The organism is Streptomyces sp. NPDC015242 (assembly GCF_043079125.1).
Taxonomy (GTDB): Bacteria; Actinomycetota; Actinomycetes; order Streptomycetales; family Streptomycetaceae; genus Streptomyces.
Genome location: NZ_JBIBUF010000002.1, coordinates 1064888 through 1120087, shown reverse-complemented (window position 1 = coordinate 1120087; position 55200 = coordinate 1064888). Strand labels below are relative to the sequence as shown.

The 55200-nt window shown below is 68.5% G+C and carries 60 protein-coding genes and 3 tRNA genes; 56 read left to right on the top strand and 7 right to left on the bottom strand.

Annotation, left to right across the window (positions count from 1 at the left end):
- Nucleotides 1-134: 134 nt before the first annotated feature.
- Nucleotides 135-347: a hypothetical protein gene (locus tag ACF07N_RS10595; protein ID WP_383336897.1), complete on the top strand. Its 213-nt coding sequence runs from the start codon at nt 135-137 to the stop codon at nt 345-347.
- Between the two features lie 22 nt (nt 348-369).
- Here the strand turns inward: ACF07N_RS10595 and ACF07N_RS10590 are convergent, their stop codons facing one another.
- The gene (locus tag ACF07N_RS10590) at nt 370-1026 is read right to left on the bottom strand and encodes an NAD(P)H-binding protein (protein ID WP_383334220.1); all 657 of its coding nucleotides are present in this window, start codon (nt 1024-1026) and stop codon (nt 370-372) included.
- 278 nt (nt 1027-1304) lie between these two features.
- Nucleotides 1305-2558 (bottom strand): amidohydrolase family protein, encoded by a 1254-nt coding sequence (locus ACF07N_RS10585; protein WP_392111127.1) that lies wholly within the window; start codon nt 2556-2558, stop codon nt 1305-1307.
- Nucleotides 2559-2813: 255 nt separating this feature from the next.
- On the opposite strand from ACF07N_RS10585, the gene ACF07N_RS10580 reads away from it, so the two are divergent.
- The 9 genes from ACF07N_RS10580 (at nt 2814) to ACF07N_RS10540 (ending at nt 7981) form a co-directional block, all read left to right on the top strand.
- Nucleotides 2814-2886: transfer RNA gene (locus ACF07N_RS10580), tRNA-Thr, on the top strand.
- A gap of 45 nt (nt 2887-2931) precedes the next feature.
- A tRNA-Met gene (locus ACF07N_RS10575) sits at nt 2932-3004 on the top strand.
- Nucleotides 3005-3092: 88 nt separating this feature from the next.
- Nucleotides 3093-3257, top strand: coding sequence for a 50S ribosomal protein L33 (rpmG, locus tag ACF07N_RS10570; protein WP_003948671.1), 165 nt, complete (start codon nt 3093-3095; stop codon nt 3255-3257).
- Nucleotides 3258-3357: 100 nt separating this feature from the next.
- Nucleotides 3358-3810 (top strand): MaoC family dehydratase N-terminal domain-containing protein, encoded by a 453-nt coding sequence (locus tag ACF07N_RS10565; RefSeq protein WP_392110642.1) that lies wholly within the window; start codon nt 3358-3360, stop codon nt 3808-3810.
- Between the two features lie 8 nt (nt 3811-3818).
- Nucleotides 3819-4247: a MaoC family dehydratase gene (locus tag ACF07N_RS10560; RefSeq protein ID WP_376329397.1), complete on the top strand. Its 429-nt coding sequence runs from the start codon at nt 3819-3821 to the stop codon at nt 4245-4247.
- 112 nt (nt 4248-4359) lie between these two features.
- A complete protein-coding gene (locus ACF07N_RS10555) occupies nt 4360-4926 on the top strand; it encodes a TetR/AcrR family transcriptional regulator (RefSeq protein ID WP_392110640.1) in 567 nt (188 codons plus the stop codon).
- A gap of 100 nt (nt 4927-5026) precedes the next feature.
- On the top strand, nt 5027-6463 hold the full coding sequence (locus ACF07N_RS10550) for an MFS transporter (RefSeq protein WP_392110637.1): 1437 nt from the start codon (nt 5027-5029) through the stop codon (nt 6461-6463).
- A gap of 29 nt (nt 6464-6492) precedes the next feature.
- Complete coding sequence (locus ACF07N_RS10545) at nt 6493-6873, top strand: DUF3291 domain-containing protein (RefSeq protein WP_392110635.1); 381 nt, start codon at nt 6493-6495, stop codon at nt 6871-6873.
- 52 nt (nt 6874-6925) lie between these two features.
- Nucleotides 6926-7981 (top strand): UDP-N-acetylmuramate dehydrogenase, encoded by a 1056-nt coding sequence (locus tag ACF07N_RS10540; protein ID WP_383334208.1) that lies wholly within the window; start codon nt 6926-6928, stop codon nt 7979-7981.
- Between the two features lie 327 nt (nt 7982-8308).
- On the opposite strand, the gene ACF07N_RS10535 is transcribed toward ACF07N_RS10540, so the two are convergent.
- Both ACF07N_RS10535 and ACF07N_RS10530 read right to left on the bottom strand, forming a co-directional pair.
- A complete protein-coding gene (locus ACF07N_RS10535; protein ID WP_392110631.1) occupies nt 8309-9340 on the bottom strand; it encodes an adenosine deaminase in 1032 nt (343 codons plus the stop codon).
- A gap of 138 nt (nt 9341-9478) precedes the next feature.
- Nucleotides 9479-10705 (bottom strand): pyridoxal phosphate-dependent aminotransferase, encoded by a 1227-nt coding sequence (locus ACF07N_RS10530; RefSeq protein ID WP_383334204.1) that lies wholly within the window; start codon nt 10703-10705, stop codon nt 9479-9481.
- Between the two features lie 306 nt (nt 10706-11011).
- Here ACF07N_RS10530 and ACF07N_RS10525 point away from each other — a divergent pair.
- From ACF07N_RS10525 to tuf, 16 genes are all read left to right on the top strand, one after another.
- A tRNA-Trp gene (locus ACF07N_RS10525) sits at nt 11012-11084 on the top strand.
- A 108-nt stretch (nt 11085-11192) separates the two neighbouring features.
- Nucleotides 11193-11477: a preprotein translocase subunit SecE gene (secE, locus tag ACF07N_RS10520; RefSeq protein WP_010036800.1), complete on the top strand. Its 285-nt coding sequence runs from the start codon at nt 11193-11195 to the stop codon at nt 11475-11477.
- An 80-nt stretch (nt 11478-11557) separates the two neighbouring features.
- Nucleotides 11558-12388, top strand: a complete 831-nt coding sequence (nusG, locus tag ACF07N_RS10515) for a transcription termination/antitermination protein NusG (RefSeq protein WP_383334200.1) — start codon at nt 11558-11560, stop codon at nt 12386-12388.
- Nucleotides 12389-12558: 170 nt separating this feature from the next.
- Nucleotides 12559-12993 (top strand): 50S ribosomal protein L11, encoded by a 435-nt coding sequence (gene rplK / locus ACF07N_RS10510; RefSeq protein ID WP_093613725.1) that lies wholly within the window; start codon nt 12559-12561, stop codon nt 12991-12993.
- Nucleotides 12994-13073: 80 nt separating this feature from the next.
- Nucleotides 13074-13799 carry a 50S ribosomal protein L1 gene (gene rplA, locus ACF07N_RS10505; protein ID WP_094054437.1) on the top strand — a complete coding sequence of 242 codons (726 nt, stop codon included), beginning with the start codon at nt 13074-13076 and terminating at the stop codon, nt 13797-13799.
- Between the two features lie 127 nt (nt 13800-13926).
- Complete coding sequence (locus ACF07N_RS10500; RefSeq protein ID WP_392110626.1) at nt 13927-14784, top strand: hypothetical protein; 858 nt, start codon at nt 13927-13929, stop codon at nt 14782-14784.
- A 91-nt stretch (nt 14785-14875) separates the two neighbouring features.
- Nucleotides 14876-15706, top strand: coding sequence for a DUF1396 domain-containing protein (locus tag ACF07N_RS10495; protein WP_392110623.1), 831 nt, complete (start codon nt 14876-14878; stop codon nt 15704-15706).
- A 312-nt stretch (nt 15707-16018) separates the two neighbouring features.
- The gene (gene rplJ, locus ACF07N_RS10490) at nt 16019-16549 is read left to right on the top strand and encodes a 50S ribosomal protein L10 (protein WP_383334194.1); all 531 of its coding nucleotides are present in this window, start codon (nt 16019-16021) and stop codon (nt 16547-16549) included.
- Nucleotides 16550-16663: 114 nt separating this feature from the next.
- Complete coding sequence (gene rplL / locus ACF07N_RS10485) at nt 16664-17053, top strand: 50S ribosomal protein L7/L12 (protein WP_003998852.1); 390 nt, start codon at nt 16664-16666, stop codon at nt 17051-17053.
- Between the two features lie 572 nt (nt 17054-17625).
- On the top strand, nt 17626-21111 hold the full coding sequence (gene rpoB, locus ACF07N_RS10480; protein WP_383334192.1) for a DNA-directed RNA polymerase subunit beta: 3486 nt from the start codon (nt 17626-17628) through the stop codon (nt 21109-21111).
- Nucleotides 21112-21204: 93 nt separating this feature from the next.
- On the top strand, nt 21205-25104 hold the full coding sequence (locus ACF07N_RS10475) for a DNA-directed RNA polymerase subunit beta' (RefSeq protein ID WP_383334190.1): 3900 nt from the start codon (nt 21205-21207) through the stop codon (nt 25102-25104).
- Nucleotides 25105-25316: 212 nt separating this feature from the next.
- Nucleotides 25317-25847: a DUF1707 and DUF4190 domain-containing protein gene (locus tag ACF07N_RS10470; RefSeq protein WP_392110618.1), complete on the top strand. Its 531-nt coding sequence runs from the start codon at nt 25317-25319 to the stop codon at nt 25845-25847.
- 342 nt (nt 25848-26189) lie between these two features.
- Complete coding sequence (gene rpsL, locus ACF07N_RS10465) at nt 26190-26561, top strand: 30S ribosomal protein S12 (RefSeq protein ID WP_003948652.1); 372 nt, start codon at nt 26190-26192, stop codon at nt 26559-26561.
- A gap of 2 nt (nt 26562-26563) precedes the next feature.
- The gene (gene rpsG, locus ACF07N_RS10460; RefSeq protein ID WP_003998848.1) at nt 26564-27034 is read left to right on the top strand and encodes a 30S ribosomal protein S7; all 471 of its coding nucleotides are present in this window, start codon (nt 26564-26566) and stop codon (nt 27032-27034) included.
- A gap of 39 nt (nt 27035-27073) precedes the next feature.
- Nucleotides 27074-29200 (top strand): elongation factor G, encoded by a 2127-nt coding sequence (gene fusA / locus ACF07N_RS10455; protein ID WP_392110613.1) that lies wholly within the window; start codon nt 27074-27076, stop codon nt 29198-29200.
- A gap of 154 nt (nt 29201-29354) precedes the next feature.
- Nucleotides 29355-30548, top strand: coding sequence for an elongation factor Tu (gene tuf, locus ACF07N_RS10450; RefSeq protein ID WP_094054444.1), 1194 nt, complete (start codon nt 29355-29357; stop codon nt 30546-30548).
- Between the two features lie 171 nt (nt 30549-30719).
- Here the strand turns inward: tuf and ACF07N_RS10445 are convergent, their stop codons facing one another.
- From ACF07N_RS10445 to ACF07N_RS10435, 3 genes are all read right to left on the bottom strand, one after another.
- A complete protein-coding gene (locus ACF07N_RS10445) occupies nt 30720-32018 on the bottom strand; it encodes a family 16 glycosylhydrolase (protein ID WP_392110608.1) in 1299 nt (432 codons plus the stop codon).
- 266 nt (nt 32019-32284) lie between these two features.
- Nucleotides 32285-33304: a hypothetical protein gene (locus ACF07N_RS10440; protein WP_392110605.1), complete on the bottom strand. Its 1020-nt coding sequence runs from the start codon at nt 33302-33304 to the stop codon at nt 32285-32287.
- A 99-nt stretch (nt 33305-33403) separates the two neighbouring features.
- On the bottom strand, nt 33404-33829 hold the full coding sequence (locus tag ACF07N_RS10435) for an ATP-binding protein (protein ID WP_392110602.1): 426 nt from the start codon (nt 33827-33829) through the stop codon (nt 33404-33406).
- Between the two features lie 153 nt (nt 33830-33982).
- Between ACF07N_RS10435 and ACF07N_RS10430 the strand changes: the two genes are divergently transcribed.
- The 30 genes from ACF07N_RS10430 (at nt 33983) to ACF07N_RS10285 (ending at nt 55061) form a co-directional block, all read left to right on the top strand.
- Nucleotides 33983-34861 carry a helix-turn-helix domain-containing protein gene (locus ACF07N_RS10430; RefSeq protein WP_392110600.1) on the top strand — a complete coding sequence of 293 codons (879 nt, stop codon included), beginning with the start codon at nt 33983-33985 and terminating at the stop codon, nt 34859-34861.
- Complete coding sequence (locus ACF07N_RS10425; RefSeq protein ID WP_392110597.1) at nt 34858-35052, top strand: DUF397 domain-containing protein; 195 nt, start codon at nt 34858-34860, stop codon at nt 35050-35052. Before ACF07N_RS10430 ends, ACF07N_RS10425 begins: the two co-directional genes overlap by 4 nt.
- On the top strand, nt 35049-35384 hold the full coding sequence (locus tag ACF07N_RS10420; protein WP_383334175.1) for a hypothetical protein: 336 nt from the start codon (nt 35049-35051) through the stop codon (nt 35382-35384). Before ACF07N_RS10425 ends, ACF07N_RS10420 begins: the two co-directional genes overlap by 4 nt.
- A gap of 108 nt (nt 35385-35492) precedes the next feature.
- A complete protein-coding gene (locus ACF07N_RS10415) occupies nt 35493-36140 on the top strand; it encodes a hypothetical protein (protein ID WP_383334173.1) in 648 nt (215 codons plus the stop codon).
- 156 nt (nt 36141-36296) lie between these two features.
- Nucleotides 36297-40811 carry a DUF6531 domain-containing protein gene (locus ACF07N_RS10410; RefSeq protein WP_392110593.1) on the top strand — a complete coding sequence of 1505 codons (4515 nt, stop codon included), beginning with the start codon at nt 36297-36299 and terminating at the stop codon, nt 40809-40811.
- Nucleotides 40811-41287: a hypothetical protein gene (locus ACF07N_RS10405; protein WP_392110590.1), complete on the top strand. Its 477-nt coding sequence runs from the start codon at nt 40811-40813 to the stop codon at nt 41285-41287. Before ACF07N_RS10410 ends, ACF07N_RS10405 begins: the two co-directional genes overlap by 1 nt.
- A gap of 521 nt (nt 41288-41808) precedes the next feature.
- Entirely contained in the window at nt 41809-42117 is a 309-nt protein-coding gene (gene rpsJ, locus ACF07N_RS10400) for a 30S ribosomal protein S10 (protein ID WP_003948644.1), read from the top strand.
- A 17-nt stretch (nt 42118-42134) separates the two neighbouring features.
- Nucleotides 42135-42779: a 50S ribosomal protein L3 gene (rplC, locus tag ACF07N_RS10395; RefSeq protein WP_010036739.1), complete on the top strand. Its 645-nt coding sequence runs from the start codon at nt 42135-42137 to the stop codon at nt 42777-42779.
- A gap of 4 nt (nt 42780-42783) precedes the next feature.
- Nucleotides 42784-43440, top strand: a complete 657-nt coding sequence (gene rplD, locus ACF07N_RS10390; RefSeq protein ID WP_311680330.1) for a 50S ribosomal protein L4 — start codon at nt 42784-42786, stop codon at nt 43438-43440.
- Nucleotides 43440-43859 (top strand): 50S ribosomal protein L23, encoded by a 420-nt coding sequence (gene rplW / locus ACF07N_RS10385; RefSeq protein ID WP_020272643.1) that lies wholly within the window; start codon nt 43440-43442, stop codon nt 43857-43859. Before rplD ends, rplW begins: the two co-directional genes overlap by 1 nt.
- A 38-nt stretch (nt 43860-43897) precedes the next feature.
- Nucleotides 43898-44734, top strand: a complete 837-nt coding sequence (gene rplB, locus ACF07N_RS10380; protein ID WP_369195974.1) for a 50S ribosomal protein L2 — start codon at nt 43898-43900, stop codon at nt 44732-44734.
- Between the two features lie 12 nt (nt 44735-44746).
- On the top strand, nt 44747-45028 hold the full coding sequence (gene rpsS / locus ACF07N_RS10375; RefSeq protein WP_053759516.1) for a 30S ribosomal protein S19: 282 nt from the start codon (nt 44747-44749) through the stop codon (nt 45026-45028).
- A 44-nt stretch (nt 45029-45072) separates the two neighbouring features.
- Entirely contained in the window at nt 45073-45420 is a 348-nt protein-coding gene (gene rplV / locus ACF07N_RS10370; protein ID WP_006130776.1) for a 50S ribosomal protein L22, read from the top strand.
- On the top strand, nt 45420-46247 hold the full coding sequence (rpsC, locus tag ACF07N_RS10365; protein ID WP_311680329.1) for a 30S ribosomal protein S3: 828 nt from the start codon (nt 45420-45422) through the stop codon (nt 46245-46247). The genes rplV and rpsC overlap by 1 nt, the downstream gene beginning before the upstream one ends.
- A gap of 5 nt (nt 46248-46252) precedes the next feature.
- Nucleotides 46253-46672, top strand: a complete 420-nt coding sequence (gene rplP, locus ACF07N_RS10360) for a 50S ribosomal protein L16 (protein WP_004984526.1) — start codon at nt 46253-46255, stop codon at nt 46670-46672.
- Nucleotides 46672-46896: a 50S ribosomal protein L29 gene (gene rpmC / locus ACF07N_RS10355; protein WP_010036720.1), complete on the top strand. Its 225-nt coding sequence runs from the start codon at nt 46672-46674 to the stop codon at nt 46894-46896. The genes rplP and rpmC overlap by 1 nt, the downstream gene beginning before the upstream one ends.
- Nucleotides 46896-47186, top strand: coding sequence for a 30S ribosomal protein S17 (rpsQ, locus tag ACF07N_RS10350; RefSeq protein ID WP_338782541.1), 291 nt, complete (start codon nt 46896-46898; stop codon nt 47184-47186). Before rpmC ends, rpsQ begins: the two co-directional genes overlap by 1 nt.
- A gap of 97 nt (nt 47187-47283) precedes the next feature.
- On the top strand, nt 47284-47652 hold the full coding sequence (rplN, locus tag ACF07N_RS10345) for a 50S ribosomal protein L14 (protein ID WP_003998823.1): 369 nt from the start codon (nt 47284-47286) through the stop codon (nt 47650-47652).
- Nucleotides 47653-47654: 2 nt separating this feature from the next.
- Complete coding sequence (gene rplX / locus ACF07N_RS10340; protein WP_010036713.1) at nt 47655-47978, top strand: 50S ribosomal protein L24; 324 nt, start codon at nt 47655-47657, stop codon at nt 47976-47978.
- Entirely contained in the window at nt 47978-48535 is a 558-nt protein-coding gene (rplE, locus tag ACF07N_RS10335; RefSeq protein ID WP_033308965.1) for a 50S ribosomal protein L5, read from the top strand. The genes rplX and rplE overlap by 1 nt, the downstream gene beginning before the upstream one ends.
- A 5-nt stretch (nt 48536-48540) precedes the next feature.
- Nucleotides 48541-48726, top strand: coding sequence for a type Z 30S ribosomal protein S14 (locus ACF07N_RS10330; RefSeq protein ID WP_003956452.1), 186 nt, complete (start codon nt 48541-48543; stop codon nt 48724-48726).
- A gap of 211 nt (nt 48727-48937) precedes the next feature.
- Nucleotides 48938-49336, top strand: a complete 399-nt coding sequence (gene rpsH / locus ACF07N_RS10325; protein WP_014674378.1) for a 30S ribosomal protein S8 — start codon at nt 48938-48940, stop codon at nt 49334-49336.
- A 24-nt stretch (nt 49337-49360) separates the two neighbouring features.
- A complete protein-coding gene (gene rplF, locus ACF07N_RS10320) occupies nt 49361-49900 on the top strand; it encodes a 50S ribosomal protein L6 (protein ID WP_094054454.1) in 540 nt (179 codons plus the stop codon).
- A gap of 3 nt (nt 49901-49903) precedes the next feature.
- Entirely contained in the window at nt 49904-50287 is a 384-nt protein-coding gene (rplR, locus tag ACF07N_RS10315; RefSeq protein ID WP_010036704.1) for a 50S ribosomal protein L18, read from the top strand.
- 36 nt (nt 50288-50323) lie between these two features.
- Nucleotides 50324-50929 (top strand): 30S ribosomal protein S5, encoded by a 606-nt coding sequence (rpsE, locus tag ACF07N_RS10310; RefSeq protein WP_058923758.1) that lies wholly within the window; start codon nt 50324-50326, stop codon nt 50927-50929.
- A 2-nt stretch (nt 50930-50931) separates the two neighbouring features.
- The gene (rpmD, locus tag ACF07N_RS10305; RefSeq protein WP_003974250.1) at nt 50932-51114 is read left to right on the top strand and encodes a 50S ribosomal protein L30; all 183 of its coding nucleotides are present in this window, start codon (nt 50932-50934) and stop codon (nt 51112-51114) included.
- Between the two features lie 2 nt (nt 51115-51116).
- Nucleotides 51117-51572, top strand: coding sequence for a 50S ribosomal protein L15 (gene rplO / locus ACF07N_RS10300; RefSeq protein ID WP_094054456.1), 456 nt, complete (start codon nt 51117-51119; stop codon nt 51570-51572).
- 235 nt (nt 51573-51807) lie between these two features.
- Complete coding sequence (secY, locus tag ACF07N_RS10295) at nt 51808-53121, top strand: preprotein translocase subunit SecY (protein ID WP_383334158.1); 1314 nt, start codon at nt 51808-51810, stop codon at nt 53119-53121.
- Nucleotides 53121-53771, top strand: coding sequence for an adenylate kinase (locus tag ACF07N_RS10290; protein ID WP_383334156.1), 651 nt, complete (start codon nt 53121-53123; stop codon nt 53769-53771). Before secY ends, ACF07N_RS10290 begins: the two co-directional genes overlap by 1 nt.
- 51 nt (nt 53772-53822) lie before the next feature.
- Entirely contained in the window at nt 53823-55061 is a 1239-nt protein-coding gene (locus tag ACF07N_RS10285; protein ID WP_392110576.1) for a hypothetical protein, read from the top strand.
- Nucleotides 55062-55200 lie beyond the last annotated feature (139 nt).

Genomic DNA, 55200 nt, shown 5'->3' with positions numbered 1-55200 from the left:
AGCGGAAAGAAAAGAAAACCGGCGCACACGGCCGCGTGCGGGAATTTCTCCTCCGCCCGCGGCAACAGCCGACTCCCGGGCGGTGGTTGCCCCGGGTGGGCGTGCCGAGGTGGCCCGCGCGGCACACTGGGCCCATGTCCTCCCGCCGCAGAACGTGCCCCGAGTGCCGCCGCGAGATCGCCGTCGTCGCCGGCCGGTACGCGCGCCACGACCCGCCCGGCGCCCGCGAGCACGGCGAACTCACCTCGTGCCCGGGCTCCCGCCGCCCGGCCCGCCCCGGCCCCGAGCAGCCGTCCCTTGACGGCTACACGGTTCCGGACTTCCCCGGCCAGTTGCCGCTGTTCTAGGCGCGGGGCCGCCCTGCGGCTCTCAGTTGCCCGCCACCGACTTCACGGCGACCGACACCGGCGCCGACCCGCTGATCAGCTCCAGCGTGAGCCCTGCCGTCGCGGGGGTGTCCACCAGCTCCGCGAGGACGGCGGCGACGTCGTCGCGCGGGACCGGGCCGCGCCCCGTACGCGCCTCCAGACGGACGAGGCCGGTGCCGGCGTCGTCGGTGAGCTGACCGGGCCGCAGGATCGTCCAGTCCAGGGCGTCCAGACCGCGCACATACGCGTCGGCCTCACCCTTGGCGCGCAGGTACACGTCGAAGATCTCGTCGCCCGGGTGCTCCGGGTCGGCGCCCATCGACGACACGATCACGAAGCGCCGCACACCGGCCCGCACCGCCGCGTCCGCGAACAGGACCGCCGCGGCCTTGTCCACCGTGTCCTTGCGGGCCACCCCGCTCCCCGGGCCCGCACCCGCCGCGAACACCGCGGCGTCAGCACCCCTGAGCCGCTCCGCGACCTCGTCCACGGACGCCGACTCCAGGTCGAGCACGACCGGTTCGGCACCGGCCTGCCGCAGATCGTCGGCCTGTTCGGCCTTGCGGATGATCCCCGCCACCTCGTCTCCGCGCGCGGCGAGCAGCCGCTCCAGCCGCAACGCGATCTGACCATGACCACCAGCGATGACAATGCGCATGCCTTCGACCGTACGCCCGCACAGCCCCGCCCGCCGCACGACTCGGTCCGCTGCCCTCTTCCGCAGGCTGCATGTCTCCGCCCGCCGCCGGCTCCGCAGGCCGCACGACTCGGTCCGCCGCCCTCTTTCGCAGGCCGCACGTCTCCGCCCGCTGCGGGCCTCCGCCGGCCGCACGTCTCCGTCAGCCGGATCCCATCCGCCGCACAGCCGCGTCCGCCCCCCTCGGCCTACGACACCCCGCCCCCCCTCGGCCTACGACACCCCGCCCCACCCTCGGCCTACGACACCCCGCCCCGCCCCTGCCGCGGCAGCCCCAGTTCCACCGAGGCCGCCGAACTGCAGTACTCCCGCACCGCGCTGGTCCGCGCCACCACACGCCCCCGGTGCACGACCACCCGGCTGTACGCCAGCGACAGCGCCCCGGCCAGCCGGTCGCCGCGCACCGCGAGCAGTTCGGCCGGGAACCCCGCCTCCACCCGCACCTCGGGCAGCCCCAGCACCGCCCGCGCAGCGCAGCTCACCGCGTCGTACGCGTCCTCCGGCGTCAGCCCGTCGCGCGAGGCCAGCAGGAACGCGGCCTCCAGCGGATCGCCCCGCCCCACGGGATTGGACACGTCCCGCAGCGCCCCGCTCCCGGCGGCCACCCGCACCCCGGCCGCGCGCAGCAGCCGGATTGGAGCCGTGCCCCGCCGGTCCACCCCGCCGCAGCCGCCCTGCGGCAGGCACACCACCGCCACGCCGGCCGCGGCGAGTCGGTCCGCGATCCGCGCGGCCGCCTCCGAGGGCAGCCGGCCGAGGCCGCCGCACGGGCTGAGCGTCACCCCGGGACGCAGCCCGCCCGCCATCGCCGCCAGCCGGGCCAGCCGCGCCGGGTCCCCGGCGTCCGTGTGCAGATCGACAGGGCAGCCGTGCTCGGAGGCCACCTCCAGGACCGCCTCCACGTACCCCGCCGGATCCGGGTCGAGGTCGGGCGTGCCGCCCACCACGGAGGCGCCCATCTTGACCGCGTCGCGCAGCATCGCCAGCCCGTCCGCCCCGGCCACCCCGGTCAGCACCCGGGGCATCGCCACCGTCGTCAGCTCGGCCAGCCCGCCCAGGGCCCGCCGGGCCTGCAGCACCGCCGCCAGCGCGCCCAGCCCCTGGACGTCCCCCACCCGCACGTGCGCCCGGAGCGCCGTCGCCCCGTGCCCGAGCTGGAGCAGCGCGGCCTCCGTCGTCCGGCGCTGGACGTCCTGCGGTTCGTACGAGACCGGGCCCTCGGCGTCGGCCGACAGGGCGGTGTCGGCGTGGGCGTGCGGCTCGGCCGGGGCCGGCAGCAGCAGATAGCCCCGCAGGTCGACCCGGGCGCCGCACGCGCGCGGGCCGCCCAGGCTGCCGGCCGTGCCGACCGCCTCGATGCGCCCGCCGCCCAGCCGCACGTCCACGGTCCTGCCGTCGGTGAGCCGTGCCCCGCACAGCAGCAGCGACGACGGGTCGGCCGGACCCGGCGAGGACGACGGGGGCGGGGGCGGCTGCGGCTGGCTGTCGGGCATCGCGCTCCAGGGGCTCGGGCTCTGCACGCGAGGACGCATGATCACTGAGAGTGAGACGAGCCTAGGACGGCCTTCCGCCCGTGGCGGGGAGGAGCGCAATAGTCGTACCGGTGTGGTCCGCGTGCGGAACGGGAGCTTCGAGTGGGGCCGGAGCACCGGTGGGGCCGCCGGGAAGGCCGTGCCGGGCGCCGGGGGTGAGTGCCCCGGAACGGATTTGGGCGAACGGCGGGCGACCGTGTAATGTCTTCATCGCTCGCCCCAATAGCTCAGTCGGCAGAGCGTCTCCATGGTAAGGAGAAGGTCAACGGTTCGATTCCGTTTTGGGGCTCTGGTGTGACTGGTTCCGTCGCAAGGCGGGGCCGGACCACATCAAAGCGGTGTAGCTCAGTCGGTAGAGCAAGCGGCTCATAATCGCTGTGTCACCGGTTCAAGTCCGGTCACCGCTACTCTCAGTAGCCGATTGCGGGGTCGGTCCTTCGATCGGCTACTCTTCTTGCGTTAAACAGTCCATCCGTTCGTCTTAGGAGCACTCACGTGGCTGCCACCGACGTCCGCCCGAAGATCACGCTGGCCTGCGTGGAGTGCAAGGAGCGGAACTACATCACCAAGAAGAACCGGCGTAACAACCCGGATCGCCTGGAGATGAAGAAGCACTGCCCGCGTTGCAACGCGCACACCGCGCACCGCGAAACGCGATAAATCAGGCTCGTACGCGAGGCCGTTCCCGAGAAATCGGGGGCGGCCTCGTGTCGTTGAGGGACCCATACCGGTCAGTAGAGCTACCAGGAGGTGCCGGGCCATGGCGCTCGATCAGTCCTTCGTGGGGCGGACGTACCCGCCCACCGCGCCCTACGAGGTGGGCCGCGAGAAGATCCGTGAGTTCGCCGAGGCGGTCGGGGACGACAACCCGGCGTACAAGGACGCGGAGGCCGCCAAGGCGCTCGGCCACCCCGACGTGATCGCACCGCCGACCTTCGTGTTCTCCATCACCTTCAAGGCCGCGGCCCAGGTGATCCAGGACCCCCGGCTCGGGCTGGACTACAGCCGCGTGGTGCACGGCGACCAGAAGTTCGCCTACCGCCGCCCGGTGCGGGCCGGTGACCGGCTCACCGTCACCTCGACCATCGAGTCGGTCAAGTCCCTCGCGGGCAACGACATCCTGGACATCCGCGGCGAGGTCCACGACGAGGCCGGCGAGCACGTCGTGACCGCCTGGACCAAGCTCGTGGCCCGCGCGGCCGAGGAGGCGTGAGCGATCCCATGACGGCGAAGATCTCCTGGTCCGACGTCGAGGTCGGCACCGAACTGCCGGCCCGGACCTTCCCCGTGACCCGTGCCACCCTCGTGCAGTACGCGGGTGCCTCCGGCGACTTCAACCCGATCCACTGGAACGAGAAGTTCGCCAAGGAGGTCGGCCTGCCGGACGTCATCGCGCACGGCATGTTCACCATGGCCGAGGCGATCCGCGTGGTCACCGACTGGGCCGGCGACCCGGGCGCCGTCGTCGAGTACGGCGTGCGCTTCACCAAGCCCGTCGTCGTGCCGAACGACGACCGCGGCGCCGAGATCGAGGTCAGCGGCAAGGTCGCGGCCAAGCTCGACGACAACACCGTCCGCGTGGACCTGACGGCCACCAGCGCCGGGCAGAAGGTGCTGGGCATGTCGCGGGCGGTCGTACGGCTGGCCTGAGCCGGCGAAAGAGACCTGGTCAGGGGCGCCTTCCGCCGGAGGGCGCCCCTCGCTCGTGGGATCGGGCGGTACCCGCTTGACGTAGTTAGTGATTGAGTACTAACTTGGCTGCATGCCCAGGATGAGTGCGGAGGAGCGACGCGAGAGCGTCATCCGGGCCGCGACGACCGAGTTCGCCCGCGGCGGTTACCACGGCACGTCGACCGAGGCGATCGCCCGGCGCGTCGGGGTCTCGCAGCCCTACCTGTTCCGGCTCTTCCCGGGCAAGAAGGCGATCTTCCTGGCGGCGGCCGAGCGCTGCGTGGAGGACACCATCCGCACCTTCGCGGAGGCCGCCGAGGGCCTCGAAGGCGAAGAGGCCCTGCACGCCATGGGGAACGCCTACACCAAGGTCATCGAGGAGCGGCCCGAGCGGCTGCTGATGCAGATGCAGATGTACGTCGCCGTCAAGGCCGCCGAGGAAGAGGGCGACCACGAGTTCGGCGTATCGGTACGGGCCGGCTGGATGCGGCTGTGGGACACCGTCCATCTGCCGCTCGGGGCGGACCCCGTCGAGACGACGCAGTTCATGGCGTACGGGATGCTCATCAACTGCCTGGTCGCCATGGGATTCCCGCCCGAGCACCGCGTCTGGGAGGGCATGTACCCCTCGGCGCGTGCCAAGGGGCTGCAGCACTGACCTGTGAAGGCGCTTGTCCCGCGCCTTCCCATGCCCGCGGAAGTTAGTAATCAATAACTAATCGATCATCGCAGAGACACCACACACTCCTGGGGGAGCGATGTCACAGCAGACCGCACGCCGCGGGGGAGCCGCCTGGGCCCTCGTCATCACCAGCGTCGCCGGATTCATGGCGGCCCTCGACAACCTCGTCGTCACCACCGCCCTGCCCTCCATCCGGGAGGACCTCGGCGGCGGACTGCACGACCTGGAATGGACCGTGAGCGCCTACACGCTCACCTTCGCCGTCCTGCTGATGTCCGGCGCGGCCCTCGGCGACCGCTTCGGCCGCCGCCGGCTCTTCCTCGCCGGACTCGCCGTCTTCACCGGCGCCTCCGCCGCCGCCGCCATGGCACCCGGCATCGACTCCCTGATCGCCGCCCGCGCCGTCCAGGGCGCCGGGGCCGCGGTGATGATGCCGCTGACGCTCACCCTGCTGACCGCGGCCGTGCCCGCCGCCAAACGGGGCATGGCGTACGGCATCTGGGGAGCGGTCAACGGACTAGCGGTCGCCTCCGGGCCCCTGGTCGGGGGCACCCTCACCGAACACATCTCCTGGCAGTGGATCTTCTGGCTGAACGTCCCGCTCGGCCTGGCCCTGCTGCCCCTCGCCCGCCTCCGTCTCGCCGAGTCCCACGGCACCGGCGCCCCGCTCGACCTCCCCGGCACCCTGCTCGCCAGCGGCGGCCTGTTCGGCATCGTCTACGGCCTGGTCCGCGGCCCCGTCGACGGCTGGACCGGCGGCCTGGTCCTCACGGGCCTGTTCGCGGGCACGGCCCTGCTGGCCGGCTTCGTCCTCTACAGCACCCGCGCGAAGAACCCCATGCTTCCGATGCGGCTGTTCCGCTCCCGGGCGTTCTCCGGCATCAACGCGGCGAGCCTGCTGATGTTCCTCGGCATGTTCGGCTCGATCTTCCTGCTCAGCCAGTACATGCAGGGCGTCCTCGGCTACTCGCCGACCGAGGCGGGCCTGCGGATGCTGCCCTGGACCGGCATGCCGATGCTCGTCGCCCCGATCGCCGGCATCCTGGCCGACCGGATCGGCGGCCGCCCGGTCGTCGCCGCGGGCCTCTTCCTGCAGGCCCTCGGCCTCGGCTCTATGGCAGTCGTGGCCACGGCGGACGCCTCCTACGCCGCCCAGCTGCCCGCCCTGGTCGTCAGCGGCGTCGGCATGGCCCTGTTCTTCGCCCCCGCCTCCCACCTGGTCATGTCCAGCGTCCGGCCCCAGGAGCAGGGCATCGCCTCCGGCGCGAACAACGCCCTGCGCGAGGTCGGCGGGGCGCTCGGCATCGCCGTCATGGCGTCGATCTTCTCCGCCCAGGGCGGCTACGAGACCGGCCAGACCTTCGTCGACGGCATGCGGCCCGCCCTGGTCACCGGCTCCGCGGTGGTCGCCCTGGCGGGTGTGGCGGCCCTGCTGATCCCGGGCCGCCGCCGGACCGAGCGGCAGCCGGCCCCGGCCGAGCAGGCACCCGAACTCGCCGGGGCCTCCCACTGAACCCGCAGGACCGACAAGGAGAAACGGCCGTGCCCACCCTCCCCTGGACCGTCCCGGACACCCCGCCCCCCGGCGCCGAGGTGCACGTCTTCGCCTCACGCTTCGAGACCCGCACCCTGTGGGGAGCGCTGAGGTTCCTCGCCGGCACCCCCGCCGTCCTGCGGCAGCTGCGCCGCAGCCCCGGCGCCCGCGGAGCCACCCTGCGGGCGAAGCCCCTGAAGCGGACCTTCTGGACCCTGTCGGCCTGGGAGTCGAAGGACGCCCTCCACGCCTTCGCCCGCGCCGGAACCCACGGGCGCACCGCCCGAGCCCTCGCCCCGCAGATGAGGGACGCGGCCTTCGTCACCTGGCAGGCGAGCAGCGACGACCTCCCGGTGCCCTGGACCGAGGCACTGCGCCGCCTGCCCTGAGGGCACCCACGTGGGCGGGGGGCCGTCGGCACCGTCTCGTAGTCTTGAGCCCGTGCAGGAACTCCACGACGCCCCCCTCGCCCCCCTGACCACCTTCCGGCTGGGCGGCCCCGCGACCCGGCTGGTCACCGCCACGACGGACGACGAGGTGATCGCCGTCGTCCGCGAAGCCGACGAGACGGGGACGCCCCTGCTGCTCATCGGCGGCGGCTCGAACCTGGTCATCGGCGACAAGGGCTTCGACGGCACCGCCCTCGTCATCGCCACCCAGGGCTTCTCCCTCGACGGCACGCGCCTGGAGCTGGCGGCCGGCGAGGTCTGGACCGACGCCGTCGCCCGCACGGTCGAGGCGGGCCTGGCCGGCATCGAGTGCCTGGCCGGCATCCCCGGCTCGGCGGGCGCGACACCCATCCAGAACGTCGGGGCGTACGGCCAGGAGGTCTCCTCCACGATCACCGAGGTCGTCGCCTACGACCGCCGCACCGGCGAGACGGTCACCCTCTCCAACGAGGACTGCGCCTTCTCCTACCGGCACAGCCGCTTCAAGTCCGACCCGGAACGCTACGTGGTCCTGCGTGTCCGCTTCGCCCTGGAGGACGCCGGCGGCCTCTCCGCGCCGCTCCGGTACGCCGAGACGGCCCGGGCGCTCGGAGTGGAGCCCGGCGACCGCGTCCCGCTCGCCTCGGCCCGGGAGACGGTGCTCAAGCTGCGGGCCGGCAAGGGCATGGTCCTGGACCCCGAGGACCACGACACCTGGTCGGCGGGGTCGTTCTTCACCAACCCGATCCTCACGGACGCGGACTTCGGCACGTTCCGCGCCCGGGTCCGCGACCGGCTCGGCGACGGGGTGGAGCCGCCGGCGTACCCGGCCGGCGAGGGCCGTACCAAGACCTCAGCGGCCTGGCTGATCGACAAGGCGGGCTTCGGGAAGGGCTACGGCGACGGTCCGGCCCGGATCTCCACGAAGCACACGCTGGCGCTGACGAACCGCGGCAGCGCCACGACGGAAGACCTCCTCGCCCTGGCCCGCGAGGTCGTGGCCGGTGTCCACGAGGCCTTCGGCATCACGCTGGTCAACGAGCCGGTGACGGTCGGGGTCAGCCTGTAGGCACCGCGGAGTCGCCGCTGGTGCCGCGTGGGCCCGCAACCCGGCGTAGCGGGACACCGCCGCGCCCACCCTCCCCCAAGCTCTCGGCTTCGCTCGAGCAGGGGGGACCCCCATCGCCCCAGCGGCACGACTGCCCGCAGCTAGGGCGGCCTGCACCCGCCGTCGAACGCAAGGGGACGTGCCGGGGGGTGTCCGCCCGCAGCGGTTGGCGCGTCGACGGACAGTCAGTCGGCACGCAACTCGATCGCGCCGTTCCGAGGACGGGCACCCCCCGGCGCGGCCCCGACCCACCACCCACCGCCAGGCGAAGGCGCGCGCGATCGAGCGCTAAGACACCAGCCACGCGTCCACCCCCGCCAGCAACTTCTCCTTCACATCCTCCGGCGCCGCCGACCCCCGCACCGACTGCCGCGCCAGCTCCGCCAGCTCCGCGTCCGTGAAGCCGTGATGGACCCGCGCGATCTCGTACTGCGCCGCCAGCCGGGAGCCGAACAGCAACGGGTCGTCCGCGCCCAGCGCCATCGGCACCCCCGCCTCGAACAACGTCCGCAGCGGTACGTCCTCCGGCTTCTCGTACACCCCGAGCGCCACGTTCGACGCCGGGCACACCTCGCACGTCACCTGCCGGTCCGCAAGCCGCTTCAGCAGCCGGGGATCCTCCGCCGCCCGCACGCCGTGCCCGAGCCGGTCCGCCCCCAGGTCGTCCAGGCAGTCCCGTACCGACGCCGGGCCGGTCAGCTCACCGCCGTGCGGTGCCGACAGCAGCCCGGCCTCCCGAGCGATCGCGAACGCCCGGTCGAAGTCCCGCGCCATGCCGCGCCGCTCGTCGTTGGACAGCCCGAACCCGACCACGCCCCGGTCCGCGTACCGCACCGCCAGCCGTGCCAGCGTCCGCGCGTCCAGCGGATGCTTCATCCGGTTCGCCGCGACCAGCACCCGCATCCCGAGCCCGGTCTCCCGCGACGTCGTCTCGACCGCGTCCAGGATGATCTCCAGCGCCGGGATCAGCCCGCCCAGCCGCGGCGCGTACGACGTCGGGTCGACCTGGATCTCCAGCCACCCCGACCCGTCCCGCAGGTCCTCCTCCGCGGCCTCCCGCACCAGCCGCTGGATGTCCTCCGGCTCCCGCAGGCACGAGCGTGCCGCGTCGTAGAGCCGCTGGAAGCGGAACCAGCCGCGCTCGTCCGTCGCCCGCAGGCTCGGCGGTTCCCCGCTGATCAGCGCCTCACTCAGCACGTCGGGCAGCCGGACCCCGTACTTGTCGGCCAGTTCCAGCACGGTCGAGGGCCGCATCGACCCGGTGAAGTGCAGGTGCAGATGGGCTTTCGGCAGCTCAGAGACATCACGTACACGCTCCATCCAAAGATCCTGCCGCACGCCTCAGCCGTCCCGGTAGCGGTTTCCCCGAACGTGGTCTTGCTCGCACGGGAAGACGAGGAAAAGCGGGCCGCTCCCCGCAAGGGGAACGGCCCGCCACCGCCTCGCACGAGGCACAGGTCAGTCCCTGGCCTCCGCCAGCAGCTTCTGGATCCGGCTCACGCCCTCGACGAGGTCCTCGTCACCGAGCGCGTACGACAGCCGCAGATAGCCGGGCGTGCCGAACGCCTCACCCGGGACGACCGCGACCTCGGCCTCCTCCAGGATCAGCGCGGCCAGTTCGACCGTGTCCTTGGGCCGCCTGCCCCGGATCTCCTTGCCGACCAGCGCCTTCACCGACGGGTAGGCGTAGAACGCGCCCTCCGGCTCCGGGCAGACCACGCCGTCGATCTCGTTCAGCATCCGCACGATCGTCTTGCGGCGCCGGTCGAAGGCCTCCCGCATCGTCGCGACGGCGTCCAGGTCACCGGAGACGGCGGCCAGGGCCGCGGCCTGGGCGACGTTGGAGACGTTGGACGTGGCGTGCGACTGGAGGTTCGTCGCGGCCTTGACCACGTCCTTCGGGCCGATGATCCACCCCACGCGCCAGCCGGTCATCGCGTACGTCTTCGCGACACCGTTGACCACCACGCACTTGTCGCGCAGCTCGGGCAGCACCGCCGGCAGCGACACCGCGGAGGCGCCGCCGTAGACCAGGTGCTCGTAGATCTCGTCGGTCAGCACCCACAGGCCGTGCTCGACGGCCCAGCGGCCGATGGCCTCGGTCTCCTGCTCGCTGTAGACCGCGCCGGTCGGGTTCGACGGCGAGACGAAGAGCACGACCTTCGTCTTCTCCGTACGGGCCGCCTCCAGCTGCTCGACGGTCACCCGGTAGCCGGTGGTCTCGTCGGCGACGACCTCCACCGGGACACCCCCGGCCAGCCGGATCGACTCGGGGTAGGTCGTCCAGTACGGCGCGGGCACGATGACCTCGTCGCCCGGGTCGAGGATCGCGGCGAAGGCCTCGTAGATGGCCTGCTTCCCGCCGTTGGTGACGAGGATCTGCGAGGCGTCGACCTCGTAGCCCGAGTCGCGCAGCGTCTTCGCGGCGATGGCGGCCTTCAGCTCGGGCAGGCCGCCGGCCGGCGTGTAGCGGTGGAACTTCGGGTTCTTGCAGGCCTCGATCGCGGCCTCGACGATGTAGTCCGGGGTCGGGAAGTCGGGCTCACCGGCGCCGAAGCCGATCACCGGCCGCCCGGCGGCCTTGAGGGCCTTGGCCTTGGCGTCCACGGCGAGGGTGGCGGACTCGGAGATCGCGCCGACTCGGGCGGAGACCCGGCGCTCGGTGGGAGGGGTTGCAGCGCTCATGGACCCCATCGTTTCAGACAGGAAACGTGGGCGGCACGGGGGTTTCACAGACTGAACAACGCCGGGCAGACCCCTGAACAACAGTCCGGATCCGGGCCGCCGCCGGGTCGATCTTCAGCCGGTATCCCGGCATGCGGCGCCCTCCCGGCAGGCGATCTTCCGCCAACGTGCGGGTCCCGCGGTCCTATCTGTTCGACGACCGGCCGCGGACCACGTACACTCTCACCTCGTTGGCCTCTCACAGGCCGCGCCCTTCCGGTGCACACCAGGCATCCGGACGGATGCGGTACGTTGGGGGACACACAAAGGGTCGTAGCTCAATTGGTAGAGCACTGGTCTCCAAAACCAGCGGTTGGGGGTTCAAGTCCCTCCGGCCCTGCTACACACACCTTCGCCAGGATGTGTGCGCATGTACGTACAGCAATGCACCGCCGTGCGGCTCAGACCGGGCGCGGCACGGCCACGACCCGGAATCAGGTGAGGACGAGTGACGGACGCCGTGGGCTCCATCGACATGCCTGATGCCCAGGACGAGGCGCCGGAGTCCAAGAAGACCCGCAAGGGCGGCAAGCGCGGAAAGAAGGGCCCGCTGAAGCGGCTCGCCCTCTTCTACCGCCAGATCGTCGCGGAGCTGCGCAAGGTCGTCTGGCCGACCCGCAACCAGCTCACGACGTATACGACCGTGGTGATCATCTTCGTCGTCATCATGATCGGCCTGGTCACCGTGATTGACTATGGGCTCAGCCACGCCGCCAAGTACGTGTTCGGCTGAGCAGTCCGCGAAGAGCGCCGAGGTACCCGGCGCTCCTTTCGCATGTTCCACCCCCATGTATCCAGGAAGAAGCAGCCACCGTGTCTGACCCGAACGTGAACGACGCCATCGAGCCGGTCGAGTCCGTCGAGGACGAGCTCGACACCGTCGAGGGCGCGGACAGCGAGGACACCGAGACCTCCGCCGAGGTCGAGGCTGCCGACGCCGTCGCGGACGAGGACGCCGCCGAGGCGGAGACCGAGACCGAGACCGAAGAGGTCGCGGACGAGGCCGAGGAAGAGCCCGAGGACGACCGCGATCCGATCGAGAAGCTCCGCGAGGAACTGCGCGTCCTGCCCGGCGAGTGGTACGTCATCCACACCTACGCCGGCTACGAGAACCGCGTGAAGACCAACCTGGAGCAGCGCGCCGTCTCGCTGAACGTCGAGGACTACATCTTCCAGGCCGAGGTGCCGCAGGAAGAGGTCGTCCAGATCAAGAACGGCGACCGCAAGACGATCAAGCAGAACAAGCTCCCGGGCTACGTCCTGGTCCGCATGGACCTGACGAACGAGTCCTGGGGCGTCGTCCGCAACACCCCCGGCGTGACCGGCTTCGTGGGCAACGCCTACGACCCGTACCCGCTGACCCTGGACGAGATCGTCAAGATGCTCGCCCCGGAGGCCGAGGAGAAGGCCGCCCGCGAGGCCGCCGAGGCCGAGGGCAAGCCGGCTCCGCAGCGCAAGGTCGAGGTCCAGGTGCTGGACTTCGAGGTCGGCGACTCGGTCACCGTCACCGACGGCCCGTTCGCCACGCTGCAGGCGACCATCAACGAGATCAACCCCGACTCGAAGAAGGTCAAGGGCCTCGTGGAGATCTTCGGCCGCGAGACGCCGGTCGAGCTCTCCTTCGACCAGATCCAGAAGAACTAGTTTCTTCCGGATCCCACCGCTTCCGCGCAGGTCAGGCGAACGCTCCGGCGCTTGCCTGACCTGCTCGGTTTTTGGCCGCGCATCCATACCCGTTATCGTTGCGCGGTATGCCTGCATCCGGGTGGTCCCCGGGGGCGGGCAGGACCCGAACCGAAAGGACCCGGAGAGCTATGCCTCCCAAGAAGAAGAAGGTCACGGGGCTCATCAAGCTCCAGATCCAGGCCGGTGCCGCCAACCCGGCCCCGCCGGTCGGCCCCGCGCTGGGTCAGCACGGCGTCAACATCATGGAGTTCTGCAAGGCCTACAACGCCGCGACCGAGTCGCAGCGTGGCTGGGTCATCCCGGTGGAGATCACGGTCTACGAGGACCGCTCCTTCACCTTCATCACCAAGACCCCGCCGGCCGCGAAGATGATCCTCAAGGCCGCGGGCGTGGAGAAGGGCTCCGGCGAGCCGCACAAGACCAAGGTCGCCAAGATCACCCAGGCGCAGGTCCGCGAGATCGCCGAGACCAAGATGCCCGACCTCAACGCCAACGACCTGGACGCCGCGTCGAAGATCATCGCCGGCACCGCCCGTTCCATGGGCATCACGGTCGAGGGCTGAGAACCCACCTCGTAGACAAGCAGTAGTGGCAGGGCCTGCTCGGCCCGGACCACGACTCCTAAGAATCCACAGGAGCAGTAGTGAGCAAGCGCAGCAAGTCCCTTCGCGCTGCGGACGCCAAGGTCGACCGGGAGAAGCTCTACGCCCCGCTCGAGGCCGTCCGTCTCGCCAAGGAGACCTCCACGACCAAGTTCGACGGCACCGTCGAGGTCGCCTTCCGCCTGGGTGTCGACCCGCGCAAGGCCGACCAGATGGTCCGTGGCACCGTGAACCTCCCGCACGGCACCGGCAAGACCGCCCGGGTCCTGGTCTTCGCGACCGGTGACCGTGCCGAGGCCGCGCGTGCCGCGGGCGCCGACATCGTCGGCGCCGACGAGCTGATCGACGAGGTGTCGAAGGGCCGTCTGGACTTCGACGCCGTCGTCGCCACCCCGGACCTCATGGGCAAGGTCGGCCGCCTCGGCCGCGTGCTCGGTCCGCGTGGTCTGATGCCGAACCCGAAGACCGGCACCGTCACCCCCGACACCGCCAAGGCCGTCACCGAGATCAAGGGCGGCAAGATCGAGTTCCGCGTCGACAAGCACTCGAACCTGCACTTCATCATCGGCAAGACGTCGTTCGACGACACCAAGCTGGTGGAGAACTACGGCGCGGCGCTGGAGGAGATCCTCCGTCTGAAGCCGTCCGCCGCCAAGGGTCGCTACATCAAGAAGGCTGCCATCAGCACCACGATGGGCCCCGGCATTCCGCTCGACCCGAACCGCACCCGCAACCTCCTCGTCGAGGAGGACCCGGCCGCGGTCTGAGCCTGCCGGCTCACGCAACCGGTCACGGGCCCCGCACCTCTCACAGGTGCGGGGCCCGTTCCCTTTTCCGGTACGTGCCGCCCCGCCCTGGGTTAACGTGCGGGAACCGGAGGGGAACGGGGGACGTATGCAGGGCTCGACCGTGCGGCGACTGGGTCTGGTGCTCGCGCTGGTGACCGCGCTGGCGGGACCGGCCGCCTGCAGCTCCCCGGAGCCCGCCGAGCGCCCCGCCCCGGACCACCGCGCCCCGCGCGGCAGCGCCCTGGCCGCCCTGCGCTCCGCCGAGCGCGCCACCGAGCGGGCCGGCTCCGCCCGGGTCGAGTCGACCACGACCATGGGCGCGCTGATGTCCATGACCGCCGACGGCACCCTCGGCTGGCGCGACGGCATCACCGGAACCCTGACCATCACCTACACCGGCGGCACGATCGCCGACACCATGCGGCGGCTCGGCACCACCTCCATGGAGGCCCGCTACCTGCCCGACGCGTACTACGCGCGCATGGGCGAGAAGTTCGCCGAGCAGGCCGGCGGCAAGCACTGGATCCGCTACGCCTACGACGACCTCGAAGCCCTCGCCGGCGGCTCCGGCGCCCACCTGGGCGACCAGATGCGTTCCACCACGCCGAACCAGTCCGTCGAGCTCTTGCTGTCCTCCGGGGACGTGCGCAGGGCCGGGCGGGAGACCGTGCGCGGCCGGACAGCCACCCACTGGTCCGGCACCGTGGACACCGCGCATGTCACCGACCCCGGTCTGAAGCAGCGCCTCACCGCGGCCGGGGTCACCTCCGAGACCGTCGACATCTGGGTCGACGAGCGGAACCTCCTGGTCAAGAAGGTCGAGAAGGCGCGCATGGCGAACGGCCTGATGACCCAGACCGCGCACTACGACGACTACGGCGTGCGCGTCCGCGCGGAGCGGCCCCCGCGGTCCGACACCGGTGACTTCGAGGACCTCGTGCGGCAGGAGGCCGGGAGGCCCTGAGGCCCGCGAATCCCGTTAGATCACGTGTGCCCCTCTGGGATAGGCTCGCCGCCTTGCTGTGCAGCAAGCATGTATTCCTTGGGGGGAATCAATGAACAAGTCCATACCCGTCGCCGGTCTGGGTGCCCTGCTGCTCGCCGCCGGCGCGGTCGGCTGCGGAGCCGAGGAGTCGCCGGAGATGACGCCGGCGGCCGCGGTCGCCAAGGCGGCGAAGAACACGGAGGACATCACGTCCCTCCACTACCGGATGAGCGGTACCGCGCCGGAGTCCGGCAAGGTCAAGGGCGAGGCGTCCATGCGTCTCAAGCCCACGATCGCCATGAGCATGAAGGTCTCGGCGTCCGGCCAGGCGGCCGCCGCCGGGGAGACCGAGATCCGTCTCGTCGACAAGGCCATGTACATCGGTGGGGGAGCCGAGATGGCCAAGGAGATGGACGGCAAGACCTGGATGAAGTTCGACCTGTCCGGCTCCGAGGCCGGCAAGGAGCTGGACCAGCTGGGTTCGCCGAGCCAGGCCGAGCAGAACCCGGCGGCGGAGTCCACCTTCCTCACGGGCGCCAAGGACGTGAAGAAGATCGGCACCGAGAAGGTCGACGGCGTCGAGACGACCCACTACTCGGGCACGGTCACCCTCGCCGACCTGCGCGCCTCCCTGAAGAAGGAGGACGCGAAGACGCGTGAGCGGCGCGAGAAGAGCATCAAGCAGTACGAGAAGATGGGCGTCGACAAGCTCACGATGGACATGTGGATCGACGGTGACGACCACACCAAGCAGTTCCGCACCAAGGGCGACACCGACAAGGGCCCGCTCGACATGACCATCACCTTCCTCGACTACAACGAGCCGGTGGAGATCAAGGCCCCGCCCGCCAAGGACGTCGCCGACCTCGCCGACCTGTTCAAGGACCTCGACGCGAGCTGAGCCACCGGGTCCGGCCGATCCGTCGTACGGGCGGATTTGCTTGACGGCGACCCGTTCCCGTACGCTCCTACAGAAGCCAAAGACCGCTGGTCGTTACCGCGCGCTCGCACGAGGGCGCGGTGGCCGAAGGATCCGCTGAACGGCGGACGACCCGCGCAGGTGACACAGGAGAAGCTCCCGGAATCCGCCGCCCCGTGCGGGTGGGAAACCGGTCGAGCTACGCCCCGTGCGCTTGCGCCGGGGCGTTTCGTTTTCCCCAGTCCTCCTTCGGGTCCGCGCGGTCCGAATCACCCGGAAGGAGGCCGAGGCTCTATGGCGAGGCCCGACAAGGCTGCCGCGGTTGCCGAGCTGACGGACAAGTTCCGCAGCTCCAACGCCGCCGTGCTGACCGAGTACCGCGGTCTCACCGTGGCGCAGCTCAAGACGCTGCGTCGTTCGCTCGGTGAGAACGCCCAGTACGCCGTGGTGAAGAACACGCTGACCAAGATTGCGGCCAACGAGGCCGGGATCACGCTCGACGACCAGCTCTTCGCTGGTCCGACGGCCGTCGCCTTCGTCACCGGTGACCCGGTGGAGTCGGCGAAGGGTCTTCGTGACTTCGCCAAGGACAACCCGAATCTCATCATCAAGGGCGGTGTCCTTGACGGCAAGGCGCTGTCCGCCGATGAGATCAAGAAGCTTGCGGACCTCGAGTCCCGCGAGGTTCTGCTCTCCAAGCTGGCCGGTGCCATGAAGGGCAAGCAGTCGCAGGCTGCCTCTGTCTTCCAGGCGCTGCCGTCGAAGCTCGTCCGCACCGTGGACGCGCTCCGTGCCAAGCAGGACGAGCAGGGCGGTGCCGAGTAACTCGGCTCGCATCCCGGTTGCCGCTGCCTGAACGCGGCGACCGTAGCGGGCCAGTAGTACGCCCGCCTCACATGTACATCCGGCACCTGCCGATTTAGTGGAAGGACCGCCATCATGGCGAAGCTCAGCCAGGAAGACCTGCTCGCGCAGTTCGAGGAGATGACCCTCATCGAGCTCTCCGAGTTCGTGAAGGCGTTCGAGGAGAAGTTCGACGTCACCGCCGCCGCGGCCGCCCCGGTCGTCGTCGCCGGTGGTGCCGCTGGTGGCGCCGCCGCCGAGGCCGCCGAGGAGAAGGACGAGTTCGACGTCATCCTCACCGGTGCCGGCGACAAGAAGATCCAGGTCATCAAGGTCGTGCGCGAGCTCACCTCCCTGGGCCTGAAGGAGGCCAAGGACCTGGTCGACGGTGCGCCGAAGCCGGTTCTGGAGAAGGTCAACAAGGAGGCCGCCGACAAGGCCAAGGAGTCCCTCGAGGGCGCCGGTGCCTCCGTCGAGGTCAAGTAAGACCTCCCGGATCCGCCAGGATCCACAACGCGTCCGTCAGGACGTGTAACGCGTGAGCGCCGAGGAGCGATCATCCATCCGGGTGGTCGCTCTTCGGCGTTCCCGGGGTGCGGCCACGGTTGCCTTGCAGCCTCCGTGGCGGGGGGTATGGTGATCTTCGTCGTGTCTCCGGGCGGCCCCGGATCGGGCAGGGGGGCCTTGACGAACCGCACGCAGCGCGCAATTCTCAGGACGCGTCGTCACAAGGATCCAATCCGAGGCATGGATCGGCGGCGAAGAGGGCAGTATCAACGTGCGTTGAGGGCAGGGCCTTGTCGCAGGAGTGGAACAACGAGGGTGAACACGGGTTCCAGAACCCGCACTGGACATCAGTGTGCCAAGTGGCTACACTGACCCTTTGCGCTGCCTGTTAGCTGTCCCCTGCCCGTCACCAGGGGTCTGCCCTCGCCCGAGCATCGACGACAAGATATGCCTGACCTGGCCTTTCGGCCCTGTGGGCACAGCTTGTCTCCGTGTACGGGAGAGGGGCCGGTACGCGCGTAGTGAGTCCGAGCCCTCGGAAGGACCCCCTCTTGGCCGCCTCGCGCAACGCCTCGACCGCGAATACGAACAACGCCGCCAGCACTGCCCCGCTGCGCATCTCTTTTGCAAAGATCAAGGAGCCTCTTGAGGTTCCGAACCTGCTCGCGCTGCAGACCGAGAGCTTCGACTGGCTCCTCGGCAACACCGCCTGGCAGAGTCGGGTCGAGGAGGCTCTCGAGAACGGTCAGGACGTCCCCACCAAGTCCGGGCTCGAGGAGATCTTCGAGGAGATCTCCCCGATCGAGGACTTCAGCGGGTCGATGTCGCTGACCTTCCGCGACCACCGCTTCGAGCCGCCGAAGAACTCCATCGACGAGTGCAAGGAGCGCGACTTCACGTACGCGGCCCCGCTCTTCGTCACCGCCGAGTTCACCAACAACGAGACCGGCGAGATCAAGTCCCAGACGGTCTTCATGGGCGACTTCCCGCTCATGACGAACAAGGGCACCTTCGTCATCAACGGCACCGAGCGTGTCGTGGTGTCGCAGCTCGTCCGTTCGCCCGGTGTCTACTTCGACTCCTCCATCGACAAGACGTCCGACAAGGACATCTTCTCCGCCAAGATCATCCCGTCCCGGGGTGCCTGGCTGGAGATGGAGATCGACAAGCGCGACATGGTCGGTGTGCGCATCGACCGCAAGCGCAAGCAGTCCGTCACCGTCCTGCTCAAGGCGCTCGGCTGGACCACCGAGCAGATCCTCGAGGAGTTCGGCGAGTACGAGTCCATGCGCGCCACCCTGGAGAAGGACCACACCCAGGGCCAGGACGACGCGCTGCTCGACATCTACCGCAAGCTGCGTCCGGGCGAGCCCCCCACGCGTGAGGCCGCGCAGACGCTGCTGGAGAACCTGTACTTCAACCCCAAGCGCTACGACCTGGCCAAGGTCGGCCGCTACAAGGTCAACAAGAAGCTGGGCACGGACACCCCGCTGGACGCCGGGATCCTGACCGTCGAGGACATCATCGCGACGATCAAGTACCTGGTGAAGCTGCACGCCGGCGAGACCGAGACGGTCGGTGACAACGGCACCTCCGTGGTCGTCGAGACCGACGACATCGACCACTTCGGCAACCGCCGCCTGCGCAGCGTCGGCGAGCTCATCCAGAACCAGGTCCGCACGGGTCTGGCGCGTATGGAGCGAGTCGTCCGCGAGCGGATGACGACCCAGGACGTCGAGGCGATCACGCCGCAGACCCTGATCAACATCCGGCCGGTCGTCGCCTCCATCAAGGAGTTCTTCGGCACCAGCCAGCTGTCGCAGTTCATGGACCAGAACAACCCGCTGTCGGGTCTCACCCACAAGCGCCGTCTGTCGGCTCTTGGCCCGGGTGGTCTGTCCCGTGAGCGGGCCGGCTTCGAGGTCCGTGACGTGCACCCCTCGCACTACGGCCGCATGTGCCCGATCGAGACGCCCGAAGGCCCGAACATCGGTCTGATCGGCTCGCTCGCCTCCTACGGCCGGGTCAACGCGTTCGGTTTCGTCGAGACCCCCTACCGCAAGGTCATCGACGGCCAGGTCACCGACGACGTCGACTACCTGACCGCCGACGAGGAGGACCGCTTCGTCATCGCGCAGGCCAACGCGCAGCTGACGGACGACCTCCGCTTCGCCGAGGCCCGGGTGCTCGTCCGCCGTAAGGGCGGCGAGGTCGACTACGTCACCGGCGAGGACGTGGACTACATGGACGTCTCGCCGCGCCAGATGGTGTCGGTCGCGACGGCCATGATCCCCTTCCTCGAGCACGACGACGCCAACCGTGCCCTCATGGGCGCGAACATGATGCGTCAGGCCGTGCCGCTGATTAAGTCCGAGGCCCCGCTCGTCGGCACCGGCATGGAGTACCGCTCCGCGGTCGACGCCGGCGACGTGGTCAAGGCCGAGAAGCCCGGTGTGGTCCAGGAGGTCTCCGCGGACTACATCACCACCGCCAACGACGACGGCACGTACATCACGTACCGCCTGGCCAAGTTCGCCCGCTCCAACCAGGGCACCTCGGTCAACCAGAAGGTCATCGTCAACGAGGGCGACCGGATCATCGAGGGCCAGGTCCTTGCCGACGGTCCGGCCACCCAGAACGGCGAGATGGCGCTGGGCAAGAACCTGCTCGTGGCGTTCATGCCGTGGGAGGGTCACAACTACGAGGACGCGATCATCCTGTCGCAGCGCCTCGTGCAGGACGACGTCCTCTCCTCGATCCACATCGAGGAGCACGAGGTCGACGCCCGTGACACCAAGCTCGGCCCCGAGGAGATCACCCGGGACATCCCGAACGTCTCCGAGGAGGTCCTCGCCGACCTCGACGAGCGCGGCATCATCCGCATCGGTGCCGAGGTCATCGCCGGTGACATCCTCGTCGGCAAGGTCACGCCCAAGGGTGAGACCGAGCTGACGCCCGAGGAGCGCCTGCTGCGCGCGATCTTCGGTGAGAAGGCCCGTGAGGTCCGTGACACCTCGCTGAAGGTGCCGCACGGCGAGACCGGCAAGGTCATCGGCGTCCGCGTCTTCGACCGCGAGGAGGGCGACGAGCTTCCCCCCGGTGTGAACCAGCTGGTGCGCGTCTACGTCGCGCAGAAGCGCAAGATCACCGACGGTGACAAGCTCGCCGGCCGCCACGGCAACAAGGGCGTCATCTCGAAGATCCTGCCGATCGAGGACATGCCGTTCCTGGAGGACGGCACCCCGGTCGACATCATCCTCAACCCGCTGGGTGTGCCGTCCCGAATGAACCCGGGACAGGTCCTGGAGATCCACCTCGGCTGGCTCGCCAGCCGCGGCTGGGACGTCTCCGGCCTCGCGGAGGAGTGGGCGCAGCGCCTGCAGGCCATCGGCGCCGACCAGGTCGCGCCCGGCACCAACGTCGCGACCCCGGTCTTCGACGGTGCCCGCGAGGACGAGCTTGCCGGTCTGCTGAACCACACCATCCCGAACCGGGACGGCGAGCGCATGGTGCTCCCGACCGGCAAGGCGCGGCTGTTCGACGGCCGGAGCGGTGAGCCGTTCCCGGACCCGATCTCGGTCGGCTACATGTACATCCTCAAGCTGCACCACCTGGTCGACGACAAGCTGCACGCCCGTTCGACCGGTCCGTACTCGATGATCACCCAGCAGCCGCTGGGTGGTAAGGCCCAGTTCGGTGGCCAGCGGTTCGGCGAGATGGAGGTGTGGGCACTCGAGGCGTACGGCGCCGCCTACGCGCTCCAGGAGCTGCTGACCATCAAGTCCGACGACGTCACCGGCCGCGTGAAGGTCTACGAGGCCATCGTCAAGGGCGAGAACATCCCCGAGCCCGGCATCCCCGAGTCCTTCAAGGTGCTCATCAAGGAGATGCAGTCCCTGTGCCTCAACGTGGAGGTGCTGTCCTCGGACGGCATGTCCATCGAGATGCGCGACACCGACGAGGACGTCTTCCGCGCTGCGGAGGAGCTCGGCATCGACCTGTCCCGGCGCGAGCCGAGCAGCGTCGAAGAGGTCTGACGGGAGTCCGGACGGGCTCCGCGTGAGCCCGTCCGGCCCCAGGACCCCCGTATCAGACCAAAGACTTACAACCCTGAGAGGGATTGACGCATAGTGCTCGACGTCAACTTCTTCGACGAGCTCCGGATCGGTCTGGCTACCGCTGACGACATCCGTCAGTGGAGCCACGGCGAGGTCAAGAAGCCCGAGACCATCAACTACCGCACCCTCAAGCCCGAGAAGGACGGACTCTTCTGCGAGAAGATCTTCGGTCCGACCCGGGACTGGGAGTGCTACTGCGGCAAGTACAAGCGCGTCCGCTTCAAGGGCATCATCTGTGAGCGCTGTGGCGTCGAGGTCACGCGCGCCAAGGTGCGCCGTGAGCGGATGGGCCACATCGAGCTCGCCGCGCCCGTCACGCACATCTGGTACTTCAAGGGTGTCCCGAGCCGGCTGGGCTACCTGCTCGACCTGGCTCCCAAGGACCTCGAGAAGGTCATCTACTTCGCGGCGTACATGATCACGTACGTCGACGAGGAGCGCCGTACGCGCGACCTGCCCTCGCTGGAGGCCCACGTCTCCGTCGAGCGCCAGCAGATCGAGCAGCGCCGCGACGCCGACCTGGAGGCCCGCGCCAAGAAGCTCGAGACCGACCTGGCCGAGCTGGAGGCCGAGGGCGCCAAGGCCGACGTGCGCCGCAAGGTGCGCGAGGGTGCCGAGCGCGAGATGAAGCAGCTGCGCGACCGCGCGCAGCGCGAGATCGACCGTCTCGACGAGGTGTGGAACCGCTTCAAGAACCTCAAGGTCCAGGACCTGGAGGGCGACGAGCTGCTCTACCGCGAGCTGCGTGACCGCTTCGGCACGTACTTCGACGGCTCGATGGGTGCCGCGGCGCTGCAGAAGCGCCTGGAGTCCTTCGACCTCGACGAGGAGGCCGAGAAGCTCCGCGAGATCATCCGCACCGGCAAGGGCCAGAAGAAGACCCGTGCGCTCAAGCGCCTGAAGGTCGTCTCCGCGTTCCTGCAGACCAGCAACAGCCCCAAGGGCATGGTGCTGGACTGCGTGCCGGTCATCCCGCCGGACCTGCGTCCGATGGTGCAGCTGGACGGTGGCCGCTTCGCGACCTCCGACCTGAACGACCTGTACCGCCGTGTGATCAACCGCAACAACCGCCTGAAGCGCCTTCTCGACCTCGGTGCGCCCGAGATCATCGTGAACAACGAGAAGCGCATGCTCCAGGAGGCCGTGGACGCGCTGTTCGACAACGGCCGTCGCGGCCGCCCGGTCACGGGCCCCGGCAACCGTCCGCTGAAGTCCCTCAGCGACATGCTGAAGGGCAAGCAGGGCCGCTTCCGCCAGAACCTGCTCGGCAAGCGCGTGGACTACTCCGCGCGTTCCGTGATCGTCGTCGGTCCGCAGCTGAAGCTGCACCAGTGCGGTCTGCCGAAGGCGATGGCGCTGGAGCTCTTCAAGCCGTTCGTGATGAAGCGCCTGGTCGACCTGAACCACGCGCAGAACATCAAGAGCGCCAAGCGCATGGTCGAGCGCGGCCGCACGGTCGTGTACGACGTGCTGGAAGAGGTCATCGCGGAGCACCCGGTTCTGCTGAACCGTGCGCCCACGCTGCACCGCCTCGGCATCCAGGCCTTCGAGCCGCAGCTGGTCGAGGGCAAGGCCATCCAGATCCACCCGCTCGTCTGCACCGCGTTCAACGCGGACTTCGACGGTGACCAGATGGCCGTGCACCTGCCGCTGTCCGCGGAGGCGCAGGCCGAGGCCCGCATCCTGATGCTGTCCTCGAACAACATCCTCAAGCCCGCCGACGGCCGTCCGGTGACGATGCCGACCCAGGACATGGTCCTCGGTCTGTTCTTCCTGACCACCGACGGCGAGATGCGCGAGCTCAAGGGCGAGGGCCGTTCCTTCGCCTCCGTCGCCGAGGCGATCATGGCCTTCGACGCGGGCGAGCTGTCGCTCCAGTCGAGGATCGACGTCCGCTTCCCGGTCGGCACCATCCCGCCGCGCGGCTGGACCCCGCCGGCGCGCGAGGAGGGTGAGCCGGAGTGGCAGCAGGGTGACAGCTTCCGGCTGAACACCACGCTGGGCCGCGCGCTCTTCAACGAGCTGCTGCCCGAGGACTACCCGTTCGTCGACTACGAGGTCGGCAAGAAGCAGCTCTCCGAGATTGTCAACGACCTCGCCGAGCGCTACCCGAAGGTCATCGTGGCGGCGACGCTCGACAACCTGAAGGCGGCCGGCTTCTACTGGGCGACCCGTTCCGGCGTCACCGTGGCCATCTCCGACGTCGTCGTCCCCGAGGCGAAGAAGGAGATCGTCAAGGGTTACGAGGCGCAGGACGAGAAGGTCCAGAAGCAGTACGAGCGCGGTCTGATCACCAAGGACGAGCGCACGCAGGAGCTCATCGCGATCTGGACCAAGGCGACCAACGAGGTCGCCGAGGCGATGAACGACAACTTCCCGAAGACCAACCCGATCTTCATGATGGTGAACTCGGGTGCACGAGGCAACATGATGCAGATGCGTCAGATCGCCGGTATGCGTGGTCTGGTGTCGAACGCGAAGAACGAGACGATCCCGCGTCCGATCAAGGCGTCGTTCCGTGAGGGCCTGTCCGTGCTGGAGTACTTCATCTCCACGCACGGTGCCCGTAAGGGTCTGGCGGACACCGCTCTGCGTACCGCCGACTCGGGTTACCTCACGCGTCGTCTGGTCGACGTCTCCCAGGACGTCATCATCCGCGAGGAGGACTGCGGCACCGAGCGCGGTCTGCGTCTGAAGATCGCCGACCGGAACGCCGAGGGCACGCTCATCAAGGCGGAGGACGTCGAGACGTCCGTGTACGCGCGCTGCCTCGCCGAGGACATCGTCGTCGACGGGCAGGTGCTGGCCCCGGCCGGCACCGACCTGGGCGACGTCCTCATCGAGGAGCTCGTCTCGCGCGGCGTCGAGGAGGTCAAGACCCGCTCGGTCCTGACCTGCGAGTCCGCCGTCGGCACCTGCGCGATGTGCTACGGCCGTTCGCTGGCCACCGGCAAGCTGGTCGACATCGGTGAGGCGGTCGGCATCATCGCCGCCCAGTCCATCGGTGAGCCCGGCACCCAGCTGACGATGCGTACCTTCCACACCGGTGGTGTGGCAGGTGACGACATCACCCAGGGTCTGCCGCGTGTCGTCGAGCTCTTCGAGGCCCGTACCCCGAAGGGTGTCGCCCCGATCTCCGAGGCCTCCGGCCGCGTGCGGATCGAGGAGACCGAGAAGACGAAGAAGATCGTCATCACGCCGGACGACGGCAGCGACGAGACGGCCTACCCGATCTCGAAGCGCGCCCGTCTCCTGGTCAGCGAGGGCGAGCACGTCGAGGTGGGTCAGAAGCTCACCGTGGGTGCCACCAACCCGCACGACGTGCTGCGCATCCTGGGCCAGCGTGCCGTCCAGGTCCACCTGGTCGGCGAGGTCCAGAAGGTCTACAACTCGCAGGGTGTGTCGATCCACGACAAGCACATCGAGATCATCATCCGGCAGATGCTCCGCCGCGTGACGATCATCGAGTCCGGCGACGCCGAGCTGCTGCCCGGCGAGCTGGTCGAGCGCTCGAAGTTCGAGCACGAGAACCGTCGTGTGGTCCAGGAGGGCGGTCACCCGGCCTCCGGTCGTCCGCAGCTGATGGGTATCACCAAGGCCTCGCTGGCGACGGAATCCTGGCTGTCGGCCGCCTCCTTCCAGGAGACGACCCGAGTCCTGACGGACGCGGCGATCAACGCCAAGTCCGACAGCCTCATCGGCCTCAAGGAGAACGTCATCATCGGTAAGCTCATCCCGGCCGGTACGGGTCTGTCCCGCTACCGCAACATCCGGGTCGAGCCGACCGAGGAGGCCAAGGCCGCGATGTACTCGGCTGTCGGCTACGACGACATCGACTACTCGCCGTTCGGCACGGGCTCCGGCCAGGCCGTTCCGCTGGAGGACTACGACTACGGTCCGTACAACCAGTAAGCGAGTCGCTTGAACGGAGGGCGGTCATCCTGCGGGGTGGCCGCCCTCCGGCGTGTCCACGGGGGCGCCCCTGAGCCCTCCTGGAGGGCCCTGGGAGCCCTCCTGGGCGCCGGCCGCCCTGGCCGACACGCCGGGCCCGTCCGTGACGCCCCGGTGCCGGAAACCGCGGTTCGGCGCATCATGGAAGGACTTCGGCTCCGGGGAGGTGCTCCGTGTCGCAGCCGTCCTATCCGTCCGGGCAGCCCTGGCAGCCCTGGCAGGGGCACAGTGTGCCGTCGATGCTGGCCTCGCACGCCGACCGGGAGCGGGCCGTGGACGTGCTCAGAGCGGGGTACGGCGAAGGGCGGATGGAGCACGCGGAGTTCGAGAAGCGGGTGGCGCGGGCGTACGCGGCGCGGACCGTGGGGGAGCTGGCGGTGCTCGTCGCCGACCTGCCGCAGGGGCCGGTGCCGCAGTCCCTGGCAGCCGTTCCCGTGCCCCCGGCGTTCCTGCCGGTGCCGCGGCCGCAGACGAACGGGAAGGCGGTCGCCGCGGCCGTGTGCGGGCTGCTGTGCGTGCCGACCATGGGGCTGACCGGTCTCCCGGCCGTCGTGCTGGGGCACGTGGCGCGGTCCGAGATCCGCAGCCGGGGCGATCTGGGGGACGGGCTGGCGCTGACCGGCCTCGTGCTCGGGTGGCTGTCGACCGCCGGCTGGGCGCTCGTCCTGGTGCTGCTGACCCTGGTGTCGCTCGCGGCCGGCTGACGTGCGGACGGCGACTGTGGAAACGGGTGCGAATCGGGCAGCCGCCGCTGATTCGAAGATCCACAACGGCCGGGGGTCTTGACATGTCCCGCATACCGATGCGGGCGGTGCCCATTTGTTTTGACCGCAGCGAATGCGATAGGTACGCTCAGACCTTGTGCCTGGGGTGTGCCCTGGCTCTCGTGCGTGCCATCAACCGCACGTCGAGCCGTAAGCGGCCACCGTGATCTGCGCTCATTCTGCCTGGCGGCGGGAGTCCGCGAGATTCGACACACCCGACCGCGTGGGTCGGCGACGTTCCAGGTTAGCTGTACCCATCGGCACACAGAAACCGGAGAAGTAGTGCCTACGATCCAGCAGCTGGTCCGTAAGGGCCGGCAGGACAAGGTCGAGAAGAACAAGACGCCCGCACTCGAGGGTTCCCCTCAGCGTCGTGGCGTCTGCACGCGTGTGTTCACGACCACCCCGAAGAAGCCGAACTCGGCCCTCCGTAAGGTCGCGCGTGTGCGTCTGACCAGCGGCATCGAGGTCACGGCCTACATTCCGGGTGAGGGACACAACCTGCAGGAGCACTCCATCGTGCTCGTGCGCGGCGGCCGTGTGAAGGACCTGCCGGGTGTTCGCTACAAGATCATCCGCGGCTCGCTCGACACCCAGGGTGTCAAGAACCGCAAGCAGGCCCGCAGCCGCTACGGCGCCAAGAAGGAGAAGTAAGAATGCCTCGTAAGGGCCCCGCCCCGAAGCGCCCGGTCATCATCGACCCGGTCTACGGCTCTCCTCTGGTGACCTCCCTGATCAACAAGGTGCTGCTGAACGGCAAGCGCTCCACCGCCGAGCGCATCGTCTACGGCGCCATGGAGGGCCTGCGCGAGAAGACCGGCAACGACCCGGTCATCACGCTGAAGCGCGCTCTCGAGAACATCAAGCCGACCCTCGAGGTCAAGTCCCGCCGTGTCGGTGGTGCCACCTACCAGGTCCCGGTCGAGGTCAAGCCCGGCCGTGCCAACACCCTGGCGCTGCGCTGGCTCGTCGGTTACTCCCGCGCCCGTCGCGAGAAGACCATGACCGAGCGTCTGCTCAACGAGCTCCTCGACGCCAGCAACGGCCTCGGTGCCGCTGTGAAGAAGCGCGAGGACACGCACAAGATGGCCGAGTCCAACAAGGCCTTCGCGCACTACCGCTGGTAGTCGCAGACCCCATCGAGACCGAGAGAAGACTGAAGCCTTATGGCTACCACTTCGCTTGACCTGGCCAGGGTCCGCAACATCGGGATCATGGCCCACATCGACGCGGGCAAGACGACCACCACCGAGCGGATCCTGTTCTACACCGGCGTTTCGTACAAGATCGGTGAGGTCCACGACGGCGCTGCCACCATGGACTGGATGGAGCAGGAGCAGGAGCGTGGCATCACGATCACCTCTGCTGCCACCACCTGCCACTGGCCGCTGGAGGACGTCGACCACACCATCAACATCATCGACACGCCGGGCCACGTCGACTTCACCGTCGAGGTGGAGCGTTCCCTGCGCGTGCTCGACGGTGCCGTGACGGTGTTCGACGGCGTCGCCGGTGTCGAGCCGCAGTCCGAGACGGTGTGGCGTCAGGCGGACCGCTACGGCGTTCCGCGTATCTGCTTCGTCAACAAGCTGGACCGCACCGGTGCCGAGTTCCACCGCTGCGTGGACATGATCTCGGACCGCCTGGGCGCGCAGCCGCTGGTCATGCAGCTGCCGATCGGTGCCGAGGCGGACTTCAAGGGCGTCATCGACCTCGTGACGATGAAGGCCCTGGTCTGGTCGGCCGAGGCGACCAAGGGCGAGATGTACGACACCGTCGACATCCCGGACACCCACCTCGAGGCTGCCGAGGAGTACCGCGGCAAGCTGCTCGAGGCCGTCGCCGAGAACGACGAAGAGCTGATGGAGCTGTACCTGGAGGGCACCGAGCCCACCGTGGAGCAGCTCTACGCCGCGATCCGTCGCATCACCATCGCGTCCGGCAAGGGCGGCGGCACCACCGTCACCCCCGTCTTCTGCGGCACCGCGTTCAAGAACAAGGGCGTCCAGCCCCTGCTCGACGCCGTCGTGCGCTACCTGCCGTCGCCGGTCGACATCGAGGCCATCGAGGGCCACGACGTCAAGGACCCGGAGAAGGTCATCGCGCGCAAGCCGTCGGACGACGAGCCGCTCGCCGCGCTGGCGTTCAAGATCATGAGCGACCCGCACCTCGGCAAGCTCACCTTCGTCCGGGTCTACTCGGGCCGCCTGGAGTCCGGCACCTCGGTGCTCAACTCCGTCAAGGGCAAGAAGGAGCGCATCGGCAAGATCTACCGCATGCACGCGAACAAGCGTGAGGAGATCGAGTCGGTGGGCGCCGGCGACATCGTCGCCGTCATGGGCCTGAAGCAGACCACCACCGGTGAGACGCTGTCCGACGACAAGAACCCGGTCATCCTGGAGTCCATGGACTTCCCGGCGCCGGTCATCCAGGTCGCCATCGAGCCCAAGTCGAAGGGCGACCAGGAGAAGCTCGGCGTCGCGATCCAGCGCCTGGCCGAGGAGGACCCGTCCTTCCAGGTCCACTCGGACGAGGAGACCGGCCAGACCATCATCGGCGGTATGGGCGAGCTGCACCTCGAGGTGCTGGTCGACCGCATGCGCCGTGAGTTCAAGGTCGAGGCCAACGTCGGCAAGCCGCAGGTCGCCTACCGCGAGACGATCCGCAAGGCCGTCGAGAAGGTCGAGTTCACCCACAAGAAGCAGACGGGTGGTACCGGCCAGTTCGCCCGCGTCATCATCGCGATCGAGCCGATCGAGGGCGGCGACGCCTCGTACGAGTTCATCAACAAGGTGACCGGTGGCCGTGTGCCGAAGGAGTACATCCCTTCGGTGGACGCCGGTGCGCAGGAGGCCATGCAGTTCGGCATCCTCGCCGGCTACGAGATGACCGGTGTCCGCGTGACGCTGCTCGACGGTGCCTACCACGAGGTGGACTCCTCCGAGCTCGCGTTCAAGATCGCCGGCTCGCAGGCCTTCAAGGAGGCCGCGCGCAAGGCCAGCCCCGTGCTGCTCGAGCCGATGATGGCCGTCGAGGTCACCACGCCCGAGGACTACATGGGTGAGGTCATCGGCGACATCAACTCCCGCCGTGGCCAGATCCAGGCCATGGAGGAGCGGGCCGGTGCCCGCGTCGTGAAGGGCCTCGTGCCCCTCTCGGAGATGTTCGGCTACGTCGGCGACCTGCGCAGCAAGACGTCCGGCCGTGCGAGCTACTCCATGCAGTTCGACTCCTACGCCGAGGTTCCCCGGAACGTCGCCGAGGAGATCATCGCGAAGGCCAAGGGCGAGTAACGCACCGCGTCTACACGCCGTAGGCTTGACTCCGGAGCCTTGAGGGGCATTCCACCGCAATCGTGGTGAATGCCCCGGGGCCCGGGCTTTCCAGCAAAGATCACCTGGCGCCGATGAAGTAAGGCGTACCAGAACCACTCCCAGGAGGACCCCAGTGGCGAAGGCGAAGTTCGAGCGGACTAAGCCGCACGTCAACATCGGCACCATCGGTCACATCGACCACGGTAAGACGACCCTCACGGCCGCCATTACCAAGGTGCTGCACGACGCGTACCCGGACATCAACGAGGCTTCCGCGTTCGACCAGATCGACAAGGCTCCTGAGGAGCGCCAGCGCGGTATCACCATCTCCATCGCGCACGTCGAGTACCAGACCGAGACGCGTCACTACGCCCACGTCGACTGCCCCGGTCACGCGGACTACATCAAGAACATGATCACGGGTGCGGCGCAGATGGACGGCGCCATCCTCGTGGTCGCCGCCACCGACGGCCCGATGCCGCAGACCAAGGAGCACGTGCTCCTGGCCCGCCAGGTCGGCGTTCCGTACATCGTCGTCGCCCTGAACAAGGCCGACATGGTGGACGACGAGGAGATCCTGGAGCTCGTCGAGCTCGAGGTCCGTGAGCTCCTCTCCGAGTACGAGTTCCCGGGCGACGACGTTCCCGTCGTCAAGGTCTCCGCTCTGAAGGCCCTCGAGGGCGACAAGGAGTGGGGCAACTCCGTCCTCGAGCTCATGAACGCCGTCGACACCGCCATCCCGGAGCCGGAGCGCGACGTCGACAAGCCGTTCCTCATGCCGATCGAGGACGTCTTCACGATCACCGGTCGCGGTACGGTCGTCACCGGCCGTATCGAGCGTGGTGTCCTGAAGGTCAACGAGACCGTCGACATCATCGGCATCAAGCCGGAGAAGACCACCACCACGGTCACCGGCATCGAGATGTTCCGCAAGCTGCTCGACGAGGGTCAGGCCGGTGAGAACGTCGGTCTGCTCCTCCGTGGCATCAAGCGCGAGGACGTCGAGCGCGGCCAGGTCATCATCAAGCCGGGCTCGGTCACCCCGCACACCGAGTTCGAGGCGCAGGCCTACATCCTGTCCAAGGACGAGGGTGGCCGCCACACGCCGTTCTTCAACAACTACCGCCCGCAGTTCTACTTCCGTACGACGGACGTGACCGGCGTGGTGACCCTCCCCGAGGGCACCGAGATGGTCATGCCGGGTGACAACACCGAGATGAAGGTGGAGCTCATCCAGCCCGTCGCCATGGAGGAGGGCCTGAAGTTCGCCATCCGTGAGGGTGGCCGGACCGTGGGCGCCGGCCAGGTCACCAAGATCACCAAGTGAGTCTCCGGACTGGCTTGAGGGTCTGCTGACCTGAGTGGCTCGGAGGGGCCCGTACGACTTCGGTCGTGCGGGCCCCTTTGCCGTGCCGGGGGGCCGGGTGCCGGGGACGGCGACGCCCCCGGCTCGCGGAGAGCCGGGGGCGTCTGTGTGGGGGGTGGGGGTGTCAGGTCCTCAGCCGACCGTCCACTTCTGGTTGGCGGCGCCGGTGCACGTCCAGATCTGCAGCGGGGTGCCGTCGGCGGAGGAGTTGCCCTTGGCGTCCAGGCACTTGTCCGCGCCGACGTTGACCAGGTCGCGCGCCGCGGTGTGGACCCACTGCTGGGCCTTGGTGCCGTTGCAGGTGTAGAGCTGGACCGCCGCTCCGTCGGCGGTGGAACCGCCGCGGACGTCGAGGCACTTGCCGAGGGCGCGCACGGTCCCGTCGGATCCGAGGGCCCACTTCTGGGCGTCGACTCCGGTGCAGTTGTGGAGCTGGATGGGCGTGCCGTCGGCCGTGGAGGCGCCGGCGACGTCGGCGCACATGCCGCCGATGCCCTTGATGGCGCCGGTGGTGGGGGCGGGGCCGCCGGAGTCGTCGGCGGTGGAGACGCGGACGTAGTCCACGGTCATCGTCTGCGGGAACTGTGTGTTCCCGTCCGGGCTGCCGGGCCAGTTGCCGCCGACGGCGAGGTTGAGGATCAGGAAGAAGGGGTGGTCGTACACCCACTTCTTGCCGCCCAGGTCGGCCGTGGTGCGCGTCTGGTACGTCTGCCCGTCGACGGACCAGGTGATCTTCCCCGGCGTCCAGTCGACGGCGAAGACGTGGAAGTCGTCGGCGAAGGCCCGGCCGCCCGGGAGCGTGTACGCGGCGCCGATGCCGCCGCTGCCGGAGTAGCCCGGGCCGTGCAGGGTGCCGTGGACGGAGCCGGGCTCGTAGCCGACGTTCTCCATGATGTCGATCTCGCCGCTGTTCGGCCATCCGACGCTGCCCAGGTCGTTGCCGAGCATCCAGAACGCGGGCCACATGCCCTGGCCGCGCGGCACCTTGATCCGGGCCTCGAAGTGGCCGTACGCCTGCGTGAAGGTCCGGGCGGTGTTGAGCCGGGCGGACGTGTACTGGCAGGAGCCGTACCAGCACTGGAGGCCGGGGTCGGTGTTCTTGCGGGCGGTGATGACCAGGTTGCCGTTGCCGTCGAGGGCAACGTTGTCTCTGCTGTTGGTGTAGTACTGCAGCTCGTTGTTGCCGTTGCCGGAGCCACCGGTCTCCACGGTCCACTTGCCCGGGTCCGGGGCGCTGCCGGCGGCGCCGTCGAACTCGTCGGACCAGGTCGCGGCGGCGGCGGCCGTAGCGTCGGCCGGGGAGGCGGTCGCCGCGTCGGCCTGCCCGGTGGACGGGCCGGCCGTGGTCAAGGCGAACGCGGCGGTGACGGAGGCGCAGACCAGCGGGACGAGCCCGCCGAACCTGCGACGGCGTGTGCGATGAGCAGCCATGGCTGGACACACCTTGTCTGTGGGGGATGGGGGGAGTGGGCCGACGCTGTCGGCCGTGGAGGGATGCTACGAACGGTTCACCGCACAACCAACTGCCCGATTGGTCCGTCAACCCCGGCTGAACTGGGCGGAGTTGGAGCCGACCGGCTGAGCTCCGGATCGCTTAAAGCCTGCTTAAGGCGGGGTTAAGGGAAGGACGCGCGGGCGCCGGGCCGCTGCTGCCGGCAGGGAACGTCACCGCGTCACTGGATCACTGGATCCCTGGATCACTGCATGTTCCGCAGATGCGGGTGCTCGCACGACCTCTCGCAGACGTACAGCTGCAGGCAGTAGCCGCGCCCGATGGAGAGGCGCGTGGCGCAGGCCGGTCCGTCGACGTGGTGTCCGGTGTAGCCGGCGTCCTCCAGGGGACGCCAGCTGACGCTGCCGCCGTCCCATTCGGCGCCGTCGAGGGTGAGCAGGGGGCGGACACCCGCGCCGCACGCCGGGCAGGACATGGGAAACGGGTCGGAGAAGCTCCACGGGGCATGGCCGCCGGCCTTGTTGCCGGGGGCGACGGAGAGGTCGTACTGGTAGTAGACGTCGGCCTCTCCGTCCTCCGCCTCCTCCTCGTTCTCCTCCTCCCAGGCGCTGATCCGCTCGGCCAGTTCCTCGGGCAGCTCGTGCGGGGCCGGGTACTCGGTGACCGGCTCGGGGTGCAGGACGCACGGCTCGGGCAGATAGCCGGCCTCGCCGATGACGGACGGCCTGGGGGCGTCGGTGAGAGGCGTGACCACGTCGGCGGCGGTGCGCCAGCGCAGGTGCGTGTGCGGGAGGTGGTCGGGAGCGTGGTCGAACGGGCACCACAGCACCTGCAGCAGGTCGGCACCCTCCGGGCAGGGCAGGCCGGGGACGTCACGGGCGTACAGCTGGGCCACGGGCACCAGGGGGACCGGGCCGTCCTGCGGTACACGGGTCTTTCGGGTCGCCCGGTCGACGATCACTCGCTCCTCCTCGGACAGCAGCTCCTCGCCGTCGGCGCGGGGACGTGCCCATGCCGCCGCGAGGACGCGCCGCCGCAGCCGGACGTCCTCCGGGGACACGCCGCTGTGCCAGGGGCCCGTGTGCTCGGGGCAGCCCGGCCACGGTTCGTCCGCAGGCCACAGCAGGGGCCCGCCGAGGGAGCTGTCGGCGGCGGACGGCGACCCCGCCCGGGGATGGAGCCGGACGGCGGTGCGGGCGAGCGGGGCGAGCTCGGGGTAGAGCGCCGTGACGTCGAGGGGGCGGGGCGGGGTGGTGCGGGTCATGGGCAGGGAGCTTAAGGCTGCCCGGGCCGCGTCCGGCCGCCCGGGGCAGGGGGCCAGGGGGCAGGGAGGCAGGCAGGGGACCGAGCCTCTCGGGACGTGTCAGAGGTCGAACTCGGCCCAGACGGTCTTGCGGGGTGGGGGTCCGGGGGTGACGCCCCAGCGGTCGGCGAGCGCGTCGACGAGGAGCAGGCCGCGACCGGACTCGGCGTCGGGGGAGGGGAGCCGGGGCGCCGGGTGCAGGTCGTCGCGGGTGTCGGTCACCTCGATGCGCAGGGTGCCGCCGACCACGTGGAGGAGCAGGCGGAAGTCGCGGCCCGGGACACGGCCGTGGGTGACGGCGTTGGCGGACAGTTCGGCGACCACCTGTGTCGCCCGGTCCGACGGCAGGCCCCAGGACCGCAGTTGCTCGGCGGCGAGGAGACGGGCCAGGCGGGCGCCGCGGGCGGTGGGGGAGAGCCGGAGGCTGAAGTCGCGGACCTGGGGGGCGAGTTCGGCTCCGGACTCGGTGGGGGAGTTCTGCTTCACGTCATCCAGAGTGGCCGGGGGCGCCTACCGTGAACAGTGACTCAGCGAGTGCGTACGGTGACTGTCCGCAGGTTGTCCGGTCGTGTCCGGGCTGTCGGCGCCGGGCGTACGGGTAGGGCGCTGAGGCAGGGGCGTACGACGGAAGGGTGCGGGATGACGGCCGAGGCGGCGGAGACGGGACGGCTCAAGAGTGAGGCGGACGAGCCGGGTTGGGAGGTCGACCCCGACGACGAGTGGGGTGTCGCGGTCATCGCCACGGTGGGGCGGCAGCTGAAGCTGCGGCGCGAGGCGGTGGGGATGCGGGCCGCCGACTTCGGGGCGGCGGTGGGGTACGGGGAGGACCTGGTCTACAAGATCGAGGGTGGGAAGCGGATTCCCCGGCAGGAGTACCTCGCGGAGGCGGACCGGGTGCTGGGGGCGGGTGGGCTCATCGCGGCGACCTGGGAGGACGTGAAGAGGGTCCGCTATCCCAAGAAGGTGCGGGAGCTGGCGCAGCTGGAGGGGCGGGCGGTGGAGATCGGGGTGTACGAGAGCATCAGTGTCAGCGGGCTGCTGCAGACTCCGGACCATGCCCGAGCCCTGTTCGAGTCGTGGCAGCCGGCGTACTCGCCGGACGAGGTGGAGCAACTGGTGGCTGCGCGGATGGCTCGCCAGTCCGTGTTCGAGCGGTCACCTGCCCCGTCGCTCAGTTTCGTCCAGGAGGAGGCCACGCTGCGGCGCCCCGTCGGGGGCACAATGGTCTGGCGTCAGCAGCTTGAGCGCCTGCTGGATGTGGGCCGGTTGCGTAACGTCCGGCTCCAGGTCATGCCCACGAGCAGCGAGGCTCACCCCGGCCTGAACGGGAGGATCGAGGTGCTCAAGTTCGGGGACGGCACTGCGGTCGGCCGATCCGACGGTGCCTTCAGCGGCCGGCCCACCACCGATCCGAAGCAGATCCAGATCCTCGAACTGCGGTATGGCACCATCCGGGCTCAGGCCCTTCCCCCTCGGGAGTCGCTGACCTTCATTGAGCAACTGCTGGGAGAGACATGATCAGCAACGCTGAACTGACGTGGTTCAAGAGCAGTTACAGCAGTGGCCCGGACGGCAACTCCTGCGTCGAGATCGCGATAGCCCCGGACAGCGCGACGGTCCATGTGCGGGACTCCAAGCACACGCAAGGCCCTCGACTGGCCGTGTCGCCCGGGGCATGGGCAGGCTTCGTGTCGAGTCTTCCCGCATGACGTCGGATCCCGCCCCCGACGATCTCGACCTCGACACGATCGAGGAACTGTGCGCGGCCGCCACTCCCGGCCCCTGGTTCGTCAGGAACCTGGACGACGAGCACGCGATGAACCTGGTCGCCGTCAGCACGGTGGAGGACACCGGCCGGACCGAGCGGTGGCCCGGCTTCGACCACCGGGAGCTGATCGCGGCGACGCTCGTGCAGCAGCCTCGCTACGTGGACTGCGCCGACGAACGCTGGGAGGAGAACGCCGCGTTCATCGCCATGGCGCGTGACGCCCTGCCGCGACTCGTGGCCGAGGTGAAGCGGCTGCGCCTGCTCGTGGAGTAGGGGCGTGCCCCGAGGGCGGGGGGACGGCCGAGGGGTGAAGGGCGTCCCGCCCTCGTGCGATGGGACGATGAACGCACGAGTGGTCGAGAGAACGGGGAGGCCGGCGTCATGGCCCGGTATATGGAGACCCTGACCGTCGAGCGAGGCGGTTTCCGGATCAAGGTGCCGGAGTCGTGGTGGGAGTTCGACGTCCGGCCGGAGTCGCGGGACGACTCGATCCGGCGGATGGTGACCGAGCGGGTGCGGCAGCGGCCGGAGCTGGAGCAGTACCGGGACACCTACGTCGACTTCCTCCGGCGGGCCGCGGCGGACGCGTGGAAGTCGGGCGCGCTGTACTGCGGCTGCATGGCGGAGAACTTCGGCGGCGACACCCCGATCACGGGGTCCGTGACCGTCTCCCTGGTCGGCGGCCGCAACGAGCGCGGTGAGCCGCTGTCCAACGACCCGGCGGCCATCGCGAGCCAGCTCGCGGTGAAGGAGGCCAAGCGGGAAGGCGACTCCTGGCGCAAGGTGACGACGGTCGACATCCCGGGCGTCGGCCCGGCCGCGCGCACGTACGGCATCGAGGACATCGCCGTACCGGGCGATGAACTCAACCGCACGGTCCGGGCCGTGCTGATGCAGACGTACATTCCGGTGCCGGGGCAGGAGGGCAAGGTCGCCCTGGTCGCGGGCAGCAGCCAGGTGCTCGACCTGGCGGACTCGTTCTTCGACATCTTCGACGCGATCACGTCGACGTTCCGGTTCACGGGCTGATGCCGGTCTCTGCCGCGCCGGCTGCGGGCCCTGCCTGTTCCCCGCACGACCGTGCCTTGTAAGTTCACGTGTGCATACGGGTGTTGACGTGGATGCGGGCGTGACGGGGGTTGCGGTATGGCGGGCCACAGGCCGACGGACTGGCATGTCCTGGACTTGGACAAGGACCCGACCCCTGGTGATCCGCAACGCGTACGCACACTCGCGAAGCAGTTGCACGACTTCGCCGACGACGTCTCCGACGCGCTGCGTCTGGTCAAGGGCATGGCGGGGGAGGGGACGCTGCTGGAGTGGGCGGGCAAGTCGGCCGACGTCTTCAAGGAGGACTTCGCCGACGTCCCGAAGAACCTCAAGAAGCTGAAGAAGTCCTACGAGATGTGCGGGGACGCGCTGGCGGACTTCTGGCCGAAGCTGGAGCGCGCGCAGTCCCTGGCGGACAAGGCCCTGCGCAAGGGCCGTGAAGCCCGCGACAGCCTCTCCTCCGCCCAGTCCCGCCTCGCCTCCGCCGACTCGTGGATGACGCGGGCGACCAAGGAAGCGGACAAGTACAAGGACGACCCGACCGGCAGCAAGTCCGACGCGGACAAGCCGGACGAGGCGAAGGTGCGTGCCGCCACCCGGGACGTGCAGCACGCGAAGTCCGCTCAGACCAAGGCCCAGTCAGACGTCTCCGATGCGCAGGACGCGCTCGCCGCGGCGAAGAAGATGGCCGAGGACGCGCGCAAGATGCGGGAGGAGGCCGCGCGGGAGGCGAAGTCGAAGATCGACGAGGCCTCGGACGCCGGCATCCAGAACCGGTCGTGGTGGGAGGAGGTCGGCGACTGGTTCGTCGACAACTGGGACACCATCGTCGCGGTGTGCAAGGTCGTCGTGGCCGTCGTCGGCATCGTCGCGATGATCATCGGCGGGCCGATCCTGGGCGCGATCGTGCTGATCGCGGCGGCCGTCGTGCTCGCCGACACGCTCTACAAATACAGCAAGGGCCGAGCGTCCCTATGGGATGTGGGGCTGGCGGCGCTGGACTGCATCCCGGGCATGAAGGGGCTGACGACCCTCGGTGGGCTGGCCAAGGGGCTCAAGGGCGGCATGGCCGCGATGGCGGGCATCAGGGGTGGCCTGAGGGGCATGGGGCTCGCTGTTCGCGGCCTCGGCAAGAGCGCCCGACGCATGATCGCGGACGGGGCCAAGGGCGCACACAACCGGGTCAAGAGCGTCGTACGGTCCAAGGGCAGTGACCCGGTCGACATGGCCACGGGCAGGATGTTTCTTCCGCAGACCGACGTGGAGCTTCCAGGGCTGCTGCCCTTGGCCTTCGAGCGCCGGGTGGAGTCGGGATACGCCACTGGCTGGTGGTTCGGCCCCAGCTGGACCTCCACCTTGGACCAACGGCTGGAGATCGACGAGGAAGGCGTCGTCTTCGTCACCGAGGACGGCCTGCTGCTCGCATACCCGCACCCTCACGACCCGGCATCACCGGAGCTGCCGGACGTCGGTCCCCGTTGGCCCCTGACCCGGCTGGACGACGGCGGGTACACGGTCACCGACCTCGTCACCGGCCGGATCCGGACCTTCGGCAGACCATGCGACGGCCTGGCACTGCTGGAGCGGATATCCGACCGCAACGGCCACACCATTGATTTCCGTTATGACAGTGCCGGGACTCCGACCGACATCAGACACTCGGGCGGCTACCACCTGAAGCTCACCGCCGAGGACGGCCTGATCACCTCGCTGGCCCTGGCCGAAGCGGCCGATGACGGTTCCGACATCACCGTCAAGCGATATGGCTATACCGACGGTAACCTCACCGAGGTCGTCAACTCCTCGGGCGCGGCGCTCCGTTTCACCTACGACGAGCGTCTGCGTGTCACATCGTGGACCGACAGCAACGGCAGCCGCTACGAGTACACCTACGATGCGCTGGACCGCTGCACGGCCGAGGGCGGAGAGGCTGGCCACATCGCCATCACTCTGACCTATGACGGCACGCACGCCGACTGGCCGGATCTCGCGGTCACGACCCTCACCACTGCCGAGCACGCGGTGAGCCGATTCCTGGTCAACGACCGTTCCCAGGTGGTGGCCGAGATCGATGCCAACGGCGACACCACGCGCACCGAGTACGACGACAACCACCATGTGCTGGCCCACACCGACGCACTGGGCCACACCACACGGTTCACCTACGACTCGGCGGGCCGGCCACTGACCATCACCCACCCGGACGGCGAAGTCACCCGGTACACGTACAACGATCTAGGGCTTCCCACGGCCGTCCTCCTGCCCGAAGCCGCTCGTTGGCAGCGGGAGTACGACGACCGTGGCAACTGCACTGCTGTCACCGATCCCACCGGGGTGACGGTTCGGTACACCTACGACGACGCCGGCCGTGTCACGGCGGTCACCGACGCGCTCGGAGAAACCACGCACGTCCGTTGCACAGCTGCCGGTTTGGTGACCGAAGTGACCGATCCGCTGGGCAACCGTTTCACCGAACACCATGACGCGTTCGGCCGGACCCATCTGATCACGGACCCACTGGGAGCGCAGACCCGTCGCTGGTGGACCGTGGAGGGGCATCTCGCTCGCACACTCGGTCCGGACGGTGCGGAACAGTCGTGGGTGTACGACGGGGAAGGCAACTGCATTCGCCACACGGACGCTGATGGCCGTGACTTCACTTACGAGTACACACACTTCGACCTGCTGACTGCGCGGACAGGCCCCGACGGAGCTCGCTACGAGTTCCAGCACGACTCCTCGCTGCGGCTGACCAAGGTCACGGCTCCCAGCGGCCTGACCTGGAGATATAAGTACGATCCCGCTGGTCGGCTCGTCGCGGAGGAGGACTTCGACGGCCGTCGCGTCATCTACCGGCACGATGCGGCGGGCCGCCTGGTGGCCCGCATCAACCCGTTGGGACAGTCAGTCGAATACGAGTACGACAAGGTGGGTCGACTCACGACGAAGCGCGTGGACGGTGCCGTCACGACGTATGAGTACGACCGTCTCGGCAGGAGGCTGCGCCTGTCGAGCCCTGACTGTGCAATGGCCTGGGAGCGCGATGCGTCGGGGCGGCTCGTCTCCGCAGCGGTGAACGGACGCACCCTGCGGTTCGGCTACGACGTGGCGGGTCGGCGTACGGAGAGGACGACGCCCACCGGTGCCCGCGCCGCTTACCGATACGACGCGGTGGGCCGCATGACGTCGCTGGTCAGCTCGGGGCATGCCGTGGACTTCGACTACGACGCCGCAGGCCGCGAGGTGCGCCGCCTGATCGGTGACTCGCTCACCATTGCGCAGGGGCGAGACGTCGCGGGGCGGCCGACGGACCTGACGGTGACCACACCGGAGCGACTGGTGCAACGCCGTTCCTACTCCTTCCGCCCGGACAGCGCCCTCGTCGGTATCGACGACCCCACGCACGGCCCGGTGGCGTTCGGCCTGGACGACGCCGGCCGTGTGACAGAAGTCAGTGCCCGGGAGTGGACCGAGTCCTATGCCTACGACGCGTCAGGCAACCAGACCCGCGGCTCCTGGCCTGCACACCACCCGGGCCAGGAGGCCCGAGGAGAGCGGGACTACACCGGAAACCGCCTCACGCGGGCGGGTTCTGTCCGGTACGAGTACGACGGAGCAGGACGAATCGTGGTGCGGCGCAAGGTCCGCCTGTCGCGAAAGCCCGACGTATGGCGTTACCAGTGGGACGCCGAGGATCGCCTCATCTCGGTGATCACCCCTGACGGGACGACCTGGCGTTACCGCTACGACCCGTTCGGCCGCCGGACAGCGAAGCAGCGTCTCGCAGCGGACGGCGTGACGGTTCTGGAGGAAACGCTCTTCACCTGGGACGGGCAGACGGTCACCGAGCAGATCACTACCGCTTCCCACCTGCCGCACCCGGTCATCCTTACGTGGGATCACGACGGTCTGTTCCCCCTGACGCAGACTGAGCGCCTCACCGACGCATCCCTCCAAGAGGAGATCGACTCCCGCTTCTTCGCCATCGTCACCGACCTCGTAGGGACACCCACGGAACTCGTCGACGAGTCCGGCTCCATCGCGTGGCGATCACGCAGCACCCTCTGGGGCCTCACCACGTGGCCGACGGAAAGCGCTGCGTACACACCGTTGCGATTCCCCGGTCAGTACCACGACCCCGAAACGGGGTTTCACTACAACTACCTTCGCTACTACGACCCGGAGACGGCCCGGTACGCCTCCCCCGACCCTCTGGGCATCGAACCCGCACCCAACCCCACCGCTTACGTCCACAACCCTCACACCTGGGCGGACCCGCTCGGCCTTGCTCCGTACAACCGGAACTTCGACACACGGCAAGAGGCGTTCAACGCCGCCAAGGACCGGGCGGGTGTCCCGCGCAGTCAGCCGCCCGCCCGTCAGTGGACGGTCGGTGACGATCCGGCCATGCGGCACAGAACGAGCAACTACGTGTACGACGAGAGCCCCGGCTCCCATGGGCGGTACTACCAGTACGAGACACCCGAGGGCACACGCGTTGTCGTCAATCACACCAATGACCCCAACGCGCCGCATCCGCACTTCCATGCCGGACAGCCCAAGGGCGGGGGCAGAAACGTCGACATGATGGGGCAGCGCTACCAGCAAGTCGGGGACAAGCACCACTTCTATTACCCGGAAGGTACCTAGTGCCGAGCGAAGAACTGCGCAAGAAGCTTCAGAGGCGAAAGGAAGAGGCAGAAGCAGCACGGCTCATAGAGCGACTGGGCGGCGTGCGCACCCATGGCTACCGCCAGGACGGCGAGATGCCTGATTGGCCCGCGAGGGCACTGGCTGAATTCCAGCGGACCGACTCGGTACCGGCCTCGCGGATCGGGGACGAGGCGAGTGACGACGAGGTGGATCGCTGGATCGAAGATTTCGCCGCAGAAGCCGGAATCGGCGCGAGGTTCTATGTGCGCACCGGGATGGAACTCTTTCCGTGGCTCGACTGTGCCGTCACCGGCCCGGGGTGGGCCGGATCACTGCGTCAGGGGTTGGGCGGCGATCTCGTCCTCCTGTCCCACGATGCGCAGACACTGGTCGTGATCTTCGAGGAGGAGTACGACTACCAAGCCTTTCGTCACCCCCAGCGCGCGCCGCGGCCACCCGGCGATAGATCCTGACAACCTCGGGGGCCTCCGGCTCGGGCTGGAGTTCCCGGGACCCGCATGATCGGCAAGCTCCCCGCACCCCCGGCTCGCCCCGCCTACGCCCGCGCGCCCCTGGTTTGACCTTCGTCACCCCCGGGGTATTCTCTCCGGCTCGATTGGCGTCTGCCTTGCCCCGTATGGCAGACTGTCCGAGTTGCTCGGTCGAGTGTTGATGCTGCGCGCCTCCCGCCGGGAGGACCGGAAGCGAGTCCCACAGTACTCGTCGCCCCAACTGCCACACGGCAGCGCTGGGGCGGACGTACGGGAATCTTTCGGGAAGCAAGGTGCGGCACCGGCCAGGCACCCGGTGGGCCTTCCGCCCCCGGCTCGCGGTACCGGAAGGGCCGTGTGCAATCCCGCAGGGATGTTCGAACAAGGGACATCTGTGTCAGCGGGAGCGCGACACGCCCGACCGCGTGGGTCGGAGGAACGAAGGCAGCAGAAGGAATCCGCCGGGTTCCAGAGCGTAAGAGAGACAGGACTACTGAGTAGCCATGGCGGGACAGAAGATCCGCATCCGGCTCAAGGCCTACGACCACGAGGTCATCGACTCCTCGGCGAAGAAGATCGTCGAGACGGTGACCCGCACTGGTGCGTCGGTCGCGGGCCCGGTGCCGCTGCCCACTGAGAAGAACGTGTACTGCGTCATCAAGTCGCCGCACAAGTACAAGGACTCGCGCGAGCACTTCGAGATGCGCACGCACAAGCGCCTGATCGACATCCTCGACCCCACCCCCAAGACCGTTGACTCTCTGATGCGACTCGACCTCCCGGCCGGTGTCGACATCGAGATCAAGCTCTGAGGCCGGTGATCTGAGAGATGGCTAAGCAGATCAAGGGCATCCTGGGCGAGAAGCTCGGCATGACGCAGGTGTGGGACGCGAACAACCGCGTCGTCCCGGTCACCGTCGTCAAGGCCGGCCCCAACGTCGTCACCCAGGTCCGTACGAACGATGTCGACGGCTACGAGTCCGTCCAGATCGCTTTCGGCGAGATCGACCCGCGCAAGGTGAACAAGCCCCTCAAGGGCCACTTCGCCAAGGCCGACGTCACCCCCCGTCGCCACCTCGTCGAGATCCGCACCGCGGACGCCTCCGAGTACACGTTGGGCCAGGAGATCACCGCTGAGGTGTTCGAGGCCGGCGTGAAGGTCGACGTGACCGGCAAGAGCAAGGGCAAGGGCTTCGCCGGTGTCATGAAGCGCCACAACTTCCGTGGCCTCGGCGCCGGACACGGCACCCAGCGCAAGCACCGCTCCCCCGGTTCCATCGGTGGCTGCGCCACCCCGGGCCGTGTGTTCAAGGGCCTCCGCATGGCGGGTCGCATGGGCAACGAGCGGGTCACCACCCAGAACCTGACCGTCCACGCCGTTGACGCGGAGAAGGGTCTGCTGCTCATCAAGGGCGCGGTTCCCGGTCCGAACGGCGGCCTCGTCCTGGTCCGCACCGCGGCCAAGGGGGCCTGAGGTAATGAGCACTGTTGACATCCTTTCGCCGGCGGGCGACAAGGCCGGTTCCGTCGAGCTCCCCGCGGAGATCTTCGGCGTTGAGAAGGTCAGCATCCCGCTGATCCACCAGGTCGTCGTCGCACAGCTGGCCGCTGCCCGTCAGGGCACGCACAAGACCAAGACCCGTGGCGAGGTCCGCGGCGGTGGCAAGAAGCCGTACCGCCAGAAGGGCACCGGTCGCGCCCGTCAGGGTTCGACCCGCGCGCCGCAGTTCGCCGGTGGTGGCGTCGTGCACGGTCCCGTGCCGCGTGACTACTCGCAGCGGACCCCGAAGAAGATGAAGGCTGCCGCGCTGCGTCACGCCCTCACCGACCGGGCCCGCCACAACCGCATCCACGTCGTCTCCGGCGTCGTCGAGGGCGACAGCCCGTCGACGAAGGCCGCCCGGACGCTGTTCGGCAAGATCTCGGAGCGCAAGAACCTGCTCCTGGTCGTCGACCGCGCCGACGAGGCCGCGTGGCTGTCCGCCCGCAACCTGCCCCAGGTCCACATCCTGGAGCCGGGCCAGCTGAACACGTACGACGTTCTCGTCTCGGACGACGTGGTCTTCACCAAGGCCGCTTTCGAGTCCTTCGTGTCGGGCCCGAAGGCCAATGACACCGAAGGGAGCGAGGTCTGATGGCTATCCGTCACCCCGCTATCGCCTCGAAGGCCGCGAAGAAGGCCAAGGAGGCTCGCGTCAAGAAGGCGCGTCGCCACGCCACCGAGGGCAAGAACACGGTCGAGACCCCGCTGAGCAAGTCCTTCACGGACCCCCGTGACGTGCTGCTCAAGCCGGTCGTCTCCGAGAAGAGCTACGCGCTCCTCGACGAGGGCAAGTACACGTTCATCGTCGACCCGAGCGCCAACAAGACCCAGATCAAGCAGGCCGTCCAGGCGGTCTTCTCGGTCAAGGTCACCGGGGTCAACACGATCAACCGCCAGGGCAAGCGCAAGCGGACCCGCACCGGCTTCGGCCAGCGTGCGTCCACCAAGCGCGCGATCGTGACCCTCGCCGAGGGCGACCGTATCGACATCTTCGGCGGTCCGACCGCGTAAGCGGGTCGGATCGTCCGATATCGGACGAGGACTGAGAAATGGGAATCCGCAAGTACAAGCCGACTACGCCGGGCCGCCGTGGCTCGAGCGTCGCCGACTTCGTCGAGGTCACGCGGTCCACGCCGGAGAAGTCGTTGGTCCGCCCCCTGCACAGCAAGGGTGGCCGTAACAACTCCGGTCGTGTGACCGTCCGCCACCAGGGTGGTGGCCACAAGCGCGCCTACCGCGTGATCGACTTCCGTCGTCACGACAAGGACGGCGTGCCGGCGAAGGTCGCGCACATCGAGTACGACCCCAACCGCACCGCGCGCATCGCGCTGCTGCACTACGCCGACGGCGAGAAGCGCTACATCCTCGCCCCGCGCAACCTGCAGCAGGGTGACCGCGTCGAGAACGGTCCCGGGGCCGACATCAAGCCGGGCAACAACCTGGCCCTCCGCAACATCCCGGTCGGTACCACGATCCACGCGATCGAGCTCCGTCCCGGTGGCGGTGCCAAGTTCGCCCGCTCCGCCGGTGCCTCCGTGCAGCTGCTCGCGAAGGAGGGCCAGATGGCCCACCTGCGCATGCCGTCCGGTGAGATCCGCCTGGTCGACGTCCGCTGCCGCGCCACCATCGGCGAGGTCGGCAACGCCGAGCAGAGCAACATCAACTGGGGCAAGGCGGGCCGTAAGCGGTGGCTGGGCGTTCGCCCGACCGTCCGTGGTGTGGTCATGAACCCGGTTGACCACCCGCACGGTGGTGGTGAGGGCCGGACCTCCGGTGGTCGCCACCCTGTGTCCCCGTGGGGCAAGAAGGAAGGCCGTACTCGTTCGCCCAAGAAGGCGTCGAACAAGTACATCGTCCGCCGCCGCAAGACGAACAAGAAGCGCTAAGGACGGGTTGAGATGCCTCGTAGCTTGAAGAAGGGGCCCTTCGTCGACGACCACCTGATGAAGAAGGTGGACGCCCAGAACGAAGCGGGCACCAAGAACGTCATCAAGACCTGGTCCCGTCGCTCGATGATCGTGCCGGCCATGCTCGGCCACACGCTCGCGGTGCACAACGGCAAGACCCACATCCCGGTGTTTGTCACCGAGTCGATGGTCGGCCACAAGCTCGGCGAGTTCTCGCCGACCCGCACCTTCCGGGGCCACGTCAAGGACGACCGGAAGTCGAAGCGCCGCTAGTCGGCGGGGTGCAATCGACCATGACAGACACTGAAGGGACAACCATGGAAGCCAGGGCCCAGGCGCGGTACATCCGCGTCACGCCCATGAAGGCCCGCCGCGTGGTGGACCTCATCCGTGGCATGGACGCCACGGAGGCTCAGGCGGTCCTGCGTTTCGCCCCGCAGGCCGCGAGCGTGCCGGTCGGCAAGGTGCTGGACAGCGCCATCGCCAACGCCGCGCACAACTACGACCACACCGATGTCGACAGCCTCTTCATTTCCGAGGCCTACGTCGACGAGGGTCCGACCCTGAAGCGGTTCCGGCCGCGCGCCCAGGGCCGTGCCTACCGGATCCGCAAGCGGACCAGCCACATCACCGTGGTCGTCAGCAGCAAGGAAGGAACCCGGTAATGGGCCAGAAGGTAAACCCGCACGGGTTCCGGCTCGGTGTCACGACCGACTTCAAGTCGCGTTGGTACGCCGACAAGCTGTACAAGGACTACGTCAAGGAAGACGTCGCCATCCGTCGGATGATGACGTCCGGCATGGAGCGCGCCGGCATCTCCAAGGTCGAGATCGAGCGCACCCGTGACCGCGTGCGTGTGGACATCCACACCGCTCGTCCGGGCATCGTCATCGGCCGCCGCGGCGCCGAGGCCGACCGCATCCGCGGTGACCTCGAGAAGCTCACCGGCAAGCAGGTCCAGCTGAACATCCTCGAGGTCAAGAACCCCGAGACGGACGCTCAGCTCGTGGCCCAGGCCGTCGCCGAGCAGCTCTCCTCCCGCGTCTCCTTCCGCCGTGCCATGCGCAAGAGCATGCAGTCGGCGATGAAGGCCGGCGCCAAGGGCATCAAGATCCAGTGCGGTGGCCGCCTCGGTGGCGCCGAGATGTCCCGCTCGGAGTTCTACCGCGAGGGCCGCGTGCCCCTGCACACGCTCCGCGCGAACGTGGACTACGGCTTCTTCGAGGCCAAGACGACCTTCGGCCGCATCGGCGTGAAGGTCTGGATCTACAAGGGCGACGTCAAGAACATCGCCGAGGTCCGCGCCGAGAACGCCGCTGCCCGCGCCGGCAACCGCCCGGCCCGTGGTGGCAACGACCGCCCGGCCCGTGGTGGCCGCGGTGGCGAGCGTGGCGGGCGCGGTCGCAAGCCGCAGCAGGCTGCCGGCGCCGAGGCCCCCAAGGCCGAGGCTCCCGCCGCCGCTCCGGCTGAGAGCACCGGAACGGAGGCCTGACCGTCATGCTGATCCCCCGTAGGGTCAAGCACCGCAAGCAGCACCACCCCAAGCGCAACGGCATGTCCAAGGGTGGCACGCAGGTTGCGTTCGGCGAGTACGGCATCCAGGCGCTGACCCCGGCGTACGTCACGAACCGCCAGATCGAAGCGGCTCGTATCGCCATGACCCGTCACATCAAGCGTGGCGGCAAGGTCTGGATCAACATCTACCCGGACCGCCCCCTCACCAAGAAGCCGGCCGAGACCCGCATGGGTTCCGGTAAGGGTTCGCCGGAGTGGTGGGTGGCCAACGTCAAGCCCGGACGCGTGATGTTCGAGCTGTCGTACCCCAACGAGAAGATCGCGCGCGAGGCCCTGACCCGTGCGGCTCACAAGCTGCCGATGAAGTGCAAGATCGTCAAGCGCGAGGCAGGTGAAGCGTGATGTCGGCCGGTACCAAGGCGTCTGAGCTGCGCGAGCTGGGCAACGAGGAGCTTCTGAACAAGCTCCGCGAGGCCAAGGAAGAGCTGTTCAACCTCCGCTTCCAGGCGGCGACGGGCCAGCTCGAGAACCACGGTCGGCTCAAGGCCGTCCGCAAGGACATCGCGCGGATCTACACCCTGATGCGTGAGCGCGAGCTGGGCATCGAGACGGTGGAGAGCGCCTGATGAGCGAGAGCAGCAACGTGACTGAAGAGACCAAGACGGACCGCGGTTTCCGCAAGACCCGTGAGGGTCTGGTCGTCAGCGACAAGATGGACAAGACCGTCGTCGTCGCCGTCGAGGACCGCGTCAAGCACGCGCTGTACGGCAAGGTCATCCGTCGTACGAACAAGCTCAAGGCCCACGACGAGCAGAACGCCGCGGGTGTCGGCGACCGCGTCCTCCTGATGGAGACCCGGCCGCTGTCCGCGACCAAGCGCTGGCGCGTCGTCGAGATCCTCGAGAAGGCCAAGTAATTCCTGCGGGGCAGACCCCGCAGGACAGTTCCGCCAGGCTCCGGGGGCCGCACGGTGAGCGGCCCCCGGGGAACCGGCAGACAAACAGGAGATAGACGTGATCCAGCAGGAGTCGCGACTGCGTGTCGCCGACAACACGGGTGCGAAGGAGATCCTCTGCATCCGTGTGCTCGGCGGCTCCGGTCGCCGCTACGCGGGTATCGGTGACGTCATCGTCGCCACCGTCAAGGACGCGATCCCCGGTGGCAACGTGAAGAAGGGTGACGTCGTCAAGGCGGTCATCGTTCGCACCGTCAAGGAGCGCCGCCGTCCGGACGGCTCGTACATCCGCTTCGACGAGAACGCCGCCGTCATCCTCAAGAACGACGGCGACCCTCGTGGCACCCGTATCTTCGGCCCGGTCGGCCGTGAGCTGCGCGAGAAGAAGTTCATGAAGATCATCTCCCTCGCGCCGGAGGTGCTGTGAGCATGAAGATCAAGAAGGGCGACCTGGTCCAGGTCATCACCGGTAAGGACAAGGGCAAGCAGGGCAAGGTCATCGCGGCCTTCCCCCGTGAGGACCGTGTCCTGGTCGAGGGTGTCAACCGGGTCAAGAAGCACACCAAGGCCGGTCCGACGGCTCGCGGTTCGCAGGCCGGCGGCATCGTCACCACCGAGGCGCCGATCCACGTCTCCAACGTCCAGCTGGTCGTGGAGAAGGACGGCAAGAAGGTCGTGACCCGCGTCGGTTACCGCTTCGACGACGAAGGCAACAAGATCCGCGTTGCCAAGCGGACGGGTGAGGACATCTGATGGCTACCACCACCACTCCGCGTCTGAAGCAGAAGTACCGTGAGGAGATCACGGGCAAGCTGCGTGACGAGTTCAAGTACGAGAACGTCATGCAGATCCCCGGTCTCGTCAAGATCGTGGTCAACATGGGTGTGGGCGACGCCGCCCGCGACTCCAAGCTGATCGAGGGCGCCATCCGCGACCTCACCACGATCACCGGTCAGAAGCCGGCCGTCACCAAGGCCCGCAAGTCCATCGCGCAGTTCAAGCTGCGTGAAGGCCAGCCGATCGGTGCCCACGTCACGCTCCGTGGCGACCGCATGTGGGAGTTCCTGGACCGCACCCTGTCGCTCGCGCTGCCGCGCATCCGCGACTTCCGCGGCCTGTCCCCCAAGCAGTTCGACGGCCGTGGCAACTACACCTTCGGTCTCACGGAGCAGGTCATGTTCCACGAGATCGACCAGGACAAGATCGACCGCACCCGGGGTATGGACATCACCGTGGTGACCACGGCGACCAACGACGCTGAGGGCCGTGCGCTCCTTCGTCACCTCGGCTTCCCCTTCAAGGAGGCGTGAGCGAGATGGCGAAGAAGGCTCTGATCGCGAAGGCTGCCCGCAAGCCCAAGTTCGGCGTGCGCGCGTACACCCGCTGCCAGCGCTGCGGTCGTCCGCACTCCGTGTACCGCAAGTTCGGCCTGTGCCGCGTGTGCCTGCGTGAGATGGCTCACCGTGGCGAGCTGCCGGGCGTGACCAAGAGCTCCTGGTAATCCCCACTTCAGGGATTCCGGAAGACTCTCGGTAAGCATCTGGGTGGACAGGGGCCCGCCCCGCATGGCTTAGGCTTGTGGGGTTGGGCGCCTGTCACGCCCGTACGACTTACTACGCCGTAGGTCCACCGCGCCGCACCCGTCCCGTCTCGGATCGGGGAGAGGGATGGCGCACCAGGAAACCCCGGCGAGAGAGGCCGAAGGCCAATTCATGACCATGACTGATCCGATCGCAGACATGCTTACGCGTCTGCGGAACGCGAACTCGGCGTACCACGACTCGGTGTCGATGCCGCACTCCAAGATCAAGTCTCACATCGCGGAGATCCTCCAGCAGGAGGGCTTCATCACGGGCTGGAAGGTCGAGGACGCCGAGGTCGGCAAGAACCTCGTCCTTGAGCTGAAGTTCGGCCCCAACCGTGAGCGCTCCATCGCGGGCATCAAGCGGATCTCCAAGCCCGGTCTCCGGGTGTACGCGAAGTCCACCAACCTGCCGAAGGTGCTCGGCGGCCTGGGCGTGGCGATCATCTCCACGTCGCACGGGCTCCTCACCGACAAGCAGGCCGGCAAGAAGGGCGTGGGTGGGGAAGTCCTCGCCTACGTCTGGTAGCGGAAGGGAACGGAGGAAACAGCTATGTCGCGCATCGGCAAGCTCCCCATCGCGGTTCCCGCCGGCGTGGACGTCACCATCGACGGCCAGACGGTCTCGGTCAAGGGCCCCAAGGGCACGCTGACCCACACCGTCGTGGCGCCGATCGAGATCGCCAAGGGTGAGGACGGCGTCCTGAACGTCACCCGCCCCAACGACGAGCGTCAGAACAAGGCCCTGCACGGCCTGTCCCGCACGCTGGTGGCGAACATGATCACCGGCGTGACCCAGGGTTACGTGAAGAAGCTCGAAATCAGCGGTGTCGGTTACCGCGTTGTCGCCAAGGGTTCGAACCTGGAGTTCTCCCTCGGTTACAGCCACCCGATCCTGGTCGAGGCGCCCGAGGGCATCACCTTCAAGGTGGAGGCCCCCACCCGCTTCTCGGTCGAGGGCATCGACAAGCAGAAGGTCGGCGAGGTTGCGGCCAACATCCGCAAGCTGCGCAAGCCCGACCCGTACAAGGCCAAGGGCGTCAAGTACGAGGGCGAAGTCATCCGCCGCAAGGTCGGAAAGGCGGGTAAGTAAGCCATGGCATACGGGCAGAAGATCCTCAAGGGCGACGCCTACAAGCGCGCCGCGATCAAGCGCCGTCACATCCGGATCCGCAAGCGGATCAACGGTACGGCGGAGCGTCCCCGTCTGGTCGTGACCCGCTCCAACCGCCACATCGTGGCGCAGGTGATCGACGACCTGAAGGGCCACACCCTGGCGTCGGCGTCCACCCTGGACAGCTCGATCCGCGGTGGCGAGGGCGACAAGTCCGCGCAGGCGAAGCAGGTCGGCGCCCTGGTCGCCGAGCGTGCCAAGGCCGCCGGTGTCGAGGCCGTCGTGTTCGACCGTGGTGGCAACCAGTACGCCGGGCGCATCGCCGCCCTGGCGGACGCCGCCCGCGAAGCCGGGCTCAAGTTCTGAGCCGCTTGTAGCTAGCGGAAAGAGAGAGGTAATCCAATGGCTGGACCCCAGCGCCGCGGAAGCGGTGCCGGTGGCGGCGAGCGGCGGGACCGGAAGGGCCGTGACGGCGGCGCTGCTGCCGCCGAGAAGACCGCGTACGTTGAGCGCGTTGTCGCGATCAACCGCGTCGCCAAGGTTGTGAAGGGTGGTCGTCGCTTCAGCTTCACCGCGCTGGTCGTGGTGGGCGACGGTGACGGCACCGTGGGTGTCGGCTACGGCAAGGCCAAGGAGGTGCCGGCCGCCATCGCCAAGGGCGTTGAGGAGGCCAAGAAGCACTTCTTCAAGGTTCCCCGTATCCAGGGCACCATCCCGCACCCCATCCAGGGTGAGAAGGCTGCCGGCGTCGTGCTGCTCAAGCCCGCGTCCCCGGGTACCGGCGTTATCGCCGGTGGTCCGGTGCGCGCCGTGCTCGAGTGCGCCGGTATCCACGACGTGCTGTCGAAGTCGCTCGGCTCCGACAACGCGATCAACATCGTGCACGCGACCGTGGAGGCCCTGAAGGGCCTGCAGCGTCCCGAGGAGATCGCGGCCCGCCGTGGTCTGCCCCTGGAGGACGTCGCCCCCGCGGCTCTGCTGCGCGCTCGTGCCGGGGCGGGTGTGTGATCATGGCGCAGCTCAAGATCACGCAGGTGAAGTCCTACATCGGCAGCAAGCAGAACCACCGTGACACCCTGCGTTCCCTTGGTCTCAAGGGGATCAACACGCAGGTCGTCAAGGAGGACCGCCCCGAGTTCCGCGGCATGGTGCACACCGTCCGCCACCTCGTGACGGTCGAGGAGGTCGACTGATCATGGCGGAGCAGAACCCGCTCAAGATCCACAACCTCCGTCCCGCCCCGGGCGCCAAGACCGCCAAGACCCGTGTCGGTCGTGGTGAGGCGTCGAAGGGTAAGACGGCCGGTCGTGGTACCAAGGGCACCAAGGCCCGTTACCAGGTTCCGGAGCGCTTCGAGGGTGGGCAGATGCCCCTCCACATGCGCCTCCCGAAGCTGAAGGGCTTCAAGAACCCGTTCAAGACCGAGTACCAGGTCGTGAACCTCGACAAGCTGGCCGCGCTCTACCCCGAGGGTGGCGAGGTCACTGTCGAGGGTCTGGTGGCCAAGGGCGCCGTTCGCAAGAACGCGCTCGTCAAGGTCCTCGGCCAGGGCGAGATCTCCGTGGCGCTGCAGGTGACGGTCGACGCCGTCTCCGGCTCCGCCAAGGAGAAGATCACCGCCGCCGGCGGTTCCGTCACCGAGCTCGTCTGAACACCACAGGCGTCTCGATGACCTGAGCGATCCCGACCGGGGATACCCCACATATGGGGTATCCCCGGTTGGTCGTTCCTAGGGCGGCAGTCTCGCCGGTAAGGTGGCCTGCACTGCCCTCTTTACACAGGGTGCTGCTCTTCCGGCACTCTGAGCGGCAGTTGACCGTTACTTATTCGTCGAACCTCAAGACCGTCACCCTTGACGCAGTTGCGCTGGGGTCGCAGGAGGCACCGTGCTAACCGCGTTCGCCCGGGCGTTCAAGACGCCCGACCTGCGCAAGAAGCTGCTCTTCACGCTCGGCATCATCGTGATCTACCGGGTGGGTACGCACATCCCGATCCCAGGTGTCGACTACAGGGCCGTTCAGGTCTGTGTCGACCAGGCGAACGCCACCTCGGGCATCTTCGGCCTGATCAACATGTTCAGTGGCGGCGCGCTGCTGCAGATCACGATCTTCGCGCTCGGCATCATGCCGTACATCACGGCGAGCATCATCCTTCAGCTGCTGACCGTGGTGATCCCGCGCCTGGAAGCCCTCAAGAAGGAGGGGCAGTCCGGTACGGCGAAGATCACGCAGTACACCCGGTACCTGACTGTGGCGCTCGCCATCCTCCAGGGCACCGGCCTCGTCGCCACCGCCCGCAGTGGCGCCCTCTTCCAGGGCTGCCCGGTGGCCGGCCAGATCGTCCCGGACCAGTCGATCTTCGTCACCATCACCATGGTCATCACCATGACCGCCGGTACGGCGACCGTGATGTGGCTCGGTGAGCTCATCACCGACCGCGGCATCGGCAACGGCATGTCCATCCTGATGTTCATCTCGATCGCCGCGACCTTCCCGGCGGGGCTGTGGGCCATCAAGACCCAGGGCTCCCTGGCCGGCGGCTGGATCGAGTTCGGCATCGTGTGCCTCATCGGCCTCGTGATGATCGGCCTGGTGGTCTTCGTCGAGCAGGCCCAGCGGCGCATCCCGGTGCAGTACGCGAAGCGCATGATCGGCCGGAGGTCCTACGGCGGCACGTCGACGTACATTCCGCTGAAGGTCAACCAGGCGGGCATCATCCCTGTGATCTTCGCCTCGTCGCTGCTCTACATCCCGGCACTGATCGCGCAGTTCGTCGGCGGCAGCGCCGACTGGAAGACCTGGATCGAGCAGAACCTCGCGAAGCCGAACGCTCCGGCGCACATCGCCCTCTACTTCTTGCTGATCGTTTTCTTCGCCTTCTTCTACGTGGCCATCTCGTTCAACCCCGAGGAAGTCGCGGACAACATGAAGAAGTATGGTGGCTTCATCCCGGGCATCCGGGCTGGCCGACCGACCGCTGAGTACCTGTCGTACGTGCTCAACCGGATCACCTGGCCGGGTTCGCTGTACTTGGGGCTGATCGCTCTCGTGCCGACGATGGCGTTGGCTGGTTTCGAGGCAGACCAGAACTTCCCGTTCGGCGGTACCAGCATCCTGATCATCGTGGGTGTCGGACTCGAGACGGTGAAGCAGATCGAGAGCCAGCTTCAGCAGCGCAATTACGAAGGGTTCCTCCGCTGATGCGTATCGTCCTTGTCGGGCCGCCGGGTGCCGGTAAGGGAACGCAGGCCGCGTTCCTCGCCAAGAACCTGGCGATCCCGCACATCTCCACGGGCGACCTGTTCCGCGCGAACATCAGCCAGGGCACAGAGCTCGGGCTGCGTGCGAAGTCCTACATGGACGCGGGACAGCTGGTGCCCGACGAGGTCACCATCGGCATGGCGCGCGACCGTATGCAGCAGCCGGACGCGGCCGGGGGCTTCCTCCTCGACGGCTTCCCGCGGAACGTCGCGCAGGCCGAAGCGCTCGACGAGATGCTGCGTGACGCGGACATCAAGATCGACGCGGTGCTGGACCTGGAGGTCCCCGAGGACGAGGTCGTCAAGCGGATCGCCGGCCGGCGGATCTGCCGCAACGACTCGGCGCACGTGTTCCACGTCACGTACAACCCGCCCGCGGCGGAGGGCGTCTGCGACGTGTGCGGTGGTGAGCTGTACCAGCGTGACGACGACCGTGAGGACACGGTGCGCCGGCGGCTGGAGGTCTACCACACGCAGACCGAGCCGATCATCGACTACTACAAGGCCCAGGGCCTTGTGACCACGGTCTCCGCGATGGGGAAGGTGGCGGACGTCACGAAGCGCGCCATGTCGGCGCTTCCCGGTTCGTAACAGCTCACACAGCAAGGCAGCGGCCCCCGTCGGGGGCCGCTGCCTTGCTTCGTGGTGACCCCGAAAGTGCTCTGCCGAGGAGGTACGGCCATCAAGCCCGAACAGTTGCCACGGTCCGACGGCTCCACCGAGCGGGAGCAGCCGCCGCCCCGCCGCAGGAGGCGCCGCCTGGCGATCGCCGCGGTGGCCGTGGTGGCCGTGGCGGCCGCGGTCATCGGGGTGTCGGCGGCCCTGACGGGCGGTGACCCGGAAGAACAGCCCGAGGTCTCCGGCGTGGTGGCCCGTCCCGACCAGTCCCCGCCGCGCGAGCTGATAGCCGCGGGGCGGGTCGCCGTCTCGGCGTACTACACGACCAAGCTCGTGCAGCAGCCGGACGGGGACGCGGTGAACGGGAGGCAGTGGAGTCTGTACGACCCCACGGCCGAGCGGTACGAGAAGACCGACTGGGCCTGGGTCGATGTCGCTCCCGGGATGAAGACGGCCGCGGTGCTGGAGGGTGATCTCCCCGCCGGCCGCGTGGGCCTGATGAACCTGTCCACGGGCGAGGTCGAGCGCTGGATCGAGGTCGAGAAGGGCGTCGGCGGTGTGCAGTTCTCACCGGACGGCGAGCGCCTGGTGGCGACGGCGTACAGCGACCACCCGGACGGTCTCTTCCGGGACGCGCCGGTGCGCGTGGAGGGTGCGCCGGGCGGTGGCAAGGGCCAGGAGATGCCGGGGCCGAAGCAGAGCCGCACCGGCTTCTATGTCATCGACGTCGACTCCGGCAAGGCGGTGTTCCGTGAGCGGCCGGCCAAGAAGGACAGTCTGGCGGCGATGGCCGGCACCGGGCGTCAGGACTTCAGCTGGAGCAGCGACGGCAGGACGCTCTGGGAGCAGCGACTCGACCGGCCGGGCAGGAACTACTACGACGTGAACGGCAGGCTGAAGTCACAGCCGCAGCGGAAGACCGATGCGATCCTTCCGCCGGTGGTCACGTCCCCGGACGGAAAGCGTGCGACGGGCGGCTTCGCGGGGAGCAAGGACGGCCGGATCGTCTCCGCGGTTCTGGACGCGAGGACCGGCGAGCGCAGCGCGGTCGTCCCCGGGCAGCAGCTTCTCGCGTGGGCGGACAACACCCACCTCATCGCCTGGCTGTGTGACCCCGGCCAGTGCAAGCCCGGCAAGGGGGAGTTCCGCAACCAGCTGGTCCTGGTGGGCCTGGACAGCGACGAGGTGACGCCGCTCTCGGGCTTCCGCGCGGCCCAGCTCGACCACGCCGGCCGCTGGACCCCGGTCTTCACCGAGCGCTGACGCGCCCGGGACCGGGCGCACCGAAAGCTCCGGCCGGGGGGGGGGGGCGGGGGGGGGGGGCGCCGCCCCGCCCGGCGGGGGGACGGGGGGTGGGGGGGGGGGGGGCGGGCGGCGGCGCGCGGTCCGAGCCCCAGTGGGG

What these genes read in the sequence shown, in the direction of transcription:
- ACF07N_RS10595 (WP_383336897.1), top strand. Translation starts at nt 135, where the DNA reads ATGTCCTCCCGCCGCAGAACGTGCCCCGAGTGCCGCCGCGAGATCGCC.
- ACF07N_RS10590 (WP_383334220.1), bottom strand. Translation starts at nt 1,026, where the DNA reads ATGCGCATTGTCATCGCTGGTGGTCATGGTCAGATCGCGTTGCGGCTG.
- ACF07N_RS10585 (WP_392111127.1), bottom strand. Translation starts at nt 2,558, where the DNA reads ATGCCCGACAGCCAGCCGCAGCCGCCCCCGCCCCCGTCGTCCTCGCCG.
- ACF07N_RS10565 (WP_392110642.1), top strand. Translation starts at nt 3,358, where the DNA reads ATGGCGCTCGATCAGTCCTTCGTGGGGCGGACGTACCCGCCCACCGCG.
- ACF07N_RS10560 (WP_376329397.1), top strand. Translation starts at nt 3,819, where the DNA reads ATGACGGCGAAGATCTCCTGGTCCGACGTCGAGGTCGGCACCGAACTG.
- ACF07N_RS10555 (WP_392110640.1), top strand. Translation starts at nt 4,360, where the DNA reads ATGCCCAGGATGAGTGCGGAGGAGCGACGCGAGAGCGTCATCCGGGCC.
- ACF07N_RS10550 (WP_392110637.1), top strand. Translation starts at nt 5,027, where the DNA reads ATGTCACAGCAGACCGCACGCCGCGGGGGAGCCGCCTGGGCCCTCGTC.
- ACF07N_RS10535 (WP_392110631.1), bottom strand. Translation starts at nt 9,340, where the DNA reads ATGGAGCGTGTACGTGATGTCTCTGAGCTGCCGAAAGCCCATCTGCAC.
- ACF07N_RS10530 (WP_383334204.1), bottom strand. Translation starts at nt 10,705, where the DNA reads ATGAGCGCTGCAACCCCTCCCACCGAGCGCCGGGTCTCCGCCCGAGTC.
- rplK (WP_093613725.1), top strand. Translation starts at nt 12,559, where the DNA reads ATGCCTCCCAAGAAGAAGAAGGTCACGGGGCTCATCAAGCTCCAGATC.
- ACF07N_RS10500 (WP_392110626.1), top strand. Translation starts at nt 13,927, where the DNA reads ATGCAGGGCTCGACCGTGCGGCGACTGGGTCTGGTGCTCGCGCTGGTG.
- ACF07N_RS10495 (WP_392110623.1), top strand. Translation starts at nt 14,876, where the DNA reads ATGAACAAGTCCATACCCGTCGCCGGTCTGGGTGCCCTGCTGCTCGCC.
- rplJ (WP_383334194.1), top strand. Translation starts at nt 16,019, where the DNA reads ATGGCGAGGCCCGACAAGGCTGCCGCGGTTGCCGAGCTGACGGACAAG.
- rplL (WP_003998852.1), top strand. Translation starts at nt 16,664, where the DNA reads ATGGCGAAGCTCAGCCAGGAAGACCTGCTCGCGCAGTTCGAGGAGATG.
- rpsG (WP_003998848.1), top strand. Translation starts at nt 26,564, where the DNA reads ATGCCTCGTAAGGGCCCCGCCCCGAAGCGCCCGGTCATCATCGACCCG.
- fusA (WP_392110613.1), top strand. Translation starts at nt 27,074, where the DNA reads ATGGCTACCACTTCGCTTGACCTGGCCAGGGTCCGCAACATCGGGATC.
- ACF07N_RS10445 (WP_392110608.1), bottom strand. Translation starts at nt 32,018, where the DNA reads ATGGCTGCTCATCGCACACGCCGTCGCAGGTTCGGCGGGCTCGTCCCG.
- ACF07N_RS10440 (WP_392110605.1), bottom strand. Translation starts at nt 33,304, where the DNA reads ATGACCCGCACCACCCCGCCCCGCCCCCTCGACGTCACGGCGCTCTAC.
- ACF07N_RS10430 (WP_392110600.1), top strand. Translation starts at nt 33,983, where the DNA reads ATGACGGCCGAGGCGGCGGAGACGGGACGGCTCAAGAGTGAGGCGGAC.
- ACF07N_RS10425 (WP_392110597.1), top strand. Translation starts at nt 34,858, where the DNA reads ATGATCAGCAACGCTGAACTGACGTGGTTCAAGAGCAGTTACAGCAGT.
- ACF07N_RS10420 (WP_383334175.1), top strand. Translation starts at nt 35,049, where the DNA reads ATGACGTCGGATCCCGCCCCCGACGATCTCGACCTCGACACGATCGAG.
- ACF07N_RS10415 (WP_383334173.1), top strand. Translation starts at nt 35,493, where the DNA reads ATGGCCCGGTATATGGAGACCCTGACCGTCGAGCGAGGCGGTTTCCGG.
- rpsJ (WP_003948644.1), top strand. Translation starts at nt 41,809, where the DNA reads ATGGCGGGACAGAAGATCCGCATCCGGCTCAAGGCCTACGACCACGAG.
- rplC (WP_010036739.1), top strand. Translation starts at nt 42,135, where the DNA reads ATGGCTAAGCAGATCAAGGGCATCCTGGGCGAGAAGCTCGGCATGACG.
- rplD (WP_311680330.1), top strand. Translation starts at nt 42,784, where the DNA reads ATGAGCACTGTTGACATCCTTTCGCCGGCGGGCGACAAGGCCGGTTCC.
- rplW (WP_020272643.1), top strand. Translation starts at nt 43,440, where the DNA reads ATGGCTATCCGTCACCCCGCTATCGCCTCGAAGGCCGCGAAGAAGGCC.
- rplB (WP_369195974.1), top strand. Translation starts at nt 43,898, where the DNA reads ATGGGAATCCGCAAGTACAAGCCGACTACGCCGGGCCGCCGTGGCTCG.
- rpsS (WP_053759516.1), top strand. Translation starts at nt 44,747, where the DNA reads ATGCCTCGTAGCTTGAAGAAGGGGCCCTTCGTCGACGACCACCTGATG.
- rplV (WP_006130776.1), top strand. Translation starts at nt 45,073, where the DNA reads ATGGAAGCCAGGGCCCAGGCGCGGTACATCCGCGTCACGCCCATGAAG.
- rpsC (WP_311680329.1), top strand. Translation starts at nt 45,420, where the DNA reads ATGGGCCAGAAGGTAAACCCGCACGGGTTCCGGCTCGGTGTCACGACC.
- rplP (WP_004984526.1), top strand. Translation starts at nt 46,253, where the DNA reads ATGCTGATCCCCCGTAGGGTCAAGCACCGCAAGCAGCACCACCCCAAG.
- rpmC (WP_010036720.1), top strand. Translation starts at nt 46,672, where the DNA reads ATGTCGGCCGGTACCAAGGCGTCTGAGCTGCGCGAGCTGGGCAACGAG.
- rpsQ (WP_338782541.1), top strand. Translation starts at nt 46,896, where the DNA reads ATGAGCGAGAGCAGCAACGTGACTGAAGAGACCAAGACGGACCGCGGT.
- rplX (WP_010036713.1), top strand. Translation starts at nt 47,655, where the DNA reads ATGAAGATCAAGAAGGGCGACCTGGTCCAGGTCATCACCGGTAAGGAC.
- rplE (WP_033308965.1), top strand. Translation starts at nt 47,978, where the DNA reads ATGGCTACCACCACCACTCCGCGTCTGAAGCAGAAGTACCGTGAGGAG.
- ACF07N_RS10330 (WP_003956452.1), top strand. Translation starts at nt 48,541, where the DNA reads ATGGCGAAGAAGGCTCTGATCGCGAAGGCTGCCCGCAAGCCCAAGTTC.
- rpsH (WP_014674378.1), top strand. Translation starts at nt 48,938, where the DNA reads ATGACCATGACTGATCCGATCGCAGACATGCTTACGCGTCTGCGGAAC.
- rplF (WP_094054454.1), top strand. Translation starts at nt 49,361, where the DNA reads ATGTCGCGCATCGGCAAGCTCCCCATCGCGGTTCCCGCCGGCGTGGAC.
- rplR (WP_010036704.1), top strand. Translation starts at nt 49,904, where the DNA reads ATGGCATACGGGCAGAAGATCCTCAAGGGCGACGCCTACAAGCGCGCC.
- rpsE (WP_058923758.1), top strand. Translation starts at nt 50,324, where the DNA reads ATGGCTGGACCCCAGCGCCGCGGAAGCGGTGCCGGTGGCGGCGAGCGG.
- rpmD (WP_003974250.1), top strand. Translation starts at nt 50,932, where the DNA reads ATGGCGCAGCTCAAGATCACGCAGGTGAAGTCCTACATCGGCAGCAAG.
- rplO (WP_094054456.1), top strand. Translation starts at nt 51,117, where the DNA reads ATGGCGGAGCAGAACCCGCTCAAGATCCACAACCTCCGTCCCGCCCCG.
- ACF07N_RS10290 (WP_383334156.1), top strand. Translation starts at nt 53,121, where the DNA reads ATGCGTATCGTCCTTGTCGGGCCGCCGGGTGCCGGTAAGGGAACGCAG.